Annotated in this window: 31 protein-coding genes (1 of these 31 only partly in view); 11 read left to right on the top strand and 20 right to left on the bottom strand. The window is 37.3% G+C overall.

What is annotated here, in order from left to right:
- Positions 1 to 1,380, top strand: partial view of a transcription-repair coupling factor gene (gene mfd, locus DNK85_RS06925; protein WP_119328851.1) — the end only. 2,082 nt of this gene lie to the left of the window's left edge; only the last 1,380 of its 3,462 coding nucleotides appear in the window; its start codon lies off the left edge, out of view; the stop codon is at positions 1,378 to 1,380.
- 240 nt (positions 1,381 to 1,620) lie between these two features.
- On the opposite strand, the gene glyS is transcribed toward mfd, so the two are convergent.
- Positions 1,621 to 3,693, bottom strand: a complete 2,073-nt coding sequence (glyS, locus tag DNK85_RS06930; protein ID WP_119328852.1) for a glycine--tRNA ligase subunit beta — start codon at positions 3,691 to 3,693, stop codon at positions 1,621 to 1,623.
- A gap of 265 nt (positions 3,694 to 3,958) precedes the next feature.
- Between glyS and DNK85_RS06935 the strand changes: the two genes are divergently transcribed.
- Positions 3,959 to 4,897, top strand: coding sequence for a sphingomyelin phosphodiesterase (locus DNK85_RS06935; RefSeq protein ID WP_162896575.1), 939 nt, complete (start codon positions 3,959 to 3,961; stop codon positions 4,895 to 4,897).
- 52 nt (positions 4,898 to 4,949) lie between these two features.
- On the opposite strand, the gene DNK85_RS06940 is transcribed toward DNK85_RS06935, so the two are convergent.
- From DNK85_RS06940 to DNK85_RS06955, 4 genes are all read right to left on the bottom strand, one after another.
- Positions 4,950 to 5,144 (bottom strand): hypothetical protein, encoded by a 195-nt coding sequence (locus tag DNK85_RS06940; RefSeq protein ID WP_119328854.1) that lies wholly within the window; start codon positions 5,142 to 5,144, stop codon positions 4,950 to 4,952.
- Complete coding sequence (locus DNK85_RS06945) at positions 5,144 to 5,749, bottom strand: DUF6933 domain-containing protein (protein WP_119328855.1); 606 nt, start codon at positions 5,747 to 5,749, stop codon at positions 5,144 to 5,146. Before DNK85_RS06945 ends, DNK85_RS06940 begins: the two co-directional genes overlap by 1 nt.
- On the bottom strand, positions 5,749 to 6,048 hold the full coding sequence (locus tag DNK85_RS06950; protein ID WP_119328856.1) for a type I restriction-modification system subunit M N-terminal domain-containing protein: 300 nt from the start codon (positions 6,046 to 6,048) through the stop codon (positions 5,749 to 5,751). The genes DNK85_RS06945 and DNK85_RS06950 overlap by 1 nt, the downstream gene beginning before the upstream one ends.
- Before the next feature lie 136 nt (positions 6,049 to 6,184).
- Positions 6,185 to 8,110 carry a lytic transglycosylase domain-containing protein gene (locus tag DNK85_RS06955; RefSeq protein WP_119328857.1) on the bottom strand — a complete coding sequence of 642 codons (1,926 nt, stop codon included), beginning with the start codon at positions 8,108 to 8,110 and terminating at the stop codon, positions 6,185 to 6,187.
- A 215-nt stretch (positions 8,111 to 8,325) separates the two neighbouring features.
- Here DNK85_RS06955 and DNK85_RS06960 point away from each other — a divergent pair, with 215 nt between their 5' ends.
- The 3 genes from DNK85_RS06960 (at position 8,326) to nagE (ending at position 14,060) form a co-directional block, all read left to right on the top strand.
- Positions 8,326 to 9,636 carry a sensor histidine kinase gene (locus DNK85_RS06960; RefSeq protein ID WP_119328858.1) on the top strand — a complete coding sequence of 437 codons (1,311 nt, stop codon included), beginning with the start codon at positions 8,326 to 8,328 and terminating at the stop codon, positions 9,634 to 9,636.
- Positions 9,637 to 9,801: 165 nt separating this feature from the next.
- Positions 9,802 to 12,333: a phosphoenolpyruvate--protein phosphotransferase gene (gene ptsP, locus DNK85_RS06965; protein ID WP_119328859.1), complete on the top strand. Its 2,532-nt coding sequence runs from the start codon at positions 9,802 to 9,804 to the stop codon at positions 12,331 to 12,333.
- On the top strand, positions 12,318 to 14,060 hold the full coding sequence (gene nagE / locus DNK85_RS06970) for an N-acetylglucosamine-specific PTS transporter subunit IIBC (protein ID WP_119328860.1): 1,743 nt from the start codon (positions 12,318 to 12,320) through the stop codon (positions 14,058 to 14,060). The genes ptsP and nagE overlap by 16 nt, the downstream gene beginning before the upstream one ends.
- Before the next feature lie 288 nt (positions 14,061 to 14,348).
- Here the strand turns inward: nagE and DNK85_RS06975 are convergent, their stop codons facing one another.
- The 7 genes from DNK85_RS06975 to DNK85_RS07005 form a co-directional block, all read right to left on the bottom strand.
- A complete protein-coding gene (locus DNK85_RS06975) occupies positions 14,349 to 15,320 on the bottom strand; it encodes an RHS repeat-associated core domain-containing protein (protein WP_235842402.1) in 972 nt (323 codons plus the stop codon).
- Between the two features lie 49 nt (positions 15,321 to 15,369).
- Positions 15,370 to 15,939 (bottom strand): hypothetical protein, encoded by a 570-nt coding sequence (locus DNK85_RS06980; protein ID WP_119328862.1) that lies wholly within the window; start codon positions 15,937 to 15,939, stop codon positions 15,370 to 15,372.
- A 260-nt stretch (positions 15,940 to 16,199) separates the two neighbouring features.
- Complete coding sequence (locus tag DNK85_RS06985; RefSeq protein WP_119328863.1) at positions 16,200 to 17,588, bottom strand: RHS repeat-associated core domain-containing protein; 1,389 nt, start codon at positions 17,586 to 17,588, stop codon at positions 16,200 to 16,202.
- A 445-nt stretch (positions 17,589 to 18,033) separates the two neighbouring features.
- Complete coding sequence (locus DNK85_RS06990) at positions 18,034 to 19,686, bottom strand: NAD+ synthase (protein WP_119328864.1); 1,653 nt, start codon at positions 19,684 to 19,686, stop codon at positions 18,034 to 18,036.
- A gap of 8 nt (positions 19,687 to 19,694) precedes the next feature.
- A complete protein-coding gene (locus DNK85_RS06995) occupies positions 19,695 to 20,474 on the bottom strand; it encodes an ABC transporter permease (protein WP_119328865.1) in 780 nt (259 codons plus the stop codon).
- Between the two features lie 10 nt (positions 20,475 to 20,484).
- The gene (locus tag DNK85_RS07000; protein ID WP_119328866.1) at positions 20,485 to 21,411 is read right to left on the bottom strand and encodes an ABC transporter ATP-binding protein; all 927 of its coding nucleotides are present in this window, start codon (positions 21,409 to 21,411) and stop codon (positions 20,485 to 20,487) included.
- 113 nt (positions 21,412 to 21,524) lie between these two features.
- Positions 21,525 to 22,787, bottom strand: coding sequence for an MFS transporter (locus tag DNK85_RS07005; protein ID WP_119328867.1), 1,263 nt, complete (start codon positions 22,785 to 22,787; stop codon positions 21,525 to 21,527).
- Between the two features lie 286 nt (positions 22,788 to 23,073).
- Here DNK85_RS07005 and DNK85_RS07010 point away from each other — a divergent pair, with 286 nt between their 5' ends.
- The 6 genes from DNK85_RS07010 (at position 23,074) to gshA (ending at position 33,409) form a co-directional block, all read left to right on the top strand.
- On the top strand, positions 23,074 to 23,958 hold the full coding sequence (locus tag DNK85_RS07010; protein ID WP_119328868.1) for a LysR family transcriptional regulator: 885 nt from the start codon (positions 23,074 to 23,076) through the stop codon (positions 23,956 to 23,958).
- 215 nt (positions 23,959 to 24,173) lie between these two features.
- Positions 24,174 to 27,512 (top strand): beta-ketoacyl-ACP synthase 3, encoded by a 3,339-nt coding sequence (locus tag DNK85_RS07015; protein WP_162896577.1) that lies wholly within the window; start codon positions 24,174 to 24,176, stop codon positions 27,510 to 27,512.
- 115 nt (positions 27,513 to 27,627) lie between these two features.
- Positions 27,628 to 29,937 (top strand): type I DNA topoisomerase, encoded by a 2,310-nt coding sequence (gene topA, locus DNK85_RS07020; RefSeq protein ID WP_119328870.1) that lies wholly within the window; start codon positions 27,628 to 27,630, stop codon positions 29,935 to 29,937.
- Between the two features lie 203 nt (positions 29,938 to 30,140).
- Positions 30,141 to 30,464 carry a thioredoxin gene (gene trxA / locus DNK85_RS07025; RefSeq protein WP_119328871.1) on the top strand — a complete coding sequence of 108 codons (324 nt, stop codon included), beginning with the start codon at positions 30,141 to 30,143 and terminating at the stop codon, positions 30,462 to 30,464.
- Positions 30,465 to 30,531: 67 nt separating this feature from the next.
- Positions 30,532 to 31,791 carry a transcription termination factor Rho gene (gene rho / locus DNK85_RS07030; RefSeq protein WP_119328872.1) on the top strand — a complete coding sequence of 420 codons (1,260 nt, stop codon included), beginning with the start codon at positions 30,532 to 30,534 and terminating at the stop codon, positions 31,789 to 31,791.
- A 97-nt stretch (positions 31,792 to 31,888) separates the two neighbouring features.
- The gene (gshA, locus tag DNK85_RS07035) at positions 31,889 to 33,409 is read left to right on the top strand and encodes a glutamate--cysteine ligase (protein WP_235842403.1); all 1,521 of its coding nucleotides are present in this window, start codon (positions 31,889 to 31,891) and stop codon (positions 33,407 to 33,409) included.
- A gap of 202 nt (positions 33,410 to 33,611) precedes the next feature.
- Here gshA and DNK85_RS07040 read toward each other — a convergent pair whose 3' ends face one another.
- The 8 genes from DNK85_RS07040 to DNK85_RS07075 form a co-directional block, all read right to left on the bottom strand.
- Positions 33,612 to 34,394 carry an ABC transporter ATP-binding protein gene (locus tag DNK85_RS07040; RefSeq protein WP_119328874.1) on the bottom strand — a complete coding sequence of 261 codons (783 nt, stop codon included), beginning with the start codon at positions 34,392 to 34,394 and terminating at the stop codon, positions 33,612 to 33,614.
- A gap of 1 nt (position 34,395) precedes the next feature.
- A complete protein-coding gene (locus DNK85_RS07045; protein ID WP_119328875.1) occupies positions 34,396 to 35,439 on the bottom strand; it encodes a FecCD family ABC transporter permease in 1,044 nt (347 codons plus the stop codon).
- Between the two features lie 138 nt (positions 35,440 to 35,577).
- Complete coding sequence (locus DNK85_RS07050; RefSeq protein WP_119328876.1) at positions 35,578 to 36,450, bottom strand: ABC transporter substrate-binding protein; 873 nt, start codon at positions 36,448 to 36,450, stop codon at positions 35,578 to 35,580.
- Entirely contained in the window at positions 36,443 to 37,126 is a 684-nt protein-coding gene (locus DNK85_RS07055; RefSeq protein ID WP_119328877.1) for an energy transducer TonB, read from the bottom strand. Before DNK85_RS07055 ends, DNK85_RS07050 begins: the two co-directional genes overlap by 8 nt.
- Positions 37,127 to 37,136: 10 nt before the next feature.
- The gene (locus DNK85_RS07060; protein ID WP_119328878.1) at positions 37,137 to 39,221 is read right to left on the bottom strand and encodes a TonB-dependent receptor domain-containing protein; all 2,085 of its coding nucleotides are present in this window, start codon (positions 39,219 to 39,221) and stop codon (positions 37,137 to 37,139) included.
- 260 nt (positions 39,222 to 39,481) lie between these two features.
- On the bottom strand, positions 39,482 to 39,895 hold the full coding sequence (locus tag DNK85_RS07065; RefSeq protein ID WP_119328879.1) for an ExbD/TolR family protein: 414 nt from the start codon (positions 39,893 to 39,895) through the stop codon (positions 39,482 to 39,484).
- Positions 39,892 to 40,581 carry a MotA/TolQ/ExbB proton channel family protein gene (locus tag DNK85_RS07070; protein ID WP_119328880.1) on the bottom strand — a complete coding sequence of 230 codons (690 nt, stop codon included), beginning with the start codon at positions 40,579 to 40,581 and terminating at the stop codon, positions 39,892 to 39,894. The genes DNK85_RS07065 and DNK85_RS07070 overlap by 4 nt, the downstream gene beginning before the upstream one ends.
- Positions 40,582 to 40,586: 5 nt before the next feature.
- Positions 40,587 to 41,351, bottom strand: a complete 765-nt coding sequence (locus DNK85_RS07075; RefSeq protein WP_119328881.1) for a HugZ family pyridoxamine 5'-phosphate oxidase — start codon at positions 41,349 to 41,351, stop codon at positions 40,587 to 40,589.
- Positions 41,352 to 41,675: the final 324 nt, after the last annotated feature.

A 41,675-nucleotide genomic window follows, 5' to 3' on the forward strand; every position in this document is an offset into this window, starting at 1 on the left:
ATAAAACAAATCAACGATGGTCATATCGATATTGTTATTGGCACACATAAGTTATTGTCTGAGAAAATTAAGTTTCATAATTTAGGGCTTTTAATTATCGATGAAGAACATCGCTTTGGTGTTACCCACAAAGAAAAAATGAAAGCAATGCGTGCTAATATTGATATTTTGACGATGACGGCGACCCCTATTCCACGCACTTTAAACATGGCATTTTCGAATATTCGTGACTTGTCTATTATTGCCACGGCACCTGCCAAACGCCTATCTGTTAAAACATTTGTTAGACAATACAACAGTGGCATTGTCAAAGAAGCTGTCATGCGTGAGGCGTTAAGAGGTGGACAAGTTTACTATCTTCACAACAGTGTTAGTACGATTTATCACAAGGCAGAGGAATTACAAAAGCTTTTCCCTGATATTAAAATTGCTATTGCTCACGGGCAAATGCGTGAACGTGAACTTGAAAAAATCATGTTTGAATTCCAACAAAATCGTTATCAAATTCTGGTGTGCACAACGATTATTGAAACCGGTATTGATATTGCTAATGCCAATACCATTGTTATTGAACGCGCGGATAATTTTGGCTTAGCGCAATTACATCAGTTGCGTGGCCGTGTTGGTCGCTCGCATCACCAAGCTTATGCTTATTTACTGACACCACCTCAAGCATCATTAGCAAAAGATGCTAAAAAGCGCCTTGAGGCGATCTTGGAAACTGAATCATTAGGTGGTGGCTATATGCTAGCTAACCATGATCTTGAGATCAGAGGAGCCGGAGAGATGCTTGGCAAAGAGCAAAGTGGCAATATGCAAGGCATTGGTTTTAATCTGTATATGGATTTACTACAAAAAACCATCTCAGCACTACAAAAAGGTGAAACATTTGATGCAACAAAGATCAATCAATCATTCCAGCTGGATGCCCAGATTGAGCTTAGAATTCCAACACTTTTTCCAGAAGAATATATCTATGATGTGCACACGCGTCTTGGGCTTTACAAACGTATCTCCAGTGCTGAAACACATGATGAGTTAGATAAAATTAAAATTGAAGTTATTGATCGTTTTGGTTTACTACCAGAACATGCGCAGTATTTATTTGATATTACCCATTTAAAGTTAAGTGCCACCCATCTTGGTATTCATAAAATCGAAATGCACGCATCAGGTGGTAAGATAAGCTTCAATACACCACTTGAATTTGATCCTATTCACCTTATTACATTGGTACAAATGCAAGCACAAGATTTCCAGTTAAGCCAAGATCAAAAGCTTGTAATTAAAAAATCTTTGCCTCAAGCACAACAACGAGTTGCTTTTATCAATACTTTTATGGATAAGTTGCAGTCAAAAATAAAACAAACAAGGCATTAAGTACCTAAGTGAAAAAATAAGTTGAGCTTCAATTATCCCCCTCACCCGCGCAGCTTAAGCTGCACGAGCGATCCCACAAGGGGGAGAGGTGCTAGCTGATGCAACTTATTCTTGATTCATTACTATGGGTATTCGGGTCAGGTTTGATCCGAATAGATGATTCGTGATTATTCTTAGACTTGATCCTAGAATAGATAATATTTGCGTAGGGCGTATAGCATACGCCCTATTTCCTTGGTGTTATAAGGCAGAAAGATCAGCCACTTGACGAAATAAATGAGATATTTTTTGTAAGATTGCCAAACGATTATTCTTAATCTTTTCATCCTCAGCAATAACCATAACGTGTTCAAAAAACTCGGCAATCGGTTCATCCAATGTTGATAAAAGCAGTAAGGCTTGTTGATATTGTTTATCTTTAATTAACGTGGATAACTTACTTTCAACAGAGCACAATGCTTCAAACAGACTGATCTCTGCAGCTTCGTGCAGTAGGCTTTGATCAATCGCTAAAACATTATCCACAGCATTTTTTGCCAGAATATTAGCGACACGCTTGTTGCTTTGTGCCAAGCGCTCACAAGCCGTATGCGATTTAAATGCAATTAATGCATGAATACGTGCATCAAAGTCCGCGACATCAGTGTGATCAACAGCTTTTACCGCTTCAAAGACTTCTCCTGCTATACCCTCTTCTTTATAGATTACTTTTAAGCGATCAATAAAAAATTGCTTCAAACCATGCTTTAAATCAGCTTTTACTGTTAACTGATCCGCTTGAAAAGTATTAATCGATAACTCAATCAATGTTGATAAAGAGATCGCTAAATGGTGTTCTTTCAATATACGTAGCACACCAATCGCTGCACGTCTTAAAGCAAATGGGTCCTTATCCCCTGTTGGCTTTTGTCCAATGCCAAAGATTCCAACCAAAGTATCCATTTTCTCAGCAATGGCTAACGCTTGCGCTATTTTACTTTGAGGTAGTTTATCCCCTGCATATTTTGGCCAATACTGCTCCTCAATTGCCTGACATACATCGTTGTCTTCACCATGTGCTTTAGCATAATATTTGCCAATAGTGCCTTGTAAGTCGGTAAACTCATAAACCATATCTGTCATCAGATCAGCCTTACTTAAGTAACCCGCACGATACGCAAGCTTCTCATCAGCGCCAATTGCTTTAGCAATCGCTTGTGCTAATAAAGCAATACGTTCTGTACGATCATACACTGACCCCAATGCCTTTTGAAAAGTAACTGCTTTTAATTTTTCAACATAAGTCTCTAATGGCTTTTTGATATCGGTATCATAGAAAAATGCAGCATCTGATAAACGTGCTGCCATCACCTTATTATTACCCTTAATTACGGTTTGTGGATTTGAGCTCACGATATTACTCATTGTAATAAAATGATTGATCATTTTGTTGTTATCATCAACCAAGGCAAAGCATTTTTGATGTTCTTCCATTGCCGATATTAATGCTTCTTGTGGCACGCGCAAAAAACGCTGATCAAAGTCACATAACAAAGCATGTGGATATTCGACAATTGCAGTGACCTCCTCGACTAAATCATCATTTAATACCGCATTGGCATGCTGTGCTTCGGCTAAGGCTTTAGCAGAAGTGATGATTTTTTCTTTACGCACTTGCCAATCCACCAGCACATGTGCGTCTTCCAGTTTACCCACATAGTTACTGGCATCGTTAATATGTATTGCATCTGGCGCGTGAAAACGATGACCATAGCTAATATGTGAGGTTTTACAACCATAAAAGGAAGCATCAACCAGCTCATCACCAAGGAGCAATATCGCCCAATGCACAGGACGCACGAATTGATATTCTTCATCGCCCCAGCGCATCATTTTGGGAATCGGTAATTTCTTCAATGCTTGATCAATAATATCTGCAATGATATCTTTGGTTTGCTGCCCCTTTTGTGCCACTTGATAAAAAAGGCGCGCGCCTTTACTGTGCTCAATAGTGGTAAGCTTATCAAAGCTCACACCACAAGACTTGGCAAACCCTAAAGCGGCTTTAGTTGGTTTGCCTTGCTCGTCATAGGCTTTATCGATAAACGGACCTTCTTTACCAATTAACTTATCTTTTTGTGTTATTTGTAATTGTTCAATCACAAAAGCAAGACGTCTTGGTGAGGCATAAAATTGCTTAGCTTGATAGCCAATCTCTAAATCATCTAGCGCCTTACAGACATTTTCCAATAATTTTTGCGCCATATTTTTTAAGGCTTTCGGTGGCAGCTCTTCCGTGCCTAATTCAAACAATAAATCAGCAGTATCCAACATAAATCAATTTCGTCAATTTCATCACTTGCAATGGCTTTGCATTTTAACGTTAATAACAAGCAAAAGCAGTAAAAACCTAGAACTCTAATGGAAAAATACTATTTTCATCCTGCTTTAAGTATACTTTATATCATTTTCTTCTACACTGTTTTTGAGCATATACCACTCGTGAATCATTTTGCGGTGTTCGGTGCCGAAAAATGATTCACGAGTGGTATATGAGATGTGCTCCCACCAACTTAAAAGGAAATTAAAGGAGAAGACAATGAAACGATGGAAGTTAATAATCAGTGCTTTGATGTTAGTAATTACACCATATCTATTTGCTGCTGAAATCAAAGTGATGACGTATAATGTGAATTTATTACCCAACATCCCTACCCCATTAACCACGAATTTAAATAAACCTTATCAGCGCGCTTATTATATCCCTAAAGAAATTGCTAAACACAATATTGATGTTGTCGCACTGCAAGAAGCTATTGCGCCAATTTCTTTTTATATCTTGGATAAACGCATGAAAGCCGTCGGCTATAAATATCGTACAGATGTCGTTGGGCAACCAAGTTTAGAACACCTTAATCTACTTAATGGTGGCGTTGTTATTTATAGTAAATACCCAATTGTTGGTCAACCACAATATGTGGTTTTCCCACGTTCCTATGGGCTTGAAGGTATTTCTAATAAAGGTGCAGTATTTGTTGCCATTGAAAAAGATCATCAAATTTATCATTTCATTTCACTACATGCACAAAGCTTTAGCGGTACTATCGATGATAATGCATTTAGCGTGTGGAAAAGACAAATGGGTGCTCTCCAAGAAGCCATTTCAAATAAACATTTCTCAAGTAATGACAAGGTCATTTTAATGGGAGATTTTAATGCAGACAGTGGCTATTCAAGTGCCACAGACCCCAGCACTGGCAATATCGTCTATCAAACATTGATTAATATGTTACATTTAAAATCAAGTGCGCCTTTCGCCCAAAATACACTGCCATTTAGCTATGATAAATTAACCAACAGCATGGCAGTTAGTGATGAAAGAACAACCCTTGATCATATTCTTTGTATCGATGGCGCCGCATGCCCGAATAACACTCAATCAACCATTGAAATCGTTGCACTTAAAAACAAGCATCTAGGCGACATGCCAGATTTATCTGATCATTATGCGGTTATTGGCACGTTGGTTTATCCTTAGATTGCTTTGATTTTAATAATGCGGATATAGCTATACCGCCCGCAAACCATTTTTACTCTCTGCATTTAGTTACAAGTGCACTGTCTGCCTTTTCTGCATAGATCATATCCGCAATCATTAAAGCAAAACCCTTAGTGGTTGATATATAGTGTTTTAATTTTGATATAATCCAACTTTCCGGAACCTCCCCCAACCACTCAACACCACTATCTTTATACTTTAGATAAGGCTTTAGTTTACCAGTCACTACTTGTCTCCTTGCGGAAAGAGAATTACATTATCAATATCAGCCATATTTTTACCATCATTAATGCAATCGCCATCAAGGTAAGACTGCCAAAGTTCAATAGGTCTTGTATAGTCTTTTTTGGTATGCGGATTGGTGATTAAGGCACTTTGCCAATAATCCATTGTCTTATCACAAACCGCCTGACTAACTTCACCATGACGGGAACATTCGTACTCTAGGATTTGTTTAAATTGATTAAGATGTGTGGTGACACTGCGGTTATCTGTTTTACAAAACGTAAGCTTATTTAACTTCGGCTCAAAATAATCACGAATCTGACAGCCATAGTCTTCAAAGCATCGTATTTCAAGTTCATTAATTGCCCATTCGATCATTGCTGGCAGCGAATCAAAAAGATATTTTGCCCCACCTATTTCAAATAATGGGATAGCTAATACAATTCGCGTATTGATATGCATAAACACGGCAACATCTTTGCGCTGGATTTTTAGTAAGTCAACTGCCCAATCATCATAAAAAGGTAAAGACTGCGCTTGTGGTTGTGGCAAGTCGCCTATTTTAAGCCTGCTTGCCATTTTAGCGGTTAATCTAAATTGTGCCATTATGAATGTACCTCACCTAAAAGTTCTAATATTTCTTTAGTTTTAGTTAACGTATATTCTGATGTGTTATAAAACTTGTTTTGTGATTTAGCACTTAAAATGGCATTTAGCGGAATGCCTAAATCTTTTCGTTTGTTGTATTCATTGATCACCTCTTGTCGTGTTGGCGCAAGAACTGCCTCTACACGTGCTAAAACTGTAAAGGGCAAAATCACCTTACCAAAATCAGAGCGTTTATAATCACCGCGCAATAAATCTGCAACAGACCATATTAGTGAGGATAAATTTTTAGTATTCATTTTCTATATCTAAAATCATAAATGATCGTGAATCTAGCAGTAAAGTAGGTCAAAAGCAAGAATGTTACCGACCATAAGAACTGTTATAAATGCCCTCTTAAAAATAAATCATCCCCTTAATATAAGCATCCTATTTTTAAGTTTTATCCTTCTGTGATATCGATTGCATCACTTGCTGTAATCGAAACTTTTTATTACCCAATATCGCCTGATTATAGATCACCAGGTTACGTAGGATATTTTTAACATATTTGCGCGTCTCGCCAAACGGAATGATTTCAATCCACTGATCTGCCGCTAGTTTTTGTGCTGGCAACCAATTGACCGCATTACCTTGTCCGGCATTATAAGCTGCCATGCCAATAATCAAATTATTATTAAATAACTGATCCATAAAGTTTAAATTAGCAGCTCCTAACATAATTACTTTATTAGGTTTATATAAATCGTCATTCTCATAACTTATACGATATTTTTTTGCCAGAAATGCCGCAGTTGTTGGTAAAAGCTGCATCAATCCTGTGGCGCTTGCAGAGGATACACCATGCACACGAAAGGCAGACTCCTGACGCATCATCGAAATAATAACCTCTGGGCTAATGTCAAACTCTTTGCCTGCCTTTTGCACATCCGACCAAAATGCCAGTGGATATAAACCCGTTAAATTATCTCGACCACCAGCACTTGCATAAGCACTTGTTGAAATTTGATAAATCTGTTGTTGTGCCGCAAGCTCGGCAATCGCCAATTGCTCGGCACGCGTGAAACCATGTCGACTAAAACGCCATAACGCATAGGATAAGCCATACTCTTTAATTTGGTATAAATCAAAAATTTGCAAAACAATCTGATTACTTGCCATATCATCCAAGGTTTTTTGATCGACCTTTGCGGATTTATTATTTAAAGTATAAGACAAACCTAAGTCATCAGCAGCTAAAAAGCCGTAATAACTGACGTTTTTCGCCAATGCAGTTAAAATTGATTTGGCTTTATCATTTTGCTTTAAGGCTTGGTAACTTTTTGCCTGCCAATAACGCCAACCCTCTTCTGATTTAAGTGATTGTGGCAATTTACTATACCAGCCTAAATAGCTTTTGTAGTCACTCCAATAAATGGCTGTTCGTAAACGCCACTGCCATAACAAACTTGAAGCATATTTATCTTCTACATCATTGAGCCATTTAATCGCTTTTTTATTGTGCGCTCTGGCATAGTCAATTGCAATTTCAGCATTGATTAGATTAATGGTTTTATTATCAAGCAGATGCTTTTGTTTGAAATTAAGCCAAAAATCTTCAGCATAATGTGTATCTTTGGCAGATAGATTTGCCATTACACTGATAGCAGCGGATGAGAAACCATTGATTTGATGAAATTTCACCGCCCAATCATCCATATATTTTTTAGGGTTTTGTGTGGTCTTTAACCATAATGCATAAAATCCTTGCAGCTCTTTGTTACTTGTCTTATTAATCCATTTAAGTGCTTCTTTAACGCGACCTGAAGATGCTAGTGCATAGGCTTTTAGTCGAATTTGGCGCTCACTTAAATGAGCAGATGTTTCCCATATTGATTCAAAATCATCACAGGTTCGTGGTAAGTTAGCGCGTGATAACCACAGATGAGTAAAATCATTGATGGCTTTACCTTTATCACCAACACTATACTCAGCAACAACAGCATAACACTTACCATTAAACCCTAAATTATTGTCATAATAATATAAGAAATTCTGCCATTTTTTTTGCTTAAGATAGTAATTTGCTAAATCCTGTTTCAATTGACTTGCCCAAAAGCTGCCTGCATTTTGCTTTAGATAAGCATCAATGGTTTCTTGTTTAAATAAATCAGGGTCAACAGAAATTTCTTGATACTGTAAAAACGGATATAACGGTACTTTAGTAAGTTTTGCTTTAACTTGATAATAGTCTTTATAATTTTTTGCCAATAACAGACTTTCAGCTTTGTGAAAATTGGCTAAATCGGTTTGATCCATTGCCATACTTGTCAATGACATTAGCATCGATGAGGTTAATAATATTAATTTTTTAAAATGCATATACTTACCCTAACAACCATATCAACGACTCATTTAATAAGAAATATGGCATAAACTCAATAAATGTAGTCACCTTTTGTTACTTTATGTAAAAATTTTATTTTCATGATGCTTATTGCAGCTATTTTAATGCTTATTTATCCGTTTTGCATTATTGCTTTGACACTCTATACTTGAAATTCAAAAGGATCTGATATGCAATTGATGGAAAAGATATGTCGAGTCACTTAGCAGAAAAAATCAATATACACTTCACAACACTTTTTCAAAAAAACTATATCAGTTTCCCAAAACTAATTAGCATCATGCTTATTTTAGTCATTTTAAACAGCTTCTTTATTACTGCCATTCATCTTCACTATCACGCAAAATATGAAGATTCATTAGTGCAAAATTCGCTGTTTAGCTTACTGCGTATTCGTAACCAATTTCTAACCCAAGCCTATGTTGAACCACGTTTTGTTCACTTTCAAACAGAAGTCAATCGATATACACAGCTTAATCAATTTAATATTATCTTCCAAAAAGTCTCCGGATCCTATGAAATTAATAGTGCTTTTATTGATAATCAGTTATTCGATAAAATGCATCATGCCCTACGCACTAATCATCAGTTGTTTATCACTAGCCCAATTTATAATGACAAGAACCATAAGGTTGTCACTTTTTATGTCTTTCTGAATCCTGATGATGATCTGCCTTATCTTTTGAGTAGTAGCATTAGTATTAGCATTGCTATTATCCTGCTACTTTTCTTTATGTGGTATTTGGCACGTTTTATTCTACCAAAATTATTACTTAGCTCAGCGACTACCGATGAGAAAGTAGCCGATCTTCCTAAGTATTTAAATAAAGATGTCTTAGCACTTAAACAACAGATTCAGCTACTTCTACAAGAAAAAACCATTATGTTGTCATCCATGTCACATGATATGAAAAACTCACTCACTAAATTAAACCTCTTGAAATACATTATTGATAACAAAAAAGCGCGGGAGATTCTAAGTCAAGAAATTGATGAGATGCAAATGATTATTAACTCATCTTTAGCCTTTGCTGAACGAGATAATCATAATGCTAAAGTTAATTTTGACCTATGTTCATTTCTTGATAATTTCTATCAACAGTTATGTCAGCGTGGTTATACATTTACTTTTAACAATAAGTTAAAAGCACATACTTTTTTCTTGGGCTATCCTAATTTATTGAAGCGTGCATTACTTAACATTATTAATAATGCTGTTAAATATGCACCTCATTATACCCTAGACACTTATATTCAGGATGATCATATTATCATTGATATTAAAGATAATGGACCAGGTATTTGTGCGAGTGATGTTAAAAATATTGCCAAGGCTTTTACACGCTCACAACACGATCTGCATCAACACATTGATGGTCATGGTTTAGGGCTTGCCATTACCCGAGTAGCCATTGAGTTTAACTCGGGCAAACTGAGTTTTGAAAACCTAAAACCTAGTGGGTTACTTGTCCGCATTTTCTTACCAATGAGCAAAAACTAAAGCAACACGAAAAGATTTATATCACAGTAAATAATATATTTATTGAAAATAAACTACATAAGCGATATTTTATAGTTGCTTTTTGGATTAAGATTCACAAATAGTCAAATCCAATATCACGATAAATACAATGGGGGATAAAACAATGATAATGAGGGATAATCAATGAGTTTAACACTATATGCACCAGTTAATGGATTTATTGTTGAATTAGATCAAGTACCAGATCCGGTATTTGCACAAGAAATGGTTGGCAATGGCTTTGCTATTGAGCCTTTGGATCAAACTATTTACGCACCTGTAGTAGGTATTGTTAAAAATATTGCTACAACCAAACATGCAATCACAATTGCTACCGAATCAGGCTATGATGTACTTATTCATTTTGGGCTTGAAAGTGTTGCGCTTAATGGTCAAGGCATTGAGGTACATGTGTCATTAAACGACCCAGTTAACACCAATACTGCACTACTTAGCTTTGATCTGCCATTGATCAGCAAAAAAATTAAGTCCTTAATTACTCCAGTTATTATTACCGACTATCAGAAGGATAATCTGCCATTGAAGATAAAAGGAAGGTGTACCGCCCAAACTGCAGTAATCAGCTTAGATCATAAGCTAGATCGTCATGGTGCTATTACTTCACCAGATACACAAGATCAGATTTTTGTCACATGTAGCATTACCATCAATAATCCACATGGTCTACATGCACGTCCTGCAGCATTACTTGCGCATACATTAAAATCATTTGATGCCACTGCGGTCATATACAAAGATGATGCTAGTGCTGATGTTAAAAGTATTGTTGCATTATTAGGATTAAATGTGCAATATCATGACAAAATAACCCTTACCGTCAGTGGTCAGGATGCTAAAAAAGCAGCTGATGCATTAGAAAGTGCACTGATAAACTTTGCGGATGACCACATAGCAGAAGCGCAAAAAACATTCAAAACTGAACTTGATCAAGCTAAAATTAAAGGCAATCAATACTTTGGCATCTCTGCTGCTAAAGGGCTTGTCATTGGTGAGTTACAACGAATTAATGAGGAAAACTTTAATTATGCTGATACTGCAAGTAACTCAACAGAAATAGAAGAGCTAAAGCGCTTTGCATTAGCTAAAAACAAATATGAGCAACAACTATCAGCACAAATGCGTAGCCATACGCATGACAAGGCAAAGCATGCGATGCTTGGTGCGCATCTGGAGCTTCTAAATGATAGCAATATCAATGATTTAATGACGCAATCTCTAGCACAAGGCAAAACAGCAGAATATGCTTGGGACCAGGCAATTTTAGCAGCCATCTCTATACTAGAGAAAACGCAAAGCACCTTGATTCAAGAGCGTATTGCTGATTTAAAAGATATTCGCAAACAGGTTTTATATCTATTAACCAATAATACACCGACCAAAACACATTATACCAAGCCGACTATTCTTATCGCTGATGAGTTTAGCCTATCTGATATTTTAGAAGCTAATGAAAATGTTGTTGGCTTTATTTCAATTAAGGGTGGACGTACTTCGCATGTTGCAATCATTGCTAACAACAACAATCTCCCCTTATTAATTCAAGTGGATAACAGTCTTTTTTCCCACTGTGGCCAAGAAATTATTTTAAACGCAACAGATGGTTATGCCGTTATCGATCCAGATCTTGATACAATAACGCGATATCAAGCTAAAATCACTGCTTTAAATGATACATTGACATTGATGCGTACCAAGGCAACTGAACCGGCGATAACAAAGGATGGGCACAGCATTCATTGTTATATGAATATTAAATCACCTAAAGAATGTCTTAACTTCACGCAATCAGGTGCCGAAGGAATCGGTCTTTTTAGAAGTGAGTTTATTTTTTATGATCGCTTAGCTGCACCCACTGAAGATGAGCAACTTAATATCTACAATGACGTATTAAATGCAACCAATAATATGCCGATTATTATTCGTACCTTAGATGCTGGTGGCGACAAACAAATCGATTATTTAAAAATGGCACATGAACTGAATCCATTTTTAGGTGTTCGCGGCATACGGTTATGTTTGAAGCACCCTGAGATTCTACGCACGCAACTGCGCGCAATCATTCGCACACAAAACCCCAATGCGCATATCATGCTGCCGATGATTACGCATATTGAGGAATTTCGCCAAGTCAAAACTATCTATGAGGAAGAACGTCTCAAACTTGGTATTAATATAAAACAACCCTTGGGCATTATGGTTGAAGTCCCTAGTGTTGTTTTTCAAGCGGAGCTGTTTGCCAAAGAAGTGGACTTTATGTCGATTGGCACCAATGATTTGACACAGTATTTACTGGCAATGGATCGCGAGCATGATGTGCTTGCCGCTGAGATTGATCATCTGCATCCTGCCGTTATTCAGGCCATTAACCTAGCCAATATCGCTGCACAAAAACACAATACTAAGCTATCCATTTGTGGATTAATGGCTGCGGATCAAGAAGCACTTGCAATACTCATTGGCTTAGGCATTAAGCATTTATCGATGCGCAGCAATATGCTAGCTGAAAATAAAGCATTGATTCGTGGATTGAACTTAACTGATTGCCAACAACTTGCACAACATGCTTTAACACTGGAGTCAGCAAAAGCCGTCAGAATGCTCGTGCGTCAACAAATGTGTTTTAATGAGGGGAAAAACAAATGTCAAAAAGTATAAAAAAAGCTAAATTTAACTTTCAAAATCTGCAACAATTGGGACGTGCACTTATGCTGCCCATTGCAGTATTACCAGTTGCTGGCATTTTACTGCGTTTTGGACAACCTGACCTTCTGAATATCAAAGCCATTGCCGATGCTGGCAATGCTATTTTTGCAAATTTACCTCTTCTTTTTGCCGTTGGTGTTGCTCTTGGTTTTGCTAAGAAAAACCACGGTGCAGCTGCACTTGCCGCTGTTGTTGGTTTCTTTATTATGAATAGCGTGATTAACACAATTAATACTGGTGTTAACACTGGCGTACTTGGCGGCATTATTATCGGTATTGTTGCAGGAATGCTTTATAACCGTTTCTATGAGATCAATCTGCCTGAATACTTAGCATTTTTTGGTGGTAAACGCTTTGTACCAATTATTACGGGACTCACAGCGGTATTACTTGGCTTTTTGTTTGGGTTTATCTGGCCTGCGATTCAAGATGGCATTAACGCCTTTGGTAATTGGTTAATTGGTTCAGGTTCAATTGGTTTATTTTTATATGGCGTATTTAACCGTATTCTCCTGATGTTTGGCTTACATCATATCTTAAACAATCTTGTGTGGTTTGAGTTTGGCTCATTCCATGGAGCCGCTGGCGTTGTTCATGGTGATATTGCACGCTTTATGGCAGGTGATCCAACGGCTGGCACATTTATGGCGGGCTTCTTTCCGATTATGATGTTTGGCTTACCTGCAGCGTGCTTTGCAATGTATCGTCATGCGCATAGCCATAAGCAAAAAGCAGTTGCCGGTATGCTATTTTCTATCGCATTAACCGCCTTTTTAACTGGAGTGACTGAGCCTATTGAATACAGCTTTATGTTTTTAGCGCCTGTTTTATATCTCATACATGCGTTACTTACTGGTATTTCAATGGTAGTCATGTATATGCTAGGGGTTAAACTAGGGTTCACCTTTTCAGCAGGTTTCATTGATTATGTACTCTTTTTCAAAATGGATACACACCCTTGGTTACTATTACCTATCGGTGCAGTAACTGCTGTTGTTTACTATTTCTTATTTAGCTTCTTTATTAAAAAATTCAATCTCTTAACCATTGGTCGTGAGGTGGATGAAGTCGTTGAAGAAGATGCGCATCAAGACAATACTCCATTACCTCAGTCACGAGCACTTAGCTTTATCAATGCATTAGGTGGTAAAAATAACTTAGATAATATCGATGCTTGTACAACACGTTTACGCTTACAAGTCAAAGACAGCAGCAACATCAATCAAGCACTGCTTAAAAAACTTGGCGCACGTGGTATTGTCGTGCCCAATGTTAAAACTGTTCAGGTGATCTTGGGTCCTGAGGCAGATTTAATTGCTGGCGAGATGAATGAAGCCTTACCACAAGCCACTGATATACCACATATTAATACTTCTGATCATGCTATCAATGGACAATGTCAGGATATTAAAAAATCAATTAAGCCAAGTGTTAAGCACTATGATATCGATGCCATTACTCATGCACTTGGTGGCAGTGATAACATTATTAATGCCAGCATATGCGCATTAACACGTATTGATATTAAACTTAAAGCTGCTGACAAAGTAAACACAAGTAAATTATTTAAGCTAGGCATTGACGGTTGTATTACTTCAGGCAACAATTCAGTGCAACTACTCGTAATGGATTCACCTCAAGTGCTGTTAAATGAATTAACTGCGGTTTCAAGCCATTAATCGTAGGCAACAGCCTTAACAATATGTTTTGATGTACATAGCGACTAGTAACGATATCAGCAATTTCCATTAACCTCGCCAGGCTAGATAAATCAAGGCTTCCAGAAAATTATTTTCGTAATCTTTTTTCTAATAAACCTCTCAACCATAGGCTTTCAGAGAGTTTTTCAGCGGGAACTACTGTAACGATATAACGACTCATATTTCTTAACGCATTCACTATTATCAAAACTCAATTGCTCAAAATGGGTTATAAGTTATAGATTTTAGTAGTCATCATTACTTTTACTAGTCAAGAATAAAAACATTTTTCATATCATTTGAAATCTGTGTTTTCATGGCATTATAAGCAGTTCTTTCGGCCATACCCCATTTAGTAAAATAAACCCCATCACTTAGTACTATCATAGTCGATTCGTAAATTTGACTTATCCTTAAGATTGTATAAGAATATTTTATATCAAAACCAAAAGTTTTTTCATCTTCAGCTATTGGATGCATATTAGAAAATACCCTACTTAAAGATGGCATTACATAATTTTCAACAAGATTAACTGCATTTGTACCCTCTCCATATTTAAAAAATCTACCATTTTTAGTATCATACTTTTCTTGATATGAAGAATAATTTATAGGTAAAGGCATGCTATTACTATTTGCCGTAGCCTCTGCTCCTATTTCTGAATCATCATCGTTTGTGGAATTATTATTATCTAATGTACCATCTACTTCCTGGTATTCATTTTCATCCATTTCAGACTGGTTAGAGACATTATTTGCTGACCCAACCTCGATTATCGGGGGCTCTTCTTCATCTTCTGAAGAAGCTTCGTCGTCATAATTATGTACTATACCATCTACTTCCGTGTATTCACCTTCATCCATTTCAGACTGGTTAGAGACATTATTTGCTGATTGAACTTCAATTATAGGAGGCTCTTCTGCAGAAGCTTCTTCTTTCGACATGAATTTTGAAAATATAGCACTATCATTATGACTAGACCAACCCATGCCATACCCAATCAAACCACCAGTGAAAACAGAAGCAAGCACTGTACCCGCGACTCCAAGAGCTTCTTTCCAATTAAATTTATGCCCACTAGGATCAACGCCCATCAATGGATTGTTGTTACCATAGAAATAACCATTAATTAGTCCTTGATTATTAAAAGCATAGCTATCGGCTTGGATAAAGCTTCTTAAGCTTGGATCATAGTCACGCGCTTTAAGATAATATAAACCAGTCAATGGATCAAACATATAGCCCGAATAGCGAAGAGGATTGCTTGCAAGCGCTAATAATCCATTTTTATTTTCTGTCCTCTGTCCTCTGTCCTCTGTCTTCCGTCTTCTGAACCCCGTAGACACTATATTGATAAAACTTCGGCTTATCCCTTAACTGACCAATGACCGAACCATGACGGTTGTGTAACAGCACAGTTTCATCACCCATGATACTACGCACAGTCACATTATTTGCTATTAAATACGCGGATGATTGTTGTGTACCATCACTTGAGTTTAATAGTTGATTATTGCGTGAATAGTAATGCACAAGTACCTGATTGCTGCTTTGCACCACAGCGCGCAGACCATTGGCATAGTAATAATCACTCTCTTTAGCACCTGAGGCAAGACTGACTTGTGTTAACTCATTCGCCGCATTATAGCTAAAACTCGCACCCTTATTGTCCGTAGGCATATTACCATTGGCATTATAGTTAATCGCTGATTCAACCAAAACACGCTGATGATTTACGTTTTGCTTACTTTGCTTATCCATCGCTTTAGCGCTATTGAGCGAATACGCCACACTTTGGGTGATTAACAGACACGACATCCCTATGCCAATGTATAACTTAGATTTATTCTTTAACATTTTGACCCCACTACTGATTATCTGTATTAATAATTTAATTCTTATATGATTAAAAAGTATACCGTAACGTAAGGATCAAGAATAATTTGTCTATTTATTTTGATTCAACACGTGATTTAACAAGTACTGCGACTGTTTTCAGTAGCAAATGAGCAACGAACATTTCTCAGGTTAACATCTTTCTTCCTGAACGGTTAAAACTAAAGCTTAGGGTGATACAGTTGAGCGAATAGTCTCGGCTTGTTTTTTAGTTTGTAACATCAAATAGTATCGGTATGTTTATCTGCTCTTTTAACACCCACGGTTATACCTCCTACAATTACAATCCCTGCAACTACTGCTATTTTATCTCCATAATTATTCAAGAAAGAATGTAATCTCCATTTTTTGTAAATATACTTAGTCGTGTTAATAATACTTTTCTGCTGCTTGTCACTTGCAATTAAAAAATGATTAGCCAAATCTTTCTTGGTATTATATTTACGATAAAATTCATTCCCAATGTCTTTATCGTCACTAGTAAGAGAGTTTGTCCTCTTAAACGCTTTTTTTACTATGATATGTAATTCTTGGTCTTTCAAAAACTTATATGAAATGATCTGCTTAGCCCATTGACGAAATTGTAAGAAATTATCAAAGGATCCATGGGTCCAATATTTTACTACCCGATCAACTATTATTTTAAATGTTTTATTTACTTGCCTAAGACTATGAAACATATCAATATTTTGATAAAGCGAGATAGTATCGTGCAACATATCTATACACGGGGGAAATTTTTGTTGATTATTTATAGAATCATTCCTTCTTTCAGAGGTATCTTTTAACAATGGGGTAGATTCATTTATTGGCTCATCAACAATATCAATATGTCCACTAGGATCAACGCCCATCAATGGATTGTTGTTACCATAGAAATAACCATTGATTAACCCTTGATTATTAAAAGCATAGCTATCGGCTTGGATAAAACTTCTTAAACTTGGATCATAGTCACGCGCTTTAAGATAATATAAACCAGTCAATGGATCAAACATATAGCCCGAATAGCGAAGAGGATTGCTTGCAAGCGCTAATGATCCATTTTTATTTTCTGTCCTCTGTCCTCTGTCTGCCGTCTTCTGAACCCCATAGACGCTATATTGATAAAACTGTGGCTTATTATTCAACTGACCAATCACCGAACCGTGACGGTTGTGTAACAGAACAGTTGCATTACCCATGACACTCCGCACCGCCACATTATTCGCGATTAAATACGCGGATGATTGCTGTGCATCATCGCTTGTGTTTAACAGTTGATTATTGCGTGAATAGTAATGCACAAGTACCTGATTGCTGCTTTGCACCACAGCGCGCAGACCATTGGCGTAGTAATAATCACTTTCTTTAGCACCTGAGGCAAGACTGACTTGTGTTAGCGCATTTGCCGCATTATAACTAAAGCTTACCCCTTTATTATCCGTAGACATATTGCCATTGGCATTATAATGAAGCGCTGAGCTAACCAAAACACGCTGATGATTTATGCTTTGCTTACTTTGCTTATCCATCGCTTTAGCGCCATTGAGCGAATACGCCACACTTTGGGTGATTAACAGACACGACATCCCTATGCCAATATATAACTTAGATTTATTCTTTAACATTTTGACCCCACTACTGATTATCTGTATTAATAATTTAACTCTTACATGATTAAAAAGTATACCGTAACGTAAGGATCAAGAATAATTTGTCTATTTAATCATCGCGAATTGAATCAAAATACAATACTCTATATGTAATGGTGCCATTGAAAATCAAAGTTTGATGGCCGTTTATTTTGATTCAACACCCCTAGCAAATTGAATGAGATAAGAAGATTTTTCAGGTAGAAGTTTGGCATATGAGCAACTATGCCCATTAGAAATCATTTTGTGATGGATATAAATAACAAAGCGTTGTGCGTTATTTTTTCAGGTTAGGCATACTAAAGAATGCTCAGTGGTTCCCGCTGAAAAACTTCCTGAAAGCCTATGGTTGAGAGGTTTATTAGAAAAAAGATTACGAAAATCATTTTCTGGAAGCCTTGATTTATCTAGTCTTGCGAGGTTAGCGGGAATTGCTGAAGAATGCTGTAGTTGGCATACGCCGACCAATACCAAATGGGCGGCGCTGAATAAACAGTATTTGTGGTGCCTGCTTGCGTTTAAATTCGGCTAACTCAACCATACGGTAGATACGCTGCTGCTCTGCCGTATCTACCTCTAAAACAATCTTCTGTAACCGTTTGATTTCCGGCGCTAACAATAAGTCTCTTTCCAAGTAAAGCTTAAGCATCGCATCAAGATAATAATAATCTGGCAAGCTATCGGAATCCTTTTGTCCTTCGGATAATTCAGCTGATGGTGCTTTGTCAATAATACTTTGCGGGATAAGCGCACCATATTTTTCGTTAATATAATTGGATAATGCATACACATCATTCTTATATAAATCACCAATACAATTTAGCGCACCACACATATCACCATAAAGTGTCGCGTAACCGACGGCAAGCTCACTCTTGTTACCCGTTGTTAGCATTAAAAACCCCGTGTCATTGGAATACTCCATGACAATTCGTCCACGAATACGTGCTTGCATATTTTCTTTGGTCAGTTTTTTAGGTTCAGTTCCAAACGCTTTGGCAAAATTCGCACAGGTCAGCAAAAACTCATCCTTAATTTCACGGATAAAAAGCTCAACTCCTAGGTTTTGGCATAGTTTAACTGAATCATGTACAGATCCTTCAGAGGAATATATTGAAGGCATAGTAATTGCTTTGACATTTTCCTTGCCTAAACTCAAAGCAGCAATAGTCAAAGTCAATGCACTATCAATACCACCAGATGAACCAACAACCACACCTTTAAACCCACATTTGTGTACATAGTCTTTTAAGCCACAGACCAGTTGCTGCAAAACAAATGATTGTGGATTGTCTTGATATGGAGCGTTTAGCACGATGTGTGGTAAACATGTAAGATCAATGCTAAAACTTGACTCTTTAAAGCTATCCGCCAACGCAATAAGCTTTGCGTTAGCATTACAAGCAAAACTTGCACCATCATATACCAGCTCATCATAACCACCAACCTGTGTACTATAGATTACCGGGGCTTGGATTTTTTTGGTGATCTTCTCTACAATTTGTAAGCGCTGTTTAAATTTACCGAACATTGAAGGCGATGCATTCAGTACAATCAAAGCCTCAAGATTATCTGGCAAATTGCCCACAGGGTTATTTAAATAGCCTTGATGATTGTCGTACCAGATATCTTCACAAATTAAAATGGCTAAATGCTGGCCTTTAAAATTGAAACTTAGCTTTTCGTTTTTTCCTGCAATAAAATGTCGTGTCTCATCAAAAACACCATAACTTGGGATTAATTGTTTATGATAACAATGTATGGTTTTACCACGATCAATTACTAATGCACTATTGTGAAACTTTTTAAGTCCTGCTATTGCTGTTGCAGCACCTATTACCACCGCAATATCTAGTGTTAACGTAAGCTTTTTGATTTCATCAATCACCTGATTTTGCACATCAATCAGCTCATGATATGTCAACAAATCATAAGGATAATAGCCAGTAATACAAAGCTCAGAAAAAACAATTAAATCTGAAGTCTTATGCGCATGCATCGCTTGGGCAATTTTTTCAAAGTTATGTGTGAAATCAGCAACGGTATAATTTAATTGAACAACTGAAATTTTCATGTATTTCCTTAAGACTTTAAGCGAATACCACGTGATAGCAAATACCACGCCAAGCTATATAATATCCCGATTAATAGCACGATGGCAACTAAAGCAACCATTGGGTTAATGTACGAATAACCAATAAATGCATAACGTACAAAATCAACAATATAAAATAATGGATTATATTGCGCGATATCCCGCCAAAATGGCGGCAACGCATTTAGTCCATAAAACACGCCACCAAGATAAATTAAAGGAGTTAGCACAAAAGTAGGAAAAATAGTCGTATCATCAAAACTTTGCGAAAAAATACCATTTAAGAGTCCCCCTAATGAAAATAGAGTGCCACACAAAAAGAAAGCCAATAAAATCAATAATGCGGCATTAAAATTGATTGAAATACCACCAAATATACCTACTATAATCGTAACCATAATACCGACACAACAACCGCGCGCTACCCCGCCTGATATATAACCTAGAATAATTAAATGATTGGTTGCCGGAGATACGAGAAGCTCGTGAATTGAGTGATTAAAACGCGCACCATAAAATGACCCCACAACATTGGCATAGGAGTTATTAATTACTGACATGATTACAAGCCCAGGCGTGATAAACTGCATATAATTAAAACCATCCATCATGCCAACACGCGACCCCACTACTTTCCCAAAAATGAGAAAATAAAGGTTGACCGTAATAGCTGACGGTAACAAAGTCTGTGGCCACATTCGCAATACACGTACTACTTCTTTTCTTAATATGGTGTAATAAATAATCCAATATTCTTTAAACGTCATTTTCCCCAACCTATGCCTTATTTCTTGCGACATCAATGAACAATTTCTCTAGCTTATTTGTTTTTGTCTTAACACTTAATACCTCGATATTATGCTGACTTAAATCAGCAAATAATTGATTTAATGTAATACTTTTATCAACGTCAATTTCCAGCGTGTTTTGGTCAACTAACTGACATTGACCATATTTACACTGCATTTGCGCTTGTGTCAGTGGCTCTTTTAAATCAAAAATATAAGTCTCTTTCTCAACCGATCTTAATAGTGTTTTCATATCAGAGCTGGTATGTAATTTACCTTGATGAATCAAAGCAATGCGATTACACATACTCTCGGCTTCCTCAAGATAGTGTGTCGTTAAAATAATCGTCAAATTTTCTTTATTTAATGCACGCATCTGCTCCCATAACGATTGGCGTAACTCAACATCTACACCTGCCGTTGGCTCATCTAGGATTAATACTTTAGGCTTATGGATTAATGCACGCGCAACCATTAAACGTCGCTTCATCCCACCAGATAAAAATCGTACTTGCGCATCTTTTTTATCCCACAATGCCATATCTTTTAGTAATTTTTCGGCATAGGGTTTGGTTGTCTTACGATCTATGCCAAAGTACCCTGCTTGTGTTAATAGAATTTGCATCGGAGTTTCAAAGATATTTAGATTAATCTCTTGCGGCATAACGCCTAAGTGTTTGCGTGCCATAAACGGAGATTTTACTGTATCATAGCCACAGACTTTGATGCTACCACTGGTTTTGTTGACAAGAGCCGAAATCATTCCTAATGTTGTTGATTTCCCCGCACCATTAGGCCCTAATAATGCAAAAAAGTCCCCCGGATAAACATCAAAACTAACATCCTTTACCGCATGGACTCCACCTTTGTATATCTTATTGACATTAACCAAAGACAGCGCTTTTGTATAAGTCATTATAAACTCAATTGCTTGTTATAATAGATAGCCAAGCATTGTAACAGACAATTTGTGACTGACTAGAGGTATGTGCTTTTTTATTTTTTCATATTAAACCTTTAAACGATCAATTATGTATTTACGCTTTCCTTTTCTTCAATCAATTGTTGCTCAACAACTGCTTCTGTTGCAATGGATGCTTCAGCAACAACCGTTTGGAAAGCAACTTTTTCATCGTCTTTAGGCGCTTCGCGCGCACGTAAACGCCATAAAGTATAAACCCCTAATAAGAAGCAGATAAAGCCAACTAAAGTAAAAAATCCAAAGGGACCAAAAATAGACATAAACCACGTCGTTAATAAGGGGCCAACCATCGAGCCAATACCATATGAAAGCGCTAGGATACCGACAATACCCACTAACTGATCAGCATCTAAGTAATCACTGGAATGACTGATCGATAACGGATAAAACGTAAAGGTAAGTCCTCCTAATAAAAAGGAGAAAATAGCCAACTGCCAAAAACTACCATGCAAGATACAAATAAGGATAGAAACTATCACTGACCCTATTAGCATGACTAATAATACCAGTCGCCGATCAATAACATCCGAAATTTTACCAATGGGCAACTGCAACAACATGCCTCCGATAATAATGGCAAACATCATATAAGAAATACTATGCACCGGCACATTGGTCTGCTTTAAAAATAAAGGGTAAATCGTGTAAATACTCCCTAAAATCACGCCCGCCGTCATTGCTGTCCAGATGCCAAGTGGCGCTTTTTTAAATAACACAAAAGGTGATAATAGTTCAACATGCTCTTGTCTTGGCGTTTCAAAGCGTGTCAAACAAACCGGAATAATTGATAAAGTTGCCAAAATTGAAATAACACAAAATGCTAACAGGACCGTCTCAAAAGGAATATTTAATAAAAATTGACCAGATGCCTGAACAAAGTAATATACAAACAGATAAATTGATAACACCAACCCTTTATGTTTACTGCCTGCTCCTTCTAAACACCATGCCTCAACAACAATAAATAATCCAGCCAACGCATAACCACAAATAAAACGAGCTGCCGCCCAAACATTAACATCATAAAAGATGCCAAGCGACATAGCCCCTGCAGCCATTAAGGTGGCAAATAATGCATAGGCACGAATATACCCAATACGCAAAATAAGTCGTTGGGTAAAATAGGACCCTAATACCATACCTGTAAAGTAAGCAGCTGAAATCAACCCAACAACAAAATTACTTTGCCCCATCCGTTCAAGCTCAAGTGTCGTATAGGTAGTATAGAAAGTATTACCAATAGTTAAAATACACATACTTAGAATCGGCGCAAACAACATTGCAAATCTAGCTGGCTTATACTCAGACATCTTTTACTTTTTCAACCTTTTACTGCTCTATTCCTTGGGTCTCAAGCTTAAAGTAGATTGTTTATACGCTCAATATAATTTTTATATCTTTTTTATATCTTTGCCATCGCTTTACTGTATTTTATGACAAGGCAATGCTATCTTTCTCTTGGTGTAAATTTTGGTACAACGTCTGTTTTTAAAATAATCATTATAAATAACTTATAAAATGGACTTATGGAGAAAATTTGCTATTGTCTATTTATAAAACATAAAATGCATACCAAATACGTTTAAGGCGAGAACAATGGACAGCAGTGATTTAATGATTTTGCGACACCTTCTTATCGAAAAAAATATCAGTGTGACTGCTAAATTAATGAATGTCTCACAACCTGCTATTACTATGCGTTTAGGTAAGTTAAGAGGCATGTTTAAAGATGATATTCTAATACGTGATGGCAATAAGATGAAATTAACGCCTAAAGCAGAGGATATGGTCAACCCAATTATTAGAATTACTGACGAAATGTTAAGCCTCATGCCAGCTCACGACTTTGATCCATACACCACACCTACACATGTTCAATTACAGATTACCGAAGCCATTTCTGAAACAAATACCAAAGCACTTATTGATGCCTTTTTGAAATATAACCATCAACATAAAATCAGCATAACTACCTTATCTTACATCTCACTTCAGGCACATGATCAAACACTTAAAAATATTGATGCAGTAATTGGTATTCCTGCGCATATTGAAGGATTTAATGATGAAATTTATAGCTATGAGACTGGTGTGTTGATGTTTGATCAGTTTTTTGATGATAGCAAGAAGTCTGTTTCTTACGATGAATACTTGCAATTACCTCATATCGTATTTTCCCAAGGAAGCAGTAATCAATTATTATTAGATATTTTAGGCCATCCAGACCCGCGTAATCTATGCTTACAAATCAGTAGTTTGCGTGCTGCTACTGAACTCTTACAAGATAAATACGTCATGACCGCTTCAACGATATTAGCACGCGTGTTTAATAAAAAACACATACCGCTGCCTTTTGATTTACCGGGGCTTCCCTTTAAGTTGTCTTATCCTGAACGCTTAAAACATGACAAAAAAAATCGCTGGGTGCGTCAGGTTTGTAAAGAAGTGATGCAAGCACTTTTAAAAAAATATACCTTATAATATCTTTTTCATAGTCTCCTCTTGCCCTAAACCTTACATCATACGTACCGGATGCAATCATTTAATCACCATCTAGTTCACCATTGTTTTTTTGATATTTGCATGATTTATATTTGACATTAAGGACGAACTTTACCAATATTTACCTCACTAAAAAGTTGCTTATTTATTTATCTAACAAAATTATGAATACACTTTCTGAGGAACAAACATCAATGAATTTAACAGCTGAGAACTTAGATATACTTATTCACTGCTATCAAAAAATGGATAGTATGCGTAGAATTGATAACATCGAAGCTGAAATGGTTAATAGTGGTACGGCTAATTTTCTTGCTTCATCCAAAGGGCATGAAGGAAGTGCTATTTTTGCTGAGTATTTAAAACCTCAAGACTGGCTACAGTGTCATTATCGTGATAAAGCTTTAATGCACTCCCGAGGTATGGAAGAAAAAATGTTTTTCTATAGTTCACTATGCAAAGCCGAGGGTATATCTCATGGCCGGCAAATGGCATTTGGTTTAAGTGAACGTAAGCTTAATATTGGAAGTATCGTCACGCCTGTTGGTAATCAAGCGTTACCATCAGTTGGGATTGCACAAAGTATTAAAAATCAACCTGATAATCCTATTGTTTACTGCAGCATGGGCGATGGTACAACGCAACAAGGTGAAGTTTTAGAGGCATTTGCTGAAGCAAAACGTCGCACACTCCCTGTATTATTTGTCGTTCAAGATAATGACTACGCTATTTCAACACGAACAAAAGGTAAGACTTTTTTTTCACTGCCTGACTATAGTAATCCAAATTCGTTTTATGATATTCCAATAACATATATTGATGGTTCCACCCCATTTGAATCTTGCGATAAAATTAAACACATAATCAACAATATGCGTAATGACCGTGCGCCGCATATTATCATTTTTAAAGTTGGACGCTTAAGCAATCACAGCAATGCAGACAACCAATGTCTTTATCGTAGTGATGACGAAATTAATACTACTTCTCAAAGAGACCCAGTGCGCTTAAGTCGTGAGTTTTTATTAAAGCATGGTGTTAAAGAAAGTGTTTTACAGGAAATTGAACAGAACAACCGTCAACGTATTGACGAAGCATTAGCGCTTGCACTTAATGGTCTAACACCCACGTCTTGCTTTAATGCTGAGGCACCATTACCTGAGCATTTGTTACCACATGCGCATGAATATCGTGGTGATTTTTCTCAAGAAACACGTCTGGGGATGGGAGCAGCAATGCGCGAAGTATTTCGTCAGCGCTTGTTAAATGATGAACGTGTTTGCTTACTTGGGGAAGATATTGAAGATGACAAAGGTGATGTTTTTGGTGTAACCAAAGGATTATCAACACAGTTTCCAGGCAGGGTTGTTAACAGCCCATTAGCTGAGGCAACCATTATGGGTGTTTCTATCGGTATGGCATTAACAGGTAAGCGCCCCGTTGCATTTATTCAATTTGCTGATTTTATGCCACTGGCTTACAATTTACTCTTTACTGAACTTGCAACGATGTATTGGCGATCTAATGGTGATTGGGAATGCCCAGTCATTGTATTTGCTGCTTGTGGCGGCTATCGCCCAGGCTTAGGCCCTTTTCATGCGCAAACCAATGAAGGTACCTTTGCACACATTCCTGGTATCGACGTCTATATGCCCTCCAATGCAGCTGATGCCGCAGGCATGCTAAATGCTGCTTTTGAGTCTAATCGCCCTAGTGTGTTTTTATATCCTAAGAAACTTCTTAATAACGCAAGCATTGCTGATACCACATCAACGGATGTTGAGAAACAAATCGTACCCATTGGTAAAGCGCGTATTGTTAAAGCAGGATCTGATATTACTTTTGTTGGCTGGGGAAATACTGTTTCATTGTGCCAAGAAGTTGCTGAGACTTTAGAAACTGTTGGTATTGATAGTGAAATTATTGATTTACGCACAATTAAGCCATATGACCTTGAAACTGTGCTCTCCTCAGTTGAGAAAACTGGGCATTTAATCGTAACACACGAAGACAATCACACCTGTGGTGTTGGTGGGGATTTAATCGCTTCAGTTATTGAGCGTGCTAAAAAAGCAGTTAAGGTCAAACGTATAACACGTGCTGATACCTACATCCCTTGTAACTTTGATAATCAAATGGAAGTTTTACCTTCCTATGAGCGCATTCTAACCGGTGCAGCAGACTTACTAGATTTATCACTTGAGTGGGAGATTAAAAACTGCAGTGATGCAGGGTTTTATAATGTGCCAGTGATCGGTGCCAGCCCATCTGATGAAAGTGTACTCATCACTGAACTACACGTCAAAGTTGGTGACGAAATTAAAGTCGGTGATAAATTAGTAGATCTTGAAGCAAGCAAATCAACCGGCGAAATACTCTCGCCTAGTAATGGTACGATTGAAGAAATTTATGTTGACGAATCTGAGCGTGCAACCGTTGGCGAAAACCTATTAAAACTACGCCTGCCTGCGGGCGCTCAAAATAAGCAAAATATTCAAAAAAATCCTATTTTAACGCGCAAAATTCAGCAAGAAGTTGCCAAGCAGAATAAACAACAGCATAACATCTATCCTGTAGGTATTAGTACACCTTTATTTAAAACCGGTTCAAAACTTGTTACCAACGATGAACTTTTACAACACTTTCCTGAGCATAACTCACGCGACATTATTGATCGCACGGGTATCGAGTCACGCTTTTGGCTAGCGAAAGATGAAAATATCGTTGATTTAGCAACGGAGGTTGCCAAAGACGCACTAACCAAGAGCAATCTCAAACTCTCAGATATCGATATGCTGATCTGTACAACAACCACGCCTGATCAATATATTTCGCCTTCCATGGCTTGCTTGATATTAGATAAGCTTTATCAAACCTATGGTGAGCATAACGTACCTGCCTATGATATCAACGCAGCATGCAGCGGATATTTGTATGGATTACAAAGTGCACGTGATTATCTACAAACACGTCCAAGTAAACGTGTTTTATTAATCAGTGCAGAATATATGACTAAGCGCATGGATCAAAAAGACTTTGACACTGCTTTTTTATTTGGTGACGCCGCAACTGCGACCATTATAAATGGTGATCATTATCAAGCTGATTCTAAAGCCATCATTGATGAAATTTCACTAACTGCAATTGCTGAGAATGGTGATGTACTTAACATTCCAACAGATGAGTCTAAGTTCACACAACTACAAGGTAAAAAACTTTTTACCTTTGCAGTGAAAACAATGTCAATGATTATGCATAAGTGCTGCCAACAAGCAAATATTGCCTTAAATACGGTTGACTTGGTGATCCCACATCAGGCAAACCAGCGCATTTCCAATGCTGTTGAGAAACGTCTAAAAATGCATCCAGGTACGCTTTATAGCAATATTGCGCGCTTTGGTAATACGTCCTCATGCACTATACCAATTGCATTAGGTGAGACCTTAGCAGCTCAAGCTACTGGAAAAACTGTTGCATTATGTGCCTTTGGTTCAGGCTTTACAGCAGCTGCTGCGCTTTTACATACAAAATAGCTGGCAAGATGCTTAACGCATTAGATTAATTTTAAGCTTATGTGGCTAGTCGTTAAGTTCAAGCGTTCCAGCCCTTAAAACGACAAAAATAAAAGATACTGTTTAAGAAATAACTATGACAAAAAACCTTGTAATTGTAGAGTCACCTGCAAAATCCAAGACAATTAAAAAATACTTGGGCAATAATTTTGAGATCCTTGCCTCTTATGGGCATGTTCGTGACCTTGAACCTAAAGAGTCTTCGGTGGATGTTGATGATCATTTTAAAATGAAATATCAACTGATCGAACGCAATAAACGCCACATTGATGCAATTAAAAAGGCAGCTAAATCCGCTGATGAAATCTATCTAGCAACAGATCCAGATCGTGAAGGTGAAGCGATTTCATGGCATATTTATGAACTGCTTAATGATGCTAAACTCATTAAAGATAAACCTGTGCATCGCATTGCTTTTAATGAGATTACTAAAACAGCCGTTAATGCTGCTGTTGCTAACCCACGCGAGCTTGCTATGGATCTTGTCAATGCGCAACAAGCACGGCGCGCTTTGGATTTTCTGGTTGGCTTTAAACTATCACCACTGTTATGGAAAAAAGTTCGTCGCGGGCTTTCCGCAGGTCGCGTACAAAGTCCAGCACTTAGAATGATTGTTGAACGTGAGCTTGAAATTGAAGCGTTTGAATCTAAAGAATATTGGAGCATTACTGCCGAGCTTAAGAAGCGCAAGAAATTCATGGCCAAATTATCTATTTTTAATGGTCAAAAGTGTGAACAATTTAGCTTTACTAATGAGACTGATGCGACTAACGCGCTTGATCTTATTAAGAAAGATGCTAATGGCGAGCTAATTGTTCATAACATTGAAAAGAAACAAAAGCGTCGCAATCCGTTGCCACCTTTCATTACTTCAACGCTTCAGCAGGATGCAGTGCGTAAACTTGGATTTACTACCAAAAAAACAATGATGTTGGCACAGCAGTTATATGAAGGTATTGAGATCGGTAATGAAGGAGCTGTCGGTTTGATTACCTATATGCGTACTGACTCAACGAATTTATCACAAGATGCTTTAAATGAATTACGCAGCTTTATAACCCAAGAATATGGTCAAGATCATCTGCCAAGTAGTGTGCGGATTTATAAAACTAAAAATCAAAATGCTCAAGAAGCACATGAGGCAATTCGCCCTACGTCGGCCCATCGTAAACCTGAAGATGTCAGAGGCTTCTTATCCAATGATCAATTTAAACTGTATGACTTGATATGGAAGCGTACAGTAGCATGTCAAATGATTCATGCGTTGATGGATACTGTTGCGATTGATTTTATTACTAATAATAAAGCGCATACCTTTAAAGCGACGGGATCGGTTGTTGCTAAAGCTGGTTTCTTAGCAGTTTATCAAGAGGCTAAAGATGAAGATGCCACAAGTGATGACAGTGAAGGTTTAATTTTACCTGAATTTAAAGAAGGTGAGAAAGTACCTGTTGTTGATATTATCGGTAAGCAACATTTTACTGAACCACCACCACGTTATACTGAAGCCTCACTGGTTAAAGCCCTTGAGGAGTACGGCATTGGTCGACCATCAACTTATGCAACCATCATCTCAACCTTACAGCAGCGCGATTACGCACTATTAGAGAAAAAACGCTTTAAACCAACAGACGTTGGACGTATTGTCAATAGCTTTTTGACCGACTACTTCCATCGTTATGTTGAATATACCTTTACAGCAAAGCTTGAAGATGAACTTGATAATATTGCTGATGGCAAGATTGAGTGGGTGCCTGTATTAGAAAAATTCTGGCAACCATTTATAAAACAAATTACTGAAATTGATACGACTGTTAAAAAAAGTGATGTAACACACGAAGAAATGAATGAAGACTGCCCTGAGTGTGGACATAAACTTTCTATTCGTCTTGGACGTAGTGGTCGCTTTATAGGTTGCACCAACTATCCAACCTGTACATATACTCGTGCGATTGTCAAAGATAATGAAGAGCCTCAAGAAAAAATAGAGCCTGAAGTAGTAGCCGGTCGTAAGTGTCCGGCGTGTGCGTCTGATCTTTTAATCAAACAAGGGCGCTATGGTAAGTTTATTGGTTGCTCTAACTATCCTAAATGCAAGCATATGGAACCATTAGAAAAGCCCAAAGACACCGGCATTGAATGTCCAAAATGTAAGAAAAACAACTTTGTTGAGAAGAAATCACGTAAGGGTAAAGTGTTCTATGCTTGTGCTGGTTTTCCTAAGTGTAAAAACTCATTCTGGTATCCGCCTATTGCTGAAGAATGCCCCAAATGTCACTCGCCAATACTTTTACATAAGATCACAAAAAAGGATGGTGAGCAAAAAGTTTGTCCTAATGATGAATGCGATTATATTATTCATTTAAATCAACCAAAGACAGAATAATAGGGTTATATCAGGAACTAAGGACGATACCTAAAACAAAACATGCTAACAAAATTTGGTTTTGATATAAGGATTATTATTTCGATTCAACACGAAAGCTAAAAATTAGCAAGGATTTGCGTTCACCTTATTCCCCTTTTCTGATAGAATCGCCAGCAGTTTTTCTTTAAAATAAACGACTTAAACATTAAAGGAATTTAATTATGTCACAATGTATTAATATTACTGACGGTGAATTTGAATCAGCAGTTATCAACAGCAATCAGCCTGTTTTAGTTGATTTTTGGGCACCATGGTGTGGACCTTGCAAGATGATTGCGCCGATTTTAGATCAAGTATCTGAACATTACGGTGATAAACTAAAAATCGTTAAGATCAACGTTGATGATAATCAGGATACGCCGGCTAAGTTTGGTGTGCGCGGCATTCCAACGCTCATGGTTTTCAAAGATGGCGAAAATGTTGAAACCAAAGTCGGTGCAGTACAAAAATCACAATTGATTCAAATCCTTGATAAACATATTTAACCTTAAAAATAAATATTTCGTTCAACCCGAAGGGGTTCCCCTTCTTCAACATTCGTGAGAATTTTCAATGAATTTAACCGACTTAAAAAACCGATCTATCCCTGAATTAATGGAACTTTCGCGCTCACTTGGCCTTGAAGCCACGGGACGTGCACGTAAGCAAGAGATCATTTTTAATATTCTAAAAGAGCATGCTGATAAAGGCGAAGATATCTATGGTGAAGGCGTGCTTGAAGTGCTACAAGATGGCTATGGCTTCTTACGTTCATCTGATACATCATACTTTGCTTCTCCTGATGATATCTATGTTTCACCGACCTTTATCCGCAAATTAAATTTGCGTACTGGGGATAGCATCATCGGTAAAATTCGCCCACCCAAAGATAACGAACGTTACTTTGCAGTAAAGCATATTGATAGCGTGAACTTTGACTCGCCTGAACTTGCTCGTACTAAGGTGCTATTTGAAAACCTAACGCCTGAATATGCCAAAGAGCGCTTATCCATGGAATTAGGTAATGGTTCAAGCGAAGATATCACTGCCCGAATTATTGATTTGGCTGCTCCTTTTGGTAAAGGACAACGTGGATTGATCGTGGCCCCTCCTAAAACGGGTAAAACCATTATGATGCAAAATATCGCCTCATCAATTGCTAAAAAATACCCTGAGTGTTATCTGATTGTTCTCTTAATTGATGAGCGTCCTGAGGAAGTGACTGAAATGCAACGCTCCGTACGTGGTGAAGTAGTTGCCAGTACTTTTGATGAACCGGCAGCACGTCACGTACAATTGGCTGAAATTGTCATTGAAAAAGCAAAACGTTTGGTTGAACATAAGCAAGATGTTGTGATCCTCCTAGACTCTATTACCCGTCTAGCACGTGCCTATAATACTGTTTCTCCTGCCTCAGGACGCGTACTATCTGGTGGTGTTGAGGCTAATGCTTTACAAAAACCGAAGCGTTTCTTTGGTGCGGCACGTAATACCGCTGAAGGTGGTAGTTTAACGATTATTGCAACAGCTCTTGTTGAAACAGGCTCTAAAATGGATGAGGTAATCTTTGAAGAATTTAAAGGTACTGGGAACATGGAACTTCACTTGGATCGTAAGATTTCTGAAAAACGTGTCTACCCTGCGATTAGCTTTGCACGCTCTGGTACGCGTCGTGAGGAGCTATTAACCACACAAGAGGAACTACAAAAACTTTGGATATTGCGTAAGATTTTACATGAAATGGAAGACACGCAGGCAATGGAGTTCTTAACCGAGCGTTTAAAGAAAACACAAACTAATGAAGAATTCTTCAATATTATGAAGCGTGGTTAGCCTTAAGCCAAAAAATATCATTCTATATCGTTCAGATAACCTAGCAAGTGGCGTGCTTTTGCCGTAAACTGCAGTAAGTTTTCACTTAGCTTGTGACATGATGAACCTACTTACAAACCTCAATCAATATCAGCATAAACGCGGTATTGAGCGTGAGACATTACGCATATTACGCTCAGGAAAAGCAGCGATATCAGATCACCCTGTTGCCCTTGGCTCGAAGCTGACCAATAGCAATATCACTGTTGATTTTTCAGAAGGCTTGCTTGAACTGATCACTGAGCCATACAACTCTATTGATAAGACATTAACGCGCTTAGAGCATATTCTTGCCTTTAGCACACAAAATCTGCCAGAGAATGAGCTTGTTTTAGCAACGAGTATGCCACTGACAACAACAGAAGAAGAAATTAGAATTGCTGATTTTGGCACGTCTAATTCAGGCAAGATGAAAGAAGTCTATCGTCGAGGCCTTGCCAAACGCTATGGTAGAATTATGCAAGCGATTTCCGGAGTGCATTATAATTTTTCATATGATACTCAATTGATGAATGCCCTTATGCAAACGCGCAAAATGACAAGTAACGCGCTATATTTTTCCGCGATTAACCATTACTTTGAGTTTATGTGGCTAATCCCCTATTTATTTGGTGCTTCCCCCATTTGTGCCAAAACATCTGTTCGGCAGAAACCTGATTATTTAACATCATTTGATGATGAGTTCTATATTGCAGAATATGCTACTAGTCTTAGAATGAGTAATTTAGGTTATCAAAGTACAGCACAAGAGAATTTATTTATTTCCTATGATAACTTACAAAGTTATGTCTATGACTTAGTCAATGCCACCAATACCCCTTATCCTGCATTTAATAGTTTGGGCTTATTTAGTCATAATGGCTTGCGTCAACAGCTCAATGGTAGCATCTTACAAATTGAAAATGAGTATTACAGTAGCATCCGACCTAAACAGATTGCCAAGCGTGGTGAACGTCCTGCTTGCGCGTTGCTTAATCGTGGTGTTGCTTATCTTGAAGTTCGTGTACTTGATGTCAATCCCTTGTCACCACTTGGAATAGATAAAGAGACAGCATATTTTATTGAAGCCTTATTAATGACTTGTTTAATATTACCGACTAAACGCTATTCACAAAATGATATTGCACGCAACAAGTTAAACTTTTCACACGTTGTGACACAAGGCCGTAATCCGAAGTTGCAATTAATTAATAGCCAAAACAAACCACAATTATTACAAAATTTAGGTATAGAACTTCTTAAGAACATTGCCCACACGGCAAAAAATATGGGTGAAGAATATGAACAAGCCGTAAATAAACAACTCAAAAAATTAACTGACCCAACGCAAACACTTTCAGGTCAGTTTATAAATATGATTAAAGATGACTATCTGGATAAGGTGCTTAACCTATCAGCATCAAATACTGAATATTTGCAAAAATTCATATTAGATGACAAAGAACAAAGGGAGTTTACGCATGAAGCAGAAGCTTCACTTGCTGCACAATCAAAGCTTGAACAAAGTGATTGTTGTGACCTTAATACTTATATTGATCACTATTATCTCTCTGCAGACTGCTCCCAAGTAGCCAAGTAATCGTGGCATTAATTATTATAGTCATTCTAATAAATACCCATACATCTTTAACCTATATTAACAAGAGGTCATCAAGGTCGCGGTTGATCGGTTATATACTGGAATCACTATACCTCTCCCCTTGAGGGAGAGGTCGTGCAGCTTATGCTTTGCGGGTGAGGGGATAGTTAAAACGCAACTTATTTATACATTATTAAGTAAATTAAGTAAGTACAATGATTTTTTGATTATTTTCAGATCGATGAATAATATCAGCTTTAACCTGAAATGCCGTATAAATATGCGCTGGTGTTAATACCTTTTCTGTTTGGTCAAAGCTCAACATCTGCCCATTTTTCAACAGCAAGCTTTGATGATAAAACCCAAGCGCAATATTTAAATCATGGCCAATTACCAACACTGCCAAATCATATTGTTGCACCAACTCACTTACGATCTGTAACGTCTGACGCTGATAATAGACATCCATGTGCGCACTATACTCATCTAACAGCAAATATCCTTGATAGCTATCATCATGTTGATTTAATTGCAGTAATGCGCGCGCTAATTGCACACGTTGGCGTTCACCACCTGATAATTGTTGGTATTTTTTCTGGCTAAAATGATCGGCCTTTAGCAGTGATAAAGCGCTTAAGGCTTTTTGATATTCCTTTTGTGAAAAATTACCTTTGCAATAAGACAGTGCACCTAATAACACATAATCAATTACGCTAATATCCGTATAAATTTCCTCATGCTGTGTAACATAAGCCATTTGCATGCTTTTGATGATTGGGCAGATCGTTTTTATATCCTTTTCATCTAATCTAACCTGCCCACTATAATGCAAATGCTCTCCTGAAATCACTTTCATTAATGTTGATTTACCTGCCCCATTAGCACCTAGAATACCAGTTATTTGCCCTTTTCTAACCGTCATTGAAACATTATTAAGCAAAGTTTTTTGTGATAACTGTAAACTAATACTCTCAAGATTTAACATCTTAGACACCACGTTGCAACTTTTGACTAAACAATAAATAAACAAAATAAGGTGCACCAATTAATGCTGTCATTAAACCTATTGGTAATTCAGCAGGTGACAACACCACTCTTGCAACAACATCAGCAACAGTCAGTAATAACCCGCCAAAGATACATGAGAAAAACAATAAATGACGATGCTCATTGCCTATGAGAAAACGTATGATATGTGGCACAACCAATCCAATAAAAGCAACAGGACCAGCAACCGCGGTACTGGCGCCAACAAGTAACGCAATGGCAATAATGCTTTTTAATTTTTGGCGATGAATATTAACACCAAGCATCCGCGCATACTGCTCACCTGCAATCATCGCATTCAGATATTTTGCGGTATTGATCAATAATACAAATGCTATGACAATGCATGGTAATAGAAACAGTACCTGGCCCCAGGTGATATTAGCAAAACTGCCCATACTCCAAAAAGTAATACTTCTTAAAATACTGTCGTTAGATAGATACGTCATCACACCAATCAACGCACCACACAATGCATTAATCGCGACTCCTGCTAACACCAAAATACCTAAATTACTGCGCCCCTTGGTAATCGATAATAAATAAGTCAAAAAGGTGATCACTAAGCTTCCAATAAATGCACTTATACCTAATCCCCAAGTCATTAAAAAACTCGTTTGTACTAGGCTTGTACTTAATAGCAAAAACAAAATAGCAAAGAGTGACGCGCCACTGGTCATACCCAACAGTGCTGGATCTGCTAAAGGATTACGAAAAAGCCCCTGCATCACAACACCAGCAACACCAAGTGCGCTACCAACAACAACAGTTGCAATCAAACGCGGCAGCCTTAATTCCAATGCCACTTTTTGCATAAAGCTGCCGTCAATAAATAATTGTGAGAACTGTAAATTCAATGCACCAAACAAAAGTGATAACAAACAAGCAGCGATCAACAAAACAATAAATACACAAAACCAAAAACAATACTTCTGTCGTTGTAAGGTAAATAAGGATTTAGCAGTTATATTATGTATTTGCATTTTTGTTCTCTTTTCTTAGCTATAAACCTTACACTATGTAAGCGTTGGCTGAGCATAAGTCGAAGTCTTTTTTAGATTACCCTTCGACTTCGCTCAGGGTATGATCAGCACTATTTAGCGAGTGTCTATTTCATTTTTTTATAAATAAACCTTCTGCGCTAACATTAATTCAGTTTGTCCAAACTCAGCACCAAAATTATCAATGCGTGATGCATCAATCGTCACAATTTTAGTTTGGTATTTTTCATGCAGATAGTTTAGAACTTCAGGATAAGGCTTGGCCATGTTTGCCGAAGCCTGTGCAATAACAATCACTTGAGGCTTTAAACTCATCAAGCCTTCTTTTGACAATGGGCGCATACCACTAAACGACAAAATATTGTGTGCTTTAATTAACTGTAACCAACGGCCTGATTGCGTATCCTTGCCAAGCATATAAGCACCACTGGCAGCAATTTGTAACAGCATAAGCACTTGTTTTGGTTTACCATTACTACTGCTAGAGTATGCATTTATAATCTTATTGGTTTGTTTAGTTTGCTCTTGAAGCTTATTGATTAATCGTTGTCCCTCTTTTTGCTTATTTAGCTTATTGGCAATCTCTTGAATATTTTTTTCAACATCATTTAAGCTTTTTACTTCAGTCAATAGTAACGTTTGCACATTAAATGCTTTTAAACGTGTTAACACAGACAAAGGTGAAATAGAAGCATCCGCAATCACAATATTTGGCTTAACACTTAATAAGCTTTCAATCGTCAATGCACGCATATAACCAACATCTTTCATTTTTTTTGAGTTTTTTACTTCTTTGATTTCTTTTGTTTTATTACCTTGTCTTTTTTCTAATAACTTCACACTTTCGCTGTCGCTTGCCATCACATTAACACCTAGCGCACTAACAATTGAGCTTGAGCTTGGCCCAAGTGTGACCACCGTCTGTGCAATAGATATCGTCATATACCCCATTAAAATCGCTATTAAGATGATGTACATAATAATTTTACGCACTTTTTTGCTCCTGTAAGTTAAATGAAACAATTTTTATAACGGTTGCCGATACTGGCGTTTTACCACTTTGTGCGGGCTTAAAGTGCAACTTCTTAAACCAGATGATCGCCGCTTGATCTAACACACTAAAGCCGCTAGATTGAATGATTTGCACATTAGCAACTTGCCCTTTGGCATCAATAACCGCCTTGATTTTGACCTTTCCTTCTTCATTATTTTTAATCGCAGTGTTAGGATAATTTAATTTAGGTGGTATAAAGCTTAACTTTGGCGCTTGTGTGATCTTGGTGACTGCTTGATGTTTTTTAATATTTTGTTTTAGTATTTCTTTTGTTTTTTTTATTTCTTTAACTTCTTGTACTTTTTTCACTTCTTTTGTCTGGGGCTTTACGATATCCTTGTGCACTTTAACTGCCTTAGAAACCTCTTGCGGTTTTTTCTCTATAGCAACATTAGCTGTTTTTAAAGGTTTGGCAACAGGTGTAGTACTTGCAGTCGTTGTTGTTTCTGTTAACTGTAAAGCCTGCATTAAAGACTCGACCGTCTGCACTTTTAAATCCGTTTGCCCCAAATGCCACGTTGTTTTTGATGTACTGTTTAATGTTGCCCAAATTGAAAAATTAATCGCAATAGACCCCGTAATGGCAATGGCAATTTTGAACACTCTAAGCAACATTAAATCTCACCTAAAAACGATAGTTAAGCTGTAAATAAATGCTTCTACCCATAGCTGGTACTAAAATACTGCCATCATAATTCTGATAATATTGATCAAACAAATTATCAACACCAGCACTTATAGCAAAGCCTTTGATAAAATTAGGTTGCCATTGATAAGCCAGACTCAAAAGTGCGTAACCTGGAACCTTTGGCGTATTATTTGGCACATGATTTTGTGCAAGCGCATAATTAAATCTGGTTTGTACCGTACTATCAATAGCTCTAATCGGCACAGCTAATGCAACCATCCCTTTGGCTCTAGGGATAGGTAAGGCGCTACCTGCAGGAATGGTATTGCCATTTTCATTACGATATGCCGATTTTGTTTTTCCACGCGTATAGGTAAAGTTCGTCATCACTTCAAACCAATGGTTTTGGTACTCAGCAGAGACGTTATAACCGTATAACTGCGCTTTGGAAATATTAATATTTTGGTTTACTGCAGTATAAAATGGCGGTCCATCATTTCCTATATTACTATTTAAAATGAAATCATCTACATCATTTAAGAAAATATTCCCTGCAACACGCATTTTTTGTTTATATGCCAAACCTTGCGTATAAACAAAACCTATTGTTTTATTATGCCCTCTTTCAGGTCTAAGACTTGGGTTTGGAATAAATCGTAAGAATACATAACCCGAGTTGGGATGCACGCCACCTAAGTACAGATCCTGTAATGATGGAATGCGATAACCTTCGGTATAACCTACATAAACTTTTAATGGATCAACCACCTTATAGCTAATACTTGCCTGTTTGGTAAAGAACGTGTCATTATTATGCATATTGCCACTTGTACTTCGATAACCATTAAAGCGCCCACCAATAGTTACATTTAGTTTTGGGATAATATCCCAGCTGTCTTGTAAAAATGCACTATACAACTGTTGGTTTGCTGTAGGGAAATTGGAACTTGTTTTGCTGCTATAACCATCATAACCATTGATATAGCTATACTCAGCACCATAATATAGGCGTTGCTTATAAACGGTAGTGACATTCGATAACTGCATACCTGTAGTGTTGACATGTACATCTTGTGGTAAAGCAAAGCCGCCGCCATTAGTTGTTGGCGATGAACCTAAATGATTCTCGTTGTAATATAGCTTTGCTTTGACATCAACATAAGGATTATCTGGGTTAAGATGATAATCCAACATGCTTTGTGTTTGGAAGAAATTAAAATTTGAGCTTGGATTCGTTGAAGAAGTTTCTTTATTTACCGTTGCTGGATAAAGACCAACATTCTGCATCGACAAAAATGATGCTTTTAAAGTTTGTGCTGTTGAAATATTCCAAACGGTTTTAAGCAAATATTCTAAATTATTACTTGTAGAGTCTGGTAAAGTTTGTCCATTACCTAAGCGGACATTATTACTACGTCCACCAAGCACATCAATCAAATAGCTAACATCGGCAGTTTTAAAAGCAACCGCAGCATTGGCATCACCACTATAATCGCCTGTTGCCCCACCTAATCCAACTTGTCCGCCGACGATTTTATCTTTACCTAAGAAGTCACTAGGATCTAGCGTTTCAAAATTAACAGCACCACCAAGATTTCCATTACCATAGGCAATATTGCTGCCGGATTGACTTGCTGTGACCTTTTTATACAGAGCTGAGCTTAATAATTGACGCGAGTGATTATGTCCAAATGATGCTAAATTGTTATTAATACCATCAATACCGACAAAAACACGATCATCAGACAAACCACCCATGCTAATATCTTGTGCCGTTGGACGATTACCACCAATCATTTGCACACCTGCCATTGCATTGAGTTGCATAGCGGTTGATTGTGTTAGATTAGCACCATCACTGCTTTGCACCGAAACATTAGGTAAGGCACTACCCGTTTCGGGTGCCACATTGATCTGATTATCTTTACTTTGTTTTTTTGGCGTACTTGGTAAGGCTTTCTTAACAGCAACTACCTGAATTTCACCCAAATCCACTGCTTTAGTATTTGCTGATTCCTCACTGGCATACATCGCCTGATTCACACTTGTTAATACAAGCACACTTAATAATTTTGCCTTCATTGAAAACACCCTCTCCAAAGTTGTTAATCATGTCTGAACTTTCATCTGAAAGCATTCACTGCACCCTGAGCGTAAGTCAAAGGGAGCTATTTAAAACATCACACTTACTAAAGGCTTCAACTTACGCTCAGCCAACGCACATCATAATAAGTAACAAATGAATAATAAGCGAAGTACCCCTCACCCGCATAGCTTATGCTACGCGACCCCTCCCGCAAGAGGAGAGGTAAAAAATAGTGCAACTTATTTTTTATTCATTACTAACGATTAACTTGTATATTTGCCGCAGTTAACCCCGTTTCTTTTAGCACAGCAAACACCTGTAACATCGTTTGCAACGGAATATTTTTATCTGCTGCTAAGGTAATTTGTGACATTGATTTTGTATCTTCTTGTGATAATAAATAGCTTTTAAGCGCACCTAGGCTATCAAAATGTTCGCCATTGATTATATAATTATCTTTTTTTACATAAAGTGTTGTCTGTACTGCCTTGCTTTGGGTAACACTAGCACCCTTAACATCAGGCAAGGGTAATTTAAGCAAATGCTGAATGGGGCCAGCCAACAGTACAAACATAATTAAAAGCACCAACATAAAGTCTAGTAGTGGAATTAAGTTTGGTTCATCCACCTTTAAACTATTATGCTCATGATGATTTAAACTACTAATCATAATACAGCCTGTGTGCGCAAATTCACCCTATTGGCTTTTTCATTTATTTCTCTCATCTCAGCGATTTCTTTTTGCTCTTTCTTACGCGCTTTTTGTCGATCTAAGCTTAGCATCAACTGATTTAATGTATCTTCAGCATTGGCTAAATAGCGTTCGCTAAACTGACGAAAACAATAAAATGCCAACAAGCTAACCAAAGCCAATATGATACCAAATGCTGTTGCATACATTGCCTCAGATAAGTACATAATCATATTCTGCAGTCCATTACCACTTAATGACTCTGCTAATGCGGCAAATGAATGACTCATACTCCAAATCGTACCCAACAGTCCTAGCATCGGTGAGGCAACGGCAAATAAATTAAGCCATATCAAAGGCCGTTGCATACGCTGGCGTTGTTTGCGCATTAACAAGCAGACTTCACTCTCAGCAATTTCTTTAGGCTCAAGCACTAATGGTGAGATATATTTTAATAAGGGCTTAGTCAATGTGTTTAATCTTACATTAAGCGTTTTCTTATCATCACGATTAATCGCATGAATTAGACACTCCACCTTGCCTAAATGAAACTTTGGTAAGCTAATAAAAGTAATTACTCGCTCTATACAAATGGCAACAATCAGAAAGCTCACCGCCAACATTGCATAGCTGACTAAACCAAATTGACTAAAAAAATGCCCCATAATACCTAAACTGCCTTTTCCATTAATGCTTCTTCATTACTGGCAATTTGCTGTCTTGCTTTTTTCGACATTGCCGCAAGTACAGCTCTTAACATCGAAAGATTTGTCACATCATGATCAAATGGAATGTAGTAGTTTTTATATTTATGTTGCAACCACATCCCTTCCTGATCAAAATAAACCATTTCAAGTGTACTGTCTTTTGCTAATGTAATACCAGCGCATTGACAATAAAGTGCTAATGCATCTTTATGGTCTTCATTCATGTGCTTTATAGCACCATTGATTTCTTCATCTTTAAATGCTTGCTCAATGCAGAAACTTTCTTTATTTACCCAGTTAATATCACCAAATCCACCGATAAAGCGTACTTTCTCAATCTGTAATTTATAAAAATGAAAGTCGTGCATTGTATCCTGATAGTCTTTTGACTCTGGAAAAAAACGTGTGTAAATACTTGCAGCCTTTTCTTCATCTGCCAAACGATTTAATCGCCCTAAAATTGTTACGCGCCCAGCCTGTTGAATATCTTCTTTTTCATCTTCAACAATCGTTAATGATACTTTGTCATCTTTAGCAATATTACGTGTATGCTGCGCAAGTTTACTGATATAAACAAGTATCGCACCATCTGTGTCAAACGCATATGCCACCAATGATCCAAAAGGATAACCAGGCATTGCCACAGATTGTGTTGCCAATACGCCATACGATTTTTGCTTGGTTAATTGTCTTGCTCTTAGTGCCGTGTTAATTTGATTCGTTTCCATTATCAACCCCCATTAAGTTAATGATAATTATTGTCATTTGCAACAATAAAGGTAATGATAACTACTATCAAATATAAGTCAATGATAAAAAAGCAAATTTTTTATATACCCCTCACAAATTATTTTGTGGTGTTTAATGTCGAAGGAGTTTTTGATAATTGTTGGACAATTGGATTGCAGGTAATAGCTGCCCTCAACAGAGTCTTTGGGCGCTTATTTACTAAAACAATGAAACTATTCATTGTTTCTTAACGCATTCGCTATTAGCAAAATCCAATTACCTAATGGCAAAAATACTAAAATGATCTCTGTACACGAAGAAAA

Origin of the sequence: Cysteiniphilum halobium, assembly GCF_003574425.1 — a bacterium.
Classification (GTDB): Bacteria; Pseudomonadota; Gammaproteobacteria; order Francisellales; family Francisellaceae; genus Caedibacter; species Caedibacter halobius.

Excerpts from the sequence above, each read along its gene's own strand:
- DNK85_RS07010 (WP_119328868.1), top strand. The coding sequence starts at position 23,074 with ATGGACAGCAGTGATTTAATGATTTTGCGACACCTTCTTATCGAAAAA.
- DNK85_RS07060 (WP_119328878.1), bottom strand. The coding sequence starts at position 39,221 with ATGAAGGCAAAATTATTAAGTGTGCTTGTATTAACAAGTGTGAATCAG.
- DNK85_RS07070 (WP_119328880.1), bottom strand. The coding sequence starts at position 40,581 with ATGGGGCATTTTTTTAGTCAATTTGGTTTAGTCAGCTATGCAATGTTG.
- ptsP (WP_119328859.1), top strand. The coding sequence starts at position 9,802 with ATGAGTTTAACACTATATGCACCAGTTAATGGATTTATTGTTGAATTA.
- nagE (WP_119328860.1), top strand. The coding sequence starts at position 12,318 with ATGTCAAAAAGTATAAAAAAAGCTAAATTTAACTTTCAAAATCTGCAA.
- DNK85_RS06975 (WP_235842402.1), bottom strand. The coding sequence starts at position 15,320 with ATGTTTGATCCATTGACTGGTTTATATTATCTTAAAGCGCGTGACTAT.
- DNK85_RS07055 (WP_119328877.1), bottom strand. The coding sequence starts at position 37,126 with ATGTTGCTTAGAGTGTTCAAAATTGCCATTGCCATTACGGGGTCTATT.
- trxA (WP_119328871.1), top strand. The coding sequence starts at position 30,141 with ATGTCACAATGTATTAATATTACTGACGGTGAATTTGAATCAGCAGTT.
- topA (WP_119328870.1), top strand. The coding sequence starts at position 27,628 with ATGACAAAAAACCTTGTAATTGTAGAGTCACCTGCAAAATCCAAGACA.
- DNK85_RS07005 (WP_119328867.1), bottom strand. The coding sequence starts at position 22,787 with ATGTCTGAGTATAAGCCAGCTAGATTTGCAATGTTGTTTGCGCCGATT.
- DNK85_RS07040 (WP_119328874.1), bottom strand. The coding sequence starts at position 34,394 with ATGTTAAATCTTGAGAGTATTAGTTTACAGTTATCACAAAAAACTTTG.
- DNK85_RS06985 (WP_119328863.1), bottom strand. The coding sequence starts at position 17,588 with ATGTTAAAGAATAAATCTAAGTTATATATTGGCATAGGGATGTCGTGT.
- DNK85_RS06950 (WP_119328856.1), bottom strand. The coding sequence starts at position 6,048 with ATGAATACTAAAAATTTATCCTCACTAATATGGTCTGTTGCAGATTTA.
- DNK85_RS07000 (WP_119328866.1), bottom strand. The coding sequence starts at position 21,411 with ATGACTTATACAAAAGCGCTGTCTTTGGTTAATGTCAATAAGATATAC.
- DNK85_RS07015 (WP_162896577.1), top strand. The coding sequence starts at position 24,174 with ATGAATTTAACAGCTGAGAACTTAGATATACTTATTCACTGCTATCAA.
- DNK85_RS07045 (WP_119328875.1), bottom strand. The coding sequence starts at position 35,439 with ATGCAAATACATAATATAACTGCTAAATCCTTATTTACCTTACAACGA.
- DNK85_RS07075 (WP_119328881.1), bottom strand. The coding sequence starts at position 41,351 with ATGGAAACGAATCAAATTAACACGGCACTAAGAGCAAGACAATTAACC.
- DNK85_RS06960 (WP_119328858.1), top strand. The coding sequence starts at position 8,326 with ATGTCGAGTCACTTAGCAGAAAAAATCAATATACACTTCACAACACTT.
- DNK85_RS06995 (WP_119328865.1), bottom strand. The coding sequence starts at position 20,474 with ATGACGTTTAAAGAATATTGGATTATTTATTACACCATATTAAGAAAA.
- glyS (WP_119328852.1), bottom strand. The coding sequence starts at position 3,693 with ATGTTGGATACTGCTGATTTATTGTTTGAATTAGGCACGGAAGAGCTG.
- DNK85_RS07065 (WP_119328879.1), bottom strand. The coding sequence starts at position 39,895 with ATGATTAGTAGTTTAAATCATCATGAGCATAATAGTTTAAAGGTGGAT.
- DNK85_RS06980 (WP_119328862.1), bottom strand. The coding sequence starts at position 15,939 with ATGTTAAAGAATAAATCTAAGTTATACATTGGCATAGGGATGTCGTGT.
- DNK85_RS06945 (WP_119328855.1), bottom strand. The coding sequence starts at position 5,749 with ATGGCACAATTTAGATTAACCGCTAAAATGGCAAGCAGGCTTAAAATA.
- gshA (WP_235842403.1), top strand. The coding sequence starts at position 31,889 with ATGATGAACCTACTTACAAACCTCAATCAATATCAGCATAAACGCGGT.
- DNK85_RS06955 (WP_119328857.1), bottom strand. The coding sequence starts at position 8,110 with ATGCATTTTAAAAAATTAATATTATTAACCTCATCGATGCTAATGTCA.
- rho (WP_119328872.1), top strand. The coding sequence starts at position 30,532 with ATGAATTTAACCGACTTAAAAAACCGATCTATCCCTGAATTAATGGAA.
- DNK85_RS06990 (WP_119328864.1), bottom strand. The coding sequence starts at position 19,686 with ATGAAAATTTCAGTTGTTCAATTAAATTATACCGTTGCTGATTTCACA.
- DNK85_RS06935 (WP_162896575.1), top strand. The coding sequence starts at position 3,959 with ATGAAACGATGGAAGTTAATAATCAGTGCTTTGATGTTAGTAATTACA.